Below are 56,448 nucleotides of genomic sequence, written 5' to 3'. Positions count from 1 at the left end.
AGGTAGCACCATCTTTTGGCAAGTAGATCAAAACCTAAGAGTGAGAACAGGTAAGATCATGAAATATGATCAAAAGACGGGTAAAAGGTTACCTAAAATGCAAAATTGGTATCACTCAATTAACAATAAAGATAATTTCAACTTAAAACAAGTCCCCTTTGGACTACATCTATTGAGATATCACAAATCCAAAAAAATTGCAATAGTTGAAAGCGAGAAAACAGCCTGTTTAATGTCTACGTTTATGCCTGATTTCTTATGGCTAGCTATTGGTAGTTGCCAAAATTTGACCTACAAAATGCTTTCTGAGATAAAAAACAGAGACATTATCCTGTTTCCAGATGCGGGAAAATATGAATTATGGAGGTCAAAAATTCACAATCTGCCTACTTCAAATTTTTATGAAATTTCGGATTTGCTTCATTTAAAATCGACAAAAGAAGAAAAAGAAAGGGATTTTGATATTGCTGACTACTGCCTTTCGATGTATTTAAAGGAGGTTTGAAGGAATTTTATTGTCGTTGATTTTATTTGGTTCTAAGAGCAAATATTCAAATCGGGCACGCCTCAAGGCACGCCTCTAAATAAAAAACCCCTGTTTTACAGGGGTTTAAGTAGTAATTCTGTGACCTCGGCAGGATTCAAACCTGCAACCTTCTGAGCCGTAATCAGATGCGCTATTCAGTTGCGCCACGAGGCCTTTTTGGGAGTGCAAATATATTTCTTTTTATACTTTTACCAAACATAAAATCAGTTTTATCATGCAACTTACAGATTATATCAGAACAATCCCCGATTTTCCCAAGCCAGGAATCTCTTACAAGGACATCACTCCCCTACTTATAAACCACAAAGCCTGCGAATTTGCAGTTTCAGAATTAGTCAAGGGACTTAAAGGACAACACATAGACAAAGTAGTGGGCATAGAATCCCGGGGGTTTTTATTTGGAATGCTTTTGGCTCAAACCCTGGGGATTGGATTCGTTCCGATTCGAAAACCCAAAAAACTACCCGCTAAAACCTTGTCTCAGGCTTATGACCTGGAGTATGGCAGCGATACCATCGAAATTCATAAAGATGCTATTCAGAAAGGAGAACGCCTCCTGCTTCATGACGACTTGCTGGCGACAGGAGGCACGGCAGCAGCGGCCTGTCAGCTTCTGGAAAAACTGGGAGGTGAAATCGTTCAGGTTAACTTTATCATCGAACTGGATTTTCTGGAGGGACGAAAGCACTTACCCAAAGCCAAGGTAAACTCGCTTATTCACTATTAAAACGGATTCAAATTCAGAATAAATACAAAAAGCTTAGTTAATTTATTTCTGAAAACCTGATAAAGAACCAACTTGCAGTTACCAAAAGCGCAAAAAAGTTATCTTTGCAGCCACTAATTTTTAAGAAATGTGCGAACAAAAACAAAACAAGCTGATAGATGATATCGGTGATAATCATATTGCTACGTCTTACGAAAACCCCGTAAGAGATGATGCTTTTGATTTGACAGAAGAGGAGAAGATTGAAAAAATAAAAGGGCACGTCCATGAAATCATGCATACACTGGGCATGGATATGACAGACGACAGCTTGATGGGCACCCCAAAACGGGTGGCAAAAATGTACGTGAACGAAATTTTTGGAGGCCTCGATCCCAAGAAAAAACCAAAGGCTTCTACGTTTGAAAACAATTACAAATATGGCGAGATGCTTGTAGAAAAGAATATTACATTATATTCTACCTGCGAACACCACCTGTTGCCCATCGTAGGAAGGGCGCATGTCGCCTATATTTCCAGTGGAAGAGTGGTAGGTCTTTCCAAAATGAATCGGATTGTCAATTACTATGCAAGCCGACCACAAGTCCAGGAAAGATTAACCATGCAGATTGTAAAAGAGCTGCAACTTGCTCTCGATACTCAGGATGTCGCCTGCATCATCGATGCCAAACACCTTTGCGTCAACAGCCGTGGGATCAATGACATCGAAAGCAGCACGGTCACCAGTGAATTTGGAGGTAAATTTAAAGACGAAAATGTGAGAAAAGAACTTCTCAACTATGTCAATATGGACACTAAATTTTAACCAATGCCTTTATACGAGCACCAGAATTTAAAGATTTACAATTCCCTCTCCGGAGAAAAAGAAAGCTTTCAGCCGCTAACCGAAGGTTATGTTGGCATGTACGTGTGCGGACCTACGGTTTACAGCAAGGTGCATTTAGGGAATTGCAGAACTTTTATTTCTTTTGATTTGGTATTTCGTTACTTAAAGCATTTGGGTTACAAAGTCAGGTATGTCAGGAACATTACCGATGCCGGACATCTGGAAAACGACGGTGAAGAAGGCGAAGACAGAATAGCTAAAAAAGCTAAACTGATGGAAATCGAACCGATGGAAGTGGTCCAAAAATACAGCGTGGATTTTCATCAGATTCTGGAAAAATTCAACAACCTCCCTCCTAGTATTGAGCCTACGGCTACAGGCCATATCATTGAACAGATTGAAACCATCAAAACCATTCTGGATAAAGGTCTGGCTTATGAAGTCGATGGAAATGTTTACTTCGATGTGATGAAATACCATGAATCCCAGCATTACGGAAAACTTAGCGGTAGAAAAATAGAAGATCTTATTTCCAATACCAGAGCTCTGACCGGACAGTCTGACAAGAAAAATCCCCAGGATTTTGCCCTTTGGAAAAAGGCTGAACCACAGCACATCATGCGCTGGCCTTCGCCCTGGGGTGTGGGTTTCCCGGGCTGGCACCTGGAATGCACGGTGATGAGTTCCAAATATCTTGGGGATCAGTTCGATATTCACGGGGGTGGAATGGACCTGAAATTTCCACATCACGAATGCGAAATCGCTCAGGGCCATGCTTCGAGCGGCAAAGACCCTGTAAATTACTGGATGCATGCCAATATGCTGACGCTCAACGGCAAAAAAATGGCTAAAAGCACCGGCAATAACATCCTGCCCAATGAATTGTTTACAGGTGAAAATGAAAATTTATCGAAATCCTATACCGCACCTGTGGTCAGATTTTTTATGCTCCAGGCCAACTACAGAAGTATACTTGATTTTTCGGATGAAGCCTTGGCAGCTGCAGAAAAAGGATTTTACAAGCTGATGGAAAGCCTGACTACACTACAGACCCTAAAGGCTTCCAAAACTTCAGATTTTGAGGTTTCTGCCTGGAGAGACAAGTGTTACGAAGCCATGAATGACGATTTCAACAGCCCTGTCCTCATCGCGCATTTGTTTGAAGCGGTAAAGCAAATCAATCTGGCCAAAGCTGGCAAGCTCATTTTGGATCAAAACAGTCTGGATCTGCTGCGTACGACCCTGAAAGACTTTATTTTTGAGGTCCTGGGTCTTGAAGATGCTGAAAAAAATTCAAATGCGAAGGATACCTCTGACGATTTTGAAGAACTGATTCAGTTTTTAATTGACATGAGGAATCATGCCCGCCTTAACAAGGACTTTGACACCAGTGATAAAATAAGAGACAAACTCTTAGAGATGAAGGTAGAGCTTAAGGACACTAAGGAAGGAACCACGTTTCAGATAAACGCGTAAGCCATGTGGCGTCAGGTCTTGATTTTTCCGTTTGTGATGCTCATCAAGATCTATCAATGGATTCTGTCTCCTTTTCTAGGCTCCAACTGCAGGTTTCAGCCCACCTGTTCACACTATGCTTTAGAAGCCTTCAAAACGCACGGCGTCTTTCAGGGCTTTTACTTAAGCGGGATTCGAATTTCAAAATGTCACCCCTGGGGAAAATCCGGATATGATCCAGTTCCCCCGCCTAAAAAACATTCAGAAACGAATTGAAAGTTTCAATAATCTGTATATTAGCAACTAAATAATTTAAGCATGTTGCAAGCCATTCAATGGGACCCCTCACTGGGAATCGATTTAGGTATTTTTACGTTGAGATATTATAGCCTGATGTTTCTCATAGCTTTTGGAGCCGGATTTTACATTACAAAACAAATCTTCGTCTCTGAAGGTGTTTCTTTAGAAAAACTCGACAAACTTCTCATCTATACCATTCTTTCCACCTTAATAGGGGCGAGACTCGGGCATGTGATTTTTTATCAACCCGAATTATTTCTCGAAGATCCGCTGTCTGTTTTTCTGCCTGTCAGTTTTGTACCGGAGATTGAATTTACAGGGTTTCGGGGACTTGCCAGTCACGGTGCCGCTATCGGTATTGCCATTGGTATGTATTTTTACAGCAAAAATGTAACGAAGAAATCTATATTCTGGATTTTGGATCGCATTAGCATTCCCGTTGCACTTGGAGCTGTCTTTGTCCGTATTGGAAATTTTTTGAATTCTGAAATCGTCGGTAAGGCCACCGATTCCGACTTCGGGGTGGTGTTTGTTCAATTGGGAGAAAGCTTCCCAAGACACCCTGCGCAGCTATACGAGTCGGTCTGCTATTTAATCCTCTTCGGAATTTTATCCCTGCTGTTTTGGAAAACCAAGCTGAAAGAGAAAAAAGGGGTGCTTTTCGGGATCTTTTTTACCCTGCTTTGGACCATTCGTTTCTTTGTGGAATATGTTAAGGAACCTCAGGTAGCTGAGCGAGCCGATTGGTTGTTCAACACCGGACAGTTGCTGAGCTTACCTATGATTGTCATTGGACTTGGAATCATTTATTTTTCGAATAAAAAAGCCAGTGAAACAGCTTAAATCCTTTTCAGTCTTAGCCTTTGTGTTTTTGATTTTATCCTGTCAATCCAGGCAGAATCAAAACAAAGACCTTTCCCTGGATTTCGAATTTAAAAAAGATACGCTTTTAAGATTTATTCAGGATAAGGATACTATTGCTCGTATCTTTGAGATTGAGCTGGCTGAAACAGATTACGAAAAAGAAACCGGTTTGATGCACAGAACACAAATGCAAGCAAATCAAGGCATGCTTTTTATATATGATAAGGAAGCTGCAAGACCTTCGTTCTACATGAAGAATACGCACATTCCTTTAGATTTGATTTATTTGAATACAAACATGAGCATTGTGGATTTCAATTTGAACACCACTCCATTTTCTGAAGACTTAATCTCTTCGAATGTTCCCTCGCGTTATGTACTTGAAGTGAATGCAGGTCTTGTGGATGAGCTCAAACTTAAGAAAGGGGATCGGATCATAGTAAACTAAAAAAGGTAATCTGGCTGACTACCTTTTTTCAAAAGCATTTATAAGAGGCTAATCCAAGTAATACTGTTTAGTATATAAACGGTGAAAACAGTTTTTTGTTACGATTATTAACAGAGTTTAACACACGGATTGTCCCGACGGTCCCTTGCAGAAACCTATAAAATTTTAACTATGAAAAACACAACTTTAGTCATAGGCGCTTCAGAAAATCCATCTCGATATGCCCATAAAGCTATCCGGGCTTTACTTCAAAAAGGTCACGAGGTTATTGCTTTGGGAAAACATAAAGGAGAGGTAGAAGGTGTGGAAATTCAAACTGAAGTTTTATCTACCCTAGACGTAGACACCGTGACGCTTTACATCAACCCAGTGCATCAGAAGCATTACACCGCCTTTTTAATGGAATTAAAACCCAGGAGAGTCATTTTCAATCCAGGAACAGAAAATCCAGACCTGCAGCATCGGCTTGAAGACTCCGGAATCGAGACTTTAAACGCCTGCACTCTGGTGCTTTTGGCCACGGATCAATATGAGTCCTAAAAAGGTAAGGAATCCATTCAAAATCAGAATAAAAAAGCCAAATTCAAAGTTCAGATAAGCCAAGCTTAAGCTGCTTATGATATAGGACAGGACCGGTGAAAGTACGGCCACCACTGGTATCCAGTAATCTTTTACTCTACATTTGGTAAACAGGCCAAAGGCATAAAGCCCTAAAAGTGGTCCGTAGGTATACCCTGCAAATTCAAATAATTTGTTGATGACACTCTTGTCTTCAATGACATATTTAAACATCATCATCACACCAATAAGCACCAAAGAAATAAGGATGTGAATGTATTTTCTGACTTTGGTCTGAGAAGCCTCAGAATACCTTTCCTGAATATTTAAAATATCGATGCTTATAGACGTGGTAAGCGAGGTAAGCGCAGAGTCTGCACTGGAATAGGCGGCGGCAATAAGCCCCAGAATAAAGGTTACCGCTACGGCTACTCCCAAAACACCTGAGGCAGCCACTGCAGGAAACAAATCATCTCTGGTTTCTGTAATACCGATCAAGTCTGCATAATCGGTTAATAAAAGACCTAAGAGTAAAAACAAAAAATTGACAACTGTAAGCACCAGAGTAAACCAGAAAATATTCTTTTGGGCATCTTCCAGGTTTCTGCAGGTTAGATTTTTTTGCATCATATCCTGATCGAGACCTGTCATGACGATAGCGATAAACATTCCCGAAATAAACTGCTTAAAGAAGAAGTCTGAACTTTTGTAATCTTCGAAGAAGAAAATTTGAAAATTATCATGGGTTCCAAGATAGCTCCACAGGCTTTCAACCTGAAGCGCGTCTGAAATGAAGTAGATGGATATGCCTAAAGCGATGAGCATAAACAGCGTCTGAAGCGTATCGGTCCAGACAATCGTTTTAATTCCACTTTGGAAGGTGTAGAGCCAAATCAGTAAAATGGTAAGACTTACCGTAACATAATAGGGTATGCCCAGCGCGTCAAAGACGATAAGCTGGAGCACGTTCGCCACGAGGAACAGCCTGAAACTGGCTCCAACAATACGAGAGAGAATAAAATAAGACGCCCCTGTTTTGTAGGCACGGTTTCCAAATCGGGTATCCAAATACGTGTAAATAGAGGTCAGATTCAATCTATAATATAAGGGTAACAGCACCAGGCTGATCACGGCATAACCAATGGTATAGCCAAGAACCACCTGGAAGTAACTAAAACTGCTAAAGGCCACAGTTCCCGGAATGGAAATAAAGGTCACGCCACTCAGCGAGGCACCAATCATCCCAAAGGCTACCAGATACCAGGGAGACTGCTTATTGGCCTGAAAAAACTCGGAATTACTTCCACCCTTACTGGTCAAAAAGGAAATCAGAATCAGAACCGCAAAATAAGCCAGGACCAGGAGTAGAATTTGATAAGCTTGCATAGTCTAAGTTTGGCTGACGAAAATACAAATGTTTCCTTAAGATTTGAATAAAAACAAAACTCAAAATTGTATTTTAGCCCGGTATGGAATTTTCATCAAAGCATCTTGAAAAAGCAATAGAAGAAATTGCTTTATTGCCTGGAATAGGCAAACGCACAGCGCTAAGACTGGCGCTGCATTTATTGAAGCAGCCGCAATCTCAGACCACAGATCTGGCTACTGCCCTGGTAGATCTCAAAACCAAGGTCAAGCAGTGTAAAAGCTGTCATAACATTTCGGATCAAGACCTCTGCGGTATCTGTAAAGATCTGTCCAGAGACCATAGCATCATCTGTGTGGTTGAAGATATCCGGGATGTGATGGCTATTGAAAACACAGAACAGTACAAGGGGATTTACCACGTTTTGGGGGGTAAAATAAGTCCGATGGACGGCGTGGGGCCTCAGCAGCTTAATATAGTAAGCCTGGTCACCAAAATAAAGGCTGGTGATGTGAGTGAGATTATCTTTGCGCTAAGCAGTACCATGGAAGGAGACACGACCAATTTTTATATTTATAAACAAATTCAGGCTTCCGAAAAAAGTTTGAAAACCTCTACCATCGCCAGAGGCATCTCTATAGGTGATGAACTGGAATATGCCGATGAAATTACGTTAGGAAGAAGTATCATTCAGCGCGTGCCTTTTGAAAACTCGTTAAAAAACTAGGTCTCTTGAAACTTTCAGTTGTAATCTTAAACTACAAAGTTCCTTACCATCTGCTGTTATGTCTGGATAGTGTGACTCGGGCTACCGAACACATAGAGGCCGAAATCATCGTAGTTGATAATAACTCTGAAGATGAAAGCTGTGACCTGGTTCAACAGCATTTCCCAAAGGTCATCCTCATTAAGAACACCAAAAACTCAGGATTTTCAAAAGGGAATAACAGCGGAGTTAAAAAAGCCAAAGGAGAATATGTATGCCTTCTCAATCCCGATGTGGTAGTTCCAGAAGATTGTTTTACCAGAGTACTGGCCTATCATCAAGACCTTAAAAATCCAGGAGCTATAGGCGTACAGCTTGTGGATGGAAGTGGCGAGTTTTTGAACGAAAGTAAACGCAATATCCCTACCCCCCGGGTTGCGCTTAAAAAACTACTTGGGAATTCTTCAGCCTATTACAATTTCGATTTAAAAAAAGATGCTAATGGACCGACAGATATTCTGGTGGGAGCCTTTATGTTCATGAAGACTGAGTTATACCGAAGCACAGGAGGTCTGGATGAAGATTATTTCATGTACGGTGAAGATATTGACCTGAGTTACAGGATCAGGAAAGCCGGGTTTCAAAATTATTATTGTGGAGAAACTCAGGTTTTGCACTTTAAGGGAGAAAGCACCACCAAAGATGAGGTATATCTCAAAAACTTTTTTGAAGCGATGTCTATTTTTTACAGGAAACACTTCAGGACTTATAAAACCTCTTTCAAGCTTGTAAAACTTAGTCTTAAACCCATTATGGCTTTTGAAAAACTCAAAATCAATTCAATAAAAATCCAGACGCGACTGGTCGAAAACATCAGTTTAATTTCAGAAAATCAAGACTTGAAACAGGCTTTAAAAACTAAATTTGGCACTGCTGTCAATATAATGACGACAATCCCTTCAGAACAAAAGAATTCGTTAATTGTACTGGATGCCAACTTTATTTCCTACAAGGAATGCATAAAAACGATTATAAATTTAAAATCGAGGAACACTATTTTCAGAATTAAACCGGGAATTTTTAATTTTATGATCGGAAGTGAAAGTAAACATAAGAAAGGAGAGGTTACTGACCTGAGTTAAGAAGATAATAACTTAGGAATATAACTGGCTAAATTTTAGTAAATTTGCAATCTTAAATTGAAAAACACCTTTTAGGTTAAACATATGGCAAAAAAAGAATTAAAATTACCCAAGATGGGAGAGAGTGTTGCGGAAGCAACCATTACCAGTTGGTTAAAAGAAGTTGGAGATACCATAGAAGCAGATGAAGCGGTTCTGGAAATTGCAACAGATAAAGTAGATTCTGAAGTTCCTAGTGAATACGATGGGGTTTTGGTTGAAAAGCTGTTTGAGGTGGACGATGTCGTAAAAGTTGGTGAGGTCGTCGCTATTATTGAAGTAGATGGAGACGGAGAGGATGACGAGGCTTCACACGAAGCAGAAACCGATGTAACAGCTGAGGCTGAAGAAGCTGCTTCGGTGGTGGAAGAAAGCGTGAATCAGGCAAAAACAACAGCCGAAAGCGCTTCCAATTATTCGGATTCTACACGATTTTATTCCCCGCTTGTCAAAAATATTGCCCGTCAGGAAAACGTCTCTTTAGAAGAACTAGAGGCTATCAAAGGCACTGGTCTTGATGAAAGAGTGACCAAAGATGATATCCTGGCTTATGTGCAGGATAAAAAAGAAGGAAAAACCAGTCCGCAGAAAACTACAACGCCAACCGCTTCAGAAGAAAAAAGACCAGCTCCTCAGGCGAAAGCAGCGCCTGCTCCAAAAGTGAGTACCCCGGTAAACATCAATGCCGAAGATGAAGTCATTGAAATGAGCAGAATGGGAAAATTGATTTCCAGCCATATGATTGCCAGTACTCAAACCTCTGCACACGTTCAGTCTTTCATTGAAGTGGATGTGACAGATATCTGGAACTGGAGAAATAAACATAAAAATGAATTTCAGAAACGAGAAGGTGAAAAATTGACCTTCACCCCTATTTTCATGGAGGCGGTTGCTAAAACTATCAAGGATTTTCCAAAAATCAATATTTCTGTGGATGGCGACAGGATTGTGATGAAAAAACACATCAATCTCGGAATGGCCGCGGCCTTACCTGATGGTAATTTGATTGTTCCTGTGATAAAAGACGCAGATCAACTCAATCTGCTGGGTATGGCTAAAAAAGTAAATGACCTGGCCGGAAGAGCCAGAGATGGAAAACTGAAGCCAGATGAAACCCAAGGCGGAACTTACACAGTCACCAATGTTGGTACGTTTGGAAGTGTGATGGGAACCCCAATCATTAACCAGCCTCAGGTTGGAATACTGGCTCTGGGTGCTATCAGAAAAGTTCCTGCGGTTATTGAAACTCCGGCAGGGGATTTCATTGGTATCCGCCACAAAATGTTCCTGTCTCACAGTTATGATCATCGTGTTGTGAACGGTGCGCTTGGCGGACAATTCATTCAAAGAATGAAAGAATATCTGGAAAATTTTGATACGGAAAGAAGTATCTAATCACCAATACATCTAAATCAAAAAGCCCTTAAATTAAATTTAAGGGCTTTTTAATTTTAACTAAAGTATATATATCAGGTTCTATGCCGGAAAGGTCGGATCCAAATAATCCGGAGTGCCATTGCTGTTGGAATCAGGCAGGGGTAAAATGAGATTACCATCTTCGTCTAAATTGACCTCTTCTCGTGTAGGAACACCATCGCCATCATCATCCTGATCTGCAAAATTGGGGATTCTATCTTCATCGGTATCATCATCATTGAGGCGTCTATTGCCGTTCACATCTTCCATCCAGGATGGAACTCCGTCTCTGTCGTGATCGTTTTCTACAGATTTATACAATTGAAAATTAAATACAATAGGCTCGTAAGCGGCTATTCCAGAGCCTGGAGGAGGAACAGAAAAATAAGCAATCCCAGAAGGTATAAATACTGAGCCTGTTCCAAAATTATCATCAAACGAAACCGTACCGTCAGGATCTTCCATAACGCCGGTCGATCCTCTAAACTCATCCATAACTTCGTAAAATCCGACTATATTGTTTCTCAAATCGAACCAAATCGGGTTGGGAGAGTTGTCAAATACTTCCTGTTCGGTAAGTGAGAATCCATTGTAAGTCACTAAAACCGAGTCTGCAAAGGTTGGTTTTCTAACAGATTCTGCTCCTTCTCTTATTTGTAAATAATAAAGCGTGTAATCCACGTCACGCTGTGTAACCGTTTTAGACTTCAAAAACTCAGAGTCCATCACCGGTTGTTTATCTGTATCATCTTCGCCAATTTCCTTATAAACAATACTTTGAAAATTTGGATTTTGTGGATTATCTACCAGTTCGTAGTAATGGGTTTTCAGGAAAGTTTCAATTTGTTCCAGGTTTTCAGCTTTAACTTCCTCAAGGTCTCTTGTAACAACTTGCTCATCACCCCCATCATCATCAGAACTACATGAAACGATAAGTAAAAGAATAAAAATTAAAACTAGATTTTGTATTTTCATTTAACTGTAATTTTTGCCGCAAGATACGATTTTCTTCTATTTTTGTTGAAGAATAAATTCGATTTTGATGAGAGTAGACAAATACTTGTGGGCCGTGAGATACTTTAAAACCAGAAGCATTGCCAGCAATGCCTGCAAGAAAGGTCATGTCAAAATAAAAGGAGAATCGGTAAAGCCTTCGAGGAATGTGTATCCAACCGATAAGATTGAAATTAGAAAAAATCAAATCCATTATCAAATCGAAGTCTTAGATCTGCCAAAATCCAGGGTTGGTGCCAAATTAGCGAACATCTATTGCCTTGACATCACGCCGAAGGAAAACCTAGAAAAACTTGACTTGCTTAAGTATTCTCAGGAGTACTACAGAAAAAAAGGAGCGGGCAGACCTACCAAAAAAGACAGAAGAGAGCTGGACGATCTCAAAGACAATACGAAAGACGACATAGAAGAATAAAATGAAAACAGAACCTACCTTAATTTTATCTGAAGAAGATATCAAAATTAAAACCAAGCGGATTGCTTTGCAAATTCTGGAAACTTGCCTGGACGACGACAACATCGTAATCGCTGGAATTGAAGACAATGGAGCTAAGCTTGCAGAATTGATTTCTGAAGAGATAAAGAAATTGTCTGATACGAGTATAGTTCTGGCCAGGGTTAAACTGGACAAGAAAAACCCATTACAATCGATTGAAGTTTCTGTTGACTCCTCTGCTTATAAAAACAAAAGTTTAATTTTGGTAGACGATGTTTTAAACACGGGATCCACCCTTATGTTTGCCGCAAAGCATTTTCTGGAGGTTCCCTTGAAGCAGTTTAAAACCGCCGTCCTGGTAGACAGGAATCATAAAAATTACCCCATCAAAGCGGACTATAAAGGAATTTCATTATCGACTTCACTCAATGAGAGAGTTGATGTGAATTTTGAAAGTCCTGCTAAAGCAGAGCTGATTTAAGTGTTTTGATTCATGACCTGAATCAATTCGTCTAAACTTTCAGAGGCATCCTTACCGGTAAGGTCCAGAACATGATCGGCCATATAATAAAACTGCTGCCGTTCAAAGAGATGCTTTCTCACAAATTCCTCAAATTCATTTTTATCTTCATAGTGTGAAATAAGTGGTCTAAATTCTCTCTGAAGAAAAAGCCTGTCTACTAAAGTTTGTATATTGAGTTTTAGATAGACCGATACTACTCCCGGGGATTCCATGATGTTATGCATGTTTCGCCCATAAACGGGGGTGCCCCCGCCAAGGGATAGCACAAAGTTGTCTTCTTTTGTAATGATTTCCTGCAAGGCCAGAGATTCTGCTTTTCGAAAGTAGATTTCACCTTTTTTCCGGAACAGCTCTGAAATTGAAAGTTGTTCTTTGCTTTCGATGTAAGTATCGAGATCGATAAATTTCAACTGAAAAGCTTTAGCTAAAAGCCGACCTAAAGTTGACTTTCCTACCCCCATATATCCTAATAAAACAACCTTCATAAATTCCCGCTTTTGAACAAATTAAAAATGTTTCAAATTTAATTTATTTTTACTTGATAAAACGAAGGAAGGTATTATATTTGCACCCGCAAAAAGACGCATTAGATCTGGTAGCTCAGTTGGTAGAGCATCTCCCTTTTAAGGAGAGGGTCCTGGGTTCGAGCCCCAGCCAGATCACACAAATTCCCGTGCTTGTCACGGGAATCTTATTAGATTCAAGTTCTTAAGCATTCAGAGATCTGGTAGCTCAGTTGGTAGAGCATCTCCCTTTTAAGGAGAGGGTCCTGGGTTCGAGCCCCAGCCAGATCACAAATTTAGTTAGTATCCAGTTGGGCGAGAAGTTTATGCTGAGCAAAGTCGAAGCAAGCCCCTCCGAACGGAGTTATCCGGGCGAGCAGGCAGATCTTTTTTTTATTCCTGACTTAACCTCTATAAACTTCGATGTATTGTCTTCAGTAAACTGAATACGTTAATTAAGTTTATATTTGTAATTATAATGCCCAGGTGCTGGAACTGGTAGACAGGCATGGTTGAGGGCCATGTGTCCATTAGGGCGTGCGGGTTCGACTCCCGCTCTGGGCACTTTTTAAATACCCGAATTCCTTCTTAAACCTGCACTTAGAATCTGTGCTCGTCTTGAACCACTTCTTACTCAGTTTTCCTTATCTCTAAAACCTAAAAGCACTTTGAACTTAAGGTTTCCTATCCCCAAATTAACTTAAAATACTTATTTATCAGTTTGACTTATTTGCAAAGGATAGCCTTGTATAAGTTGATAAATAGTCTTAATTTTTAATAAAATCTAAAGTCATGATCGATATAAAAAATAAAAACGCGCTTGTTACAGGATCTTCCCGTGGAATCGGGCAGCAAATAGCCCTTGGACTTGCTGAAAAGGGATGTCATGTGATTGTTCACGGCAGAAAACCTGAGCATTGCGAGGAAACACTTAAACTTCTAAAGTCATATGAGGTTAATACTTATGCTGTCCACGGCGAATTGTCTGAAAAAGAAGGTATAGAACAGGTTATAGAACAGGTAAATAAACTGGAGATCTCCATTGATATCCTATATAATAATGCCGCGATAATGACGAGCTACAAAGAAGACTTCTGGGATCACCAGTGGGAGGATTGGATGGAAAGCATGAAAGTTAATGTTCTGAGCGTTTACAAGCTGTGTAGTGCATTTATACCTCAAATGATCGAAAATGGCTTTGGCAGGGTGATTAATTTGGTTTCCGGAATAAAGGATCAGCCCGAATTATTACCTTATAGTGCCTCAAAATGGGCTGCCTCAAAGATCACTATTGACCTTGCCGTAAAACTGGAAGGAACGGGGGTCAGAGTCAACTCCTTAGATCCGCAATGGATATCCACAGATTTAGGGGGCGAATTTGCGGATCATACGGTAGATGAGGTTTTACCTGGAGCCCTCCAGCCTGCCATGATCGAAAATGACGGTCCAAATGGCGAAACTTTTTCTGCGATTTAGAAAAATAAACTGTAATTTTAATGACAGAGCGATAAATTGGCTTTTACATTAAAATTTATCGGCAGATATGAATAATCGAACACAGTAATAAAATCTAAGAAAATGATAGGAACCTGGCAGGCCATTATAATCATAACATTCATACTTAGTTTAATAATCACTTTGTGGGCTTTGATAGACATCGCAAGAAGTGAGTTTTCCGGAAACAACAAAGTCGTTTGGGTGTTAATCGTTTTATTTACCAACTTCCTGGGTGCGGTTTTATATTTTTTTATCGGAAGAAAACAGAAGATAAATCATTAAAATTGTATACTTTTCCACCTGGAAGGCTGCAGACAATAGGCTAAAATCGGGCAATTTAGAATATAATACAATCATCAAACTTCATATTTAAAGCATTTTGAAATCCCCTTTTCAAGTATTACTCAATGTATTTCCTAGACCTTTTTTAATTAAAGCCAGTTTACTATTAAGACCCATGCTGGTTTTGGCTTACCGGGGAAAAGCCTATAAAGATCCCATCGATGGAAAGACCTTTTCAAAGTTTTTGCCTTATGGCTATGAAAACCAAAGATCCAACGTTTTAAGCCCTTCCACGCTTTCTCTGGAAAGACACCGCCTGCTTTGGCTATACCTTCAACAGACCGATTTTTTTACCCGTCCTCAGAAAGTGCTACATTTTGCACCTGAACAGGCGTTTTATAAACGATTCAAAAACTTAAAAAATCTAGAGTACACCACTACAGACCTCAATTCTCCAATCGCAGATGTTAAAGCGGATATATGTGACTTACCTTTTGATACGGATAGCTTTGACACCATCATTTGCAATCATGTTTTGGAGCATATCAAGGACGATGCGAAAGCCATGAAAGAGCTGTACAGGGTACTCAAACCTAAGGGCATGGCTATTCTTCAGATTCCCCAGGACATCAACAGAGCAACAACATTTGAAGACGACTCCGTGGTTGACCCCAAAGAAAGAGCCAAGATTTTCGGGCAGTATGACCACCTGAGAATTTATGGCCTTGATTTTTTTGATAAGCTGAAATCTATCGGTTTTGAAGTCAAAGCAGTGGATTTGACTGCAGATATGGAAGATTCTGAAATCGAGTATTACCGTTTACAAAAGGGCGAAATCATTCCTGTGTGTTTTAAACCTGCCTAAAATTCTTCGACGGAGTCCTGAAGTTTCTCCGAGATGTAAGTTTTTTGATTTCCGCTCTTATCACTGTAAATAAATATAACATCCAGGTCTTGGTTTGACTTAAGAAATTCCATTGCCTTTTCAAATCCCATCGCCATGAAAGCGGTGGCATAAGCATCGGCATCGGTGCAGGTATCAGCAATAACTGAAGCTGACAGGATATCGGTTTTCTGTGATTTTCCCGTTTTAGGATTAATCGTGTGAACATATTTCTGACCAGTTTCAGCATCTACTCTGAATTTTCTGTAATTTCCAGAAGTAGCCAGAGATTCATCCTTAAGCTTAACCCCATATTTTATTTCTCTGGAACCATCCTCAAGCGGCAATTCTATGCCAATGATCCAGGGACTATTGCTGTCGAGATTGCTCCCTTTTACTTTCACTTCACCTCCGATTTCGACCAGGTAATTTTTTGAACCTTTGGATTCCAGAAAATCTCCGAACACATCTACTGTATACCCTTTAGCGATAGCATTAAAATCCAAGTATAAGGTTGACTTGGTGGATTCAATCCTGTTCATATCAGTCAATTGTAAGTTATCAAAACCCACAAATTGAAACAGGGAATCAATATCCCGGTCCGTCACCTCTTCATAATAACCGCCTGGACCAAAGCCATAGGCATTCACCAGCAAACCGACACTGGGATCGAAATAACCTTCTGTAGCATCAAAAATGCGTTTAGAGGCCCTGAAAACGTTTTGGAAATGATTGTCGACCACTATAGACCTATTGCCAGCATTGATTTTAGAAATGTCTGAATCTGGTATATACGTGCTCATGGAAGCATTAATGATGTCCAAAAGCGAACTGAAATCAGACGGCTGAAATGATGCCTCACTGGAAAAATATTTAATGGTATAGGTGGTACCCAATGCATTACCCTGGAGTGTTTTTACACTAGGGGACTCGCCGCAGGAAATGAGAAAAAAACTGGATAAGAGTACTAATAGATATTTCATGTGCGTGTTTTTATATCGATGGAAAATTACGACTGTCTTAACTGTTCAGCCTGGCAGATCTTAGGTTTGAGAATTTAAATAATCCACACGCTAAGTGTATATAGATTAATTTGATTAGATGCTTTTATTTGATTTCAATTAATTCTGAATAATTTAAAACATAGTCCTCTTCGGAATCTACAGGAAGTTCATAACTCACCGAATTGGCAATTCCAACTCCGGCGTAAAAGGTTTTGGCATGGTGAGTAGCAGCATGCTTTGCGACTTTGTGCATGAGTTCCTCATTGTATAAAACAGGGTTTTTCGGATATTTTACAGCGCGGACCACAACAAAAATGAGCTGTTTATCCTTTGTAGCTACAAACTGTGGATTTTTTGACTTTTTACTGTTAACTGCCAAAAACTCATACCCCATGTCTTCTAAATCTTTTCCAACAACATTCATGGCAAGATTGTGGAGTTGCTGCTCTGTGAGTAATGCCATAAGCTTAGAGATAAAAAAACCCAAACAAGGAGTGTTTGGGTTTGGTTCATTTACTATATCTTATCCTCCAAAGTCATCAAATCTGATGTTTTCATCGGGAATTCCAAAATCTTCGCCCATTTTTTGAACGGCCTGGTTCATCAGTGGAGGGCCACAGAAATACAATTCAATATCTTCAGGCTCTTCATGATGACTTAAATAATTATCGATCACACATTGGTGAATGAATCCTACAAAGCCATCACCTTCTCCGTCAAGTCCATCTTTAACTTTCCAGTTGTCCTCTTCCTGAGGTTCGGATAGCGCAAGATAGAATTTAAAGTTTGGAAAATCTCTTTCTAATGCTCTAAAATGCTCAGTGTAAAACAATTCACGCTTAGAACGACCTCCGTACCAGAAGGTCACTTTTCTGTCGGTTTGAAGGGTTCTGAATAAATGGTATAAGTGAGAACGCATTGGAGCCATACCGGCACCACCACCAACATAAAGCATTTCGGCTTCGCTTTCATTGATGAAAAATTCACCGTAAGGTCCGGAGATAGTAACTTTATCACCTTCTTTACATCCGAAGATATAAGAGGAAGCCACCCCTGGATTAACGTCCATCCAGTCTCCTTTAGCTCTGTCAAAAGGAGGCGTAGCAATACGTACATTCAGCATGACGCGCTTACCTTCTGCAGGATAGGAAGCCATAGAATAGGCTCTTTCCACGGTTTCAGTGTTTTTCATCACAAGCGGCCATAGTTTAAAGTTATCCCACTCGGTTTTGAATTTATCTACTTCATCCGGATGCTCCTCTGGATGTGCACTGATATCCATATCTTCAAATTTCACTTCGCAGGGAGGAACTTCAATCTGAATATAACCTCCAGCCTTGTAATCCATGTCTTCAGGAATTTCAACAATAAATTCCTTGATAAACGAAGCCACGTTATAATTTGAAACAACAGTTGCCTGCCATTTTTTGATTCCGAAAACTTCTTCAGGAATCTCAATTTTCATATCTTGTTTGACTTTAACTTGGCAACCAAGTCTCCAGCCCTCAGCAATTTCCTTTCTTGTAAAATGAGGTTCTTCAGTTGGTAAAATAGCACCACCTCCATCTTTTACAATACACTTGCATTGAACACAGGTACCACCACCTCCACAGGCAGAAGGTAGAAACAATTTATTATCACTCAAAGTGGTTAACAACGTAGAACCTGAATCTACTTCTAAATCTTCTTCACCATTCACATTAATCTTAACCGGACCCGAGGGCGATAATTTTGCTTTAGCTGATAATAATATAATGACCAGCAACAAAATTAAGGTTAAGAATACTGCTACACTCGCTAATATAACTGTCATAATCTTCTTTGTTTATAATTTAATACCCATAAAACTCATAAATCCAATCGCCATCAATCCGGTAATGATAAAGGTGATTCCAAGACCCTTAAGCGGGGCAGGAACATTGGAGTAAGCAATTTTTTCTCTAATCGCTGCAATAGCAAGGATGGCTAAAAACCAGCCGATGCCACTACCAAGACCATATACAGCAGCGCCTTCGATGCCGCTAAAATCTTTTTGCTGCATAAATAAAGAACCTCCCAGAATAGCACAGTTTACAGCAATCAGAGGTAAAAAGATACCCAAAGACCCGTATAAAGCAGGAGCAAATTTTTCGACAATCATCTCCACTAACTGTACCATAGAAGCAATAACTGCTATAAACATGATAAAGCTAAGAAAACTCAAATCTACACTGGCAAATTCTGAGCCTAACCAACTAAGTGCGCCGGGCTGCAGTAAGTAATTATCCAAAAGGTAATTGACAGGCACGGTGATTAACAGTACAAAAATAACTGCAAGACCCAGACCCACAGCGGTTTTCACTGTTTTGGATACAGCCAGGTAAGAACACATGCCTAAAAAATAGGCGAAAATCATATTTTCTATGAAAATACTTTTGACAAATAAGTTTATTAAATCCATCTATGAGGTTTTATTTAATTTTCTTCAATTAATTTTCTGTTTCTTGCTCTCTGAATCCAGATTAAGACACCCACAACAATAAGAGCCATAGGAGATAAGAGGAAAAACCCATTATCTTCATAACCCAGGGCATACAATCCCGTGGATTCTGCTAAAGTAACACCCTTATGGCCTAATATTTCATAGCCAAGCAGCTTACCCGAACCAAATAATTCTCTGAAAAAAGCAACGATGATGAGGATAAGTCCATATCCAGCCGCATTTCCAATACCGTCAAGGAAAGATTTGTAAACCCCATTCCCTAAAGCAAAAGCTTCAAGACGACCCATAATGATACAGTTGGTGATGATCAAACCGATAAAAATGGATAATTGCTTACTTACATCGAAAGCGTAAGCTTTTAAAATTTGATCCACAAGAATTACCATAGAAGCCACTACAACGAGTTGCACAATAATCCTGATTCGACTTGGAATTGAATTTCTTAAAAGCGAAATAATGACGTTACTAAAAGCCATAACGAAAACCACAGCCAGGGACATAACGATCGCAGGTTTTAACTGAACCGTAATGGCCAAAGCGGAACAAATACCTAAAACCTGAACCGTAATAGGATTGTTATCGTCTAAAGGATCTTTTAAAATTTTTCGGTTGGCCTTGGACAGGAAGTGTTCTTTCTCTTCAGAACTCGATAAAAAGAGAAGCATTTCGCTTTTCTTCTTTTCTTCTGCAGTCTGAGGCTTTTGATTTTTTTCTAAGCTCATAATTATCTGGTTACAACTTTAATATCTTGGCGCTTTTTAAAGAAAGGCAAGTAATTTTTCAATCGATTCTCAATCATTTCAGAAACACCATCACTTGTAATTGTGGCGCCTGAAATAGAGTCCACTTTATTATCGTCTTTGTCATTTCCACCGCTATAGCCTTTCACAACATTCACTCCCACTAGTTCGCCCTTATCATTGAAGATTTTTTCGTCTACAAAACGCTGCTGAAACCAGTCGGTGGTAATTTCAGCACCAAGGCCAGCAGTTTCACCTTTGTGGTCATACACAACCCCCTTAACGGTATTTGCATCATCTTTCAATGCGATATAACCCCAGATGGCATCCCAAAGTCCACTACCTCTCAAAGGAGCAATATAGTATTCTGAGCCTTCGTAATTTGCGATATACAAGGGGAAAGTCTGCTCCTCTTCTGGTTTTGAGAGTTCCTTAGCTAAATCTACCTCAAAAGCATTGACTTCAGTTTTTTCTTCACCTTTATGGTCTAAGGACAACTGTTGAGTAATATGTTTATTAAATAACTCCTCAGCATTTTCTCTATCGGTCTGAATTCCAATAGTTGCTAGAATATTTTGCATTTTTTCTTTACGAACATTTTCTTTTTGCAATGGGCTTAAGGTAGTCGCAGTAAAAGAAAGTGTTACTGCAACGACAATGACCATGACTATCGCAAAAATAAATGTATATGCATTACTGTTTTTATTCATCGCTAGGCTGTTTTTACACTTTTCGTTTCTAATCGTTTTTTTCTCTTCTTGATGTTACCCTCAATCACATAATGATCAATGGTTGGAGCAAACACATTAAGCAGTAATATGGACAGCATAATGCCTTCTGGATATGCTGGATTCAGTGTACGGATTAAGATAGCTGTTAAGCCGATCAAGGCTCCGTAAATCCATTTTCCTTTCATCGTTTGGGCAGCACTAACCGGATCTGTTGCCATAAACACAATACCAAAAGCAAAGCCACCAACGACCAGGTGGTTATACCATGGAAAGTTTGTCAGTCCATTCCCTTCTACTCCCATAGATGGCAGTGCATTCAATAGTAAACCCATCGCTGCTGCACCAAGAATACCGCTTAATATAATTCTCCAGCTACCAACTTTGGTAAGGACTAATAACAGGGCACCAACGGCGATACATAAAGTTGAAGTTTCGGCGATAGACCCCGGAATGACGCCGGTAAACATTTCTGCAGTATTATAACCCACTTCTTTGTTAGCGGCAAGAGAACCTAAAATTGTTTCTCCTGAAATTGTATCTACTGTTGAAGCTTCACTCACCCAAATTTTGTTACCAGACATATAGGTCGGGTAGGCAAAGAAGGCAAATGCTCTTGCGGTAAGTGCCGGGTTAAGAATATTCATGCCTGTACCTCCAAAAGCTTCCTTCCCTATTAAAACTGCAAATATCACTGACAAAGCTACCATCCATAATGGAATATCGATAGGCATAATCATAGGAATAAGCAAGCCTGTTACGAGATAACCTTCATTGACTTCGTGTCCTCTCATGATGGCAAAAGCAAACTCAAGCCCAAGACCAACGGCATAAGACACCACAATCATTGGCACTATCTTATACGCGCCGTGTAGAAAAGCTTCAAGAAATGTTGGTTCTACACCAAGCTGAACGTAATGCTGGTATCCGCCATTCCACATTCCAAAAATCAAAGCAGGAATCAAGGCTAACACAACGGTTATCATCGTCCTCTTCAAATCTACTGCATCTCTAATGTGCGCGCCTTTCTTGGTAGTATGATCCGGCACAAACAGGAACGTATCTAGCGCATTTATCGCTGGACGATACTTCTCAAGCTTGTTACCCGGCTCAAAAGGCTCCTTAATTTGATCAATTTTCTGTCTAATCCAATTCATGTTTATATATAAATTTATCCTACTTCTGTTATCATAATATCCAAACCGTTGCGAATAATTGCTTGAGCTTCAATTTTGGATGTATTTGTGTATTCTACTAAGGCAAAATCTTCAGGAACAACCTCGTAAATTCCAAGGTTTTCCATTTTCTCTATATCACCGGCCATACAGGCTTTTATAAGTTGCATTGGTAAAATATCCAGAGGCATAACCTCCTCCATTTCTCCAGTAACAACCAATGCTCTTTCCTCTCCGTTTAGGTTGGTATTCACTTCATATTTCTTATTTGGAAACAACCAGGACAAGGAGGTTTTTGAAGCAGAGTGAATATCGTTATCCTTAAAAGGAAGCCAGCCAAACATTCTGTATTCATTTCCTTCCGGAATCACCGTTAAGGTGTTGGAGAAGAAATTGATGTAACCATCTTCTTCTATTTTTTCGCCCGTCAGTACATTTCCACTTATGATTCTGGAATTGTCTTCCTGATCTTTCAAAATTGAAGAGACTTCAGCCCCGATTATAGTTTTGAAATATTTTCTATGTTTTGCTGCTGTACCGGTAACCACTACGGTTCTTTCAGCATTATACTTGCCCGTTTTGAACTGCTCCCCGATGATGGCGACGTCTTCAGGATTTATAGTCCAGACGCGTTCCCCTCTGTTCATGGGTTCTGTTTCATGAATCAAAGTTCCTACGTTACCAGCAGGATGAGGACCAGAAACAGTAATCAATTCGACATTTTCAATATCTTTAAGAAAACTTGCAGACTGCTTATCTACGCCAAGATAAACCTTACCTCCTGTTAGCTTAGTCAAAGCATTGATTCCATTTTGAAAAAACTCTGCTTTATCTTTTAAGATAAATTCATAGTCAGCCGATAATGGAGCTGTATCATAAGCAGAGATGTAAATCGCCTTTGGTGTATCCTCAGCATCAGCTGGAATGTTGTAAGGTCTTTGATTTAAAAAAACACCTAATCCAGAAGAAAATATTCTGTCTTTAACTTCAGAAGAATTTGACTTTAAAGGATCCATGACGCCAAAATCCTTGTAAGACAGTTCATCATCAGCCTCTATAATAACACTTAAAATTTTTCGTTTAGCACCACGCTTGATTTCCTTTAAAGTTCCGCTAACCGGAGATACAACTCTGGTTTTATCGGAATATTTAGAGAAAAAAACTTCATCACCAGCTTTTAATTTAGCTCCTTCTTTGAGAACCATTTTAGGCACCAGAGAATGAAAATTTGAAGGCCTTAAAGCAACTGTTTTCGATTTTTGAGCTTGCTCAATAGAATTTTCTGCTTCACCTTTTAGCTTTAGCGTTAAACCCTTTTTAATCTTTATGTCTATGGGCATCTGTAAATAAAATTTTATTTGGTTTGCAAATTTAATAATTTAACTTACATTCTTAAAGCAAACAAATCTTATAGTTCTATTATTTATATTCAATCTAAACAACTTATGATTCCCACAAATTTCAGGCTTTACTCGCGTTTTTCAAAGCCAATCTTCATAATTTTAATAAGTTTTACGAATTATTTGTCTTTTGGCCAGGAGGTTTACGAGACTTTGCCTCCAGATTTTATTAAAACCATCGAGTTTTTTGGATCAAACAGTGAATTTAGCGGTACGCCAGTCATCCCTCTGCAGGGTTCAATTTTACTTAAGTTTGACGATTTAACAGCAGCTGAAAATGATTACTACTACGAAATTGAACATTATAATTTTGACTGGACGCCTTCTAAACTTTCCAAAAATGAATTTTTAGAGGGATTTGACGACATACGGTTATTTGATTACAAAAACTCCTTTACCACCTTACAGGCCTACACCCATTACGAGTTGAAATTACCCAATCAAAACACCCGCCGTCTTAAAGTAAGCGGCAATTATATGCTCAAGATTTTTAATGCGGATAAACAGATTCTTTTTTCAAGAAAATTTATCGTGTATGAAAATCTGGTCGATGTGGAGGTACAGATAAGACGATCCAGGACTCTGGAATTTATTGCTGAAAAACAAGTGGTCAATTTCGAAATAGGACGGAAAGACTTCTTTTTCCGCAATCCAGATCAGACCGTAAAAACGGCAGTGGTTCAAAACAACGATTTCACGACAGCCATCTTCAATCTTAAACCCCAGTTTACGCTTGGCAATACCTTGGTTTATAAATACGATAAAGAATCCTCCTTTTGGGGAGGAAATGAATATTTGAACTTCGACAATAGCGATATCAGACAGGGGAGTATGAGAATAAAACGCGTAGAATTGTTGGATTTGTATAACACCTATCTATACCCGAATTTTGATAGAGAAGGAAGGGAATACACTTACAATCCGGACATAAACGGCGCCTTTAAGATCAACTCCTTACAGGGAGAAAATATTGATATTGAATCTGAATACGCTAAAGTTCATTTTTCATTGCTTAGTTCTAAGGATCTGGATGGCGGTGAAATTCACCTCTACGGAAGGTTTAATAACTACGTACTGGATGACAGCACCTTAATGGTAGCCGATGAAATGAAAAGAAATACGTTCAGCAATGTTTTACTATTGAAGCAGGGTTTCTACAATTTTAAATATGTTTATTTAGACAAAACCGGAAACTTTATAGAAGGTTTTATTAGTGATAATCACGAAATCACTGAAAACGATTATCAGGTAATTGTCTACTACAGAGATATTGGAGCCAGGTTCGACAGAGTTATAGGAACAGGTTCTGGAAATAGCTTGAATATTACTAATTAAGTTATATTAACAAGTATTAATAAAAGCTTACCATCATTATTTTTCTTAGTATAACATAAAATCTATATTTGTAAAGATGAACTATTAAAAAAAGAAAAATTATGGGAAAAGGATATTTTCAAGTGCCTAGCGCTATAAACGAAACGATAAAAACATATGCCCCTGGTTCTCCAGAACGGGATTCTATAGAAAAGATGTATAAGAAACTATACAATCAAAAAGCTGAAATTCCATTATATATTGGTGATAAAGAAATCAAAACAGGAAATACCAAAAGCATAAGACCTCCGCATGATCATCAGCATGAAGTAGGTATTTATCATACGGCTGATGAACAGCACGTTGAACAAGCTATAGATACTGCCCTGGAAGCCAGAAAAGAATGGGCTAAATTACCTTGGGAACAAAGAGCAGCTGTATTTCTAAAAGCAGCAGATTTGATTTCCGGACCCTACAGAGATAAGATGAATGCAACGACCATGATCGGTCAGTCAAAAACGGTTTTTCAGGCTGAAATTGATTCTGCCTGTGAAATTTGTGACTTCTTGAGATTTAATGTGGAGTACATGACTGAAATCTACAGGGAACAACCAGAATCTGCAGATAATGAATGGAACAGACTTGAACACAGACCTCTTGAAGGTTTTGTCTATGCTATTACTCCTTTCAACTTCACCGCTATTGCCGGTAACCTGCCATCAAGTGCAGCTCTTATGGGTAATGTTGCCGTTTGGAAACCGAGTGACAGCCAAATGCTCTCTGCACAGGTAATCATGGAAGTGTTCAAAGAAGCTGGTTTACCCGATGGTGTTATCAATATGATTATTGGTGACCCCGTTATGATAACTGATAAAATATTAGCCCGAAAAGAATTTGCAGGTATTCACTTTACAGGAAGTACCAATGTGTTTAAAGACATTTGGTCTAAAATCGGTCAAAACATTCACAACTACAACACCTACCCTAGAATAGTAGGTGAGACCGGTGGTAAAGATTTCATAGTAGCTCACAAGTCTGCAGATGCGCAGGTCGTTGCTACTGCATTATTAAGAGGTGCTTTCGAATTTCAGGGTCAGAAATGTAGTGCTGCATCGAGATCATACATCTCAAACAGCCTCTGGCCAAGTGTCAAAGAAAAGCTTGTCAAAGATGTGAAGTCTATCAAAATGGGACCTACAGGAGATTTAAGCAATTTCATGGGCGCCGTGATTCACGAGCAGTCTTTCGATAAATTATCAAGTTATATTGAAAGAGCCAAGAAAAGCGATGAAGCAGAAATTATAGTAGGCGGTAATTGCGATAAATCTAAAGGTTATTTTGTAGAACCTACGGTGATTGTAACTACCAATCCTAACTATGAAACCATGGTCGAAGAATTATTTGGACCCGTATTGACGCTTTATGTGTATGATGATGAAAAATATGAAGAAACTCTGCACTTAGTGGATAATACAAGTCAATATGGATTGACAGGTTCTATCATTTCTACAGATCGCTATGCAGCATCGGTAGCAACGGATATCCTTCAGAATTCTGCCGGTAATTTCTACATCAATGACAAATGTACTGGTGCCGTTGTAGGTCGTCAGCCTTTTGGTGGTGCAAGAAATAGTGGTACTAACGATAAAGCGGGATCCAAGTTTAACCTGTTGAGATGGTCTTCACCAAGATTGATCAAAGAAACTTTTGTTCCGGCAACAGATTATACCTATCCTCATATGGGATAATAAAGCCTATATTTTAAAACAAAAATCCCTCAATAGTCACTATTGAGGGATTTTTTTATCCTGATTGTTGTTTTTTAAAGAGGCTCTGTTAGCCGCGGTATTTCATTGGCAGATAAACCACTTTTTTGGTGTCAAAAAAATCTTCTTCAAAGAGTTCTGAAAGTTCAAAAATCTCAACCGTCCGATAAGGTTTCAATTCTTCAGATAAATCTCCTCCTTTCAGGTATAGAATTCCATTTTTTCTGCCGTGTTTAGATTCTTTGGCAATTTTTCCTTTTACCCAATGCACAAAACTAGGCATCACAGCAACGGCCCGACTCACAATAAAATCGTATTCCCCAGAGATGTTCTCCACTCTATCATTTACAGCCGTTACATTTTTAAGCTCCAGGGCATCCACTACTTCTTCCACTACTTTAATTTTTTTACCGATGCTATCTACAAGGGTAAACTGAGTTTCGGGAAATAAAATAGCCAGGGGAATTCCTGGAAAACCACCGCCAGTACCCACATCTAAAATTTTGGAACCCGGTAAAAAAGTCTGAACTTTAGCTATTCCCAAACTGTGCAGAACGTGACGAATGTATATTTCGTCAATATCTTTTCTGGAAACCACATTTATCTTTTGATTCCAGTCTTTATATACTTCTGCAATGGCTTCGAATTGCTGGAGCTGAACTTCGCTTAACTCGGGAAAATACTGTTTTATTAATTTCAAATGATTTGTTTTTTTTGCAAAAATAAGAGTTCTGAACATCATACTGCTAAAATTCCTTCCAATTATGTAAGTCTGTACCTTTTGAAAAAAATCCAATCCCTTACTTAAACACTTATAAATCGAACACAATTGGCATTTGTATAAAGGCTTGGTATAGATAAATTTTTATATTTGTTTTCATAAATTTTTTCAATGACGAATCCAACGATTAAATTCTCCCGAAGAGACCCACAGAAGTTCTTTAGAACACTGAATAAAAGGGTTAACGAATACTTCAACGAAAATAACATCAAAAAAACCGGTAACTGGAAATTGCACCTTAAGACAATTTTCATGTTCAGTTTGTTTTTAAGTCCTTACTTCCTCATCTTATTTTTAGACATTTCAGATTGGTGGAAATTGTTATTCACCGTTCTGATGGGCGCTGGTATGGCTGGCGTCGGAATGAATGTGATGCATGATGGCAATCACGGTACCTATTCAAGAAAAAAATGGGTAAACAAATTCATGGGAAGTTCCATATATATTTTAGCCGGGAATGTCTACAACTGGCAGGTACAGCACAATGTGCTTCACCACACCTATACCAACATCCATGGACATGATGAAGATATAGACGCTGGAGGAATAATCAGATTTTCTAAACATGCGAAGTGGAAACGCTTTCATAAATTTCAACACATCTACTCTGTTTTCCTATATGGACTCTTAACCTTCAACTGGGCAATAACATCAGATTTTAAGCAAACCCGACGTTATTTAAAGCGTAGGTTGTCTTATGGAAAAATGCCAAGTCAATGGAAACAGTGGAGCATGCTTGCCGTTACCAAAGCCTTATACCTTTCCATTTGGATCGTCATCCCTATTTTGATAGGAATTGTATGGTGGAAAGTACTGTTAGGCTTTTTCGTTATGCATTACACAGCAGGATTGATATTGAGCGTCATTTTTCAACTGGCACATATGGTAGAAAACAATGATATGCCAATGCCGAATGAAGTTGGTGAAATGAAAAACACCTGGGCGATACACCAACTATTTACTACAACAAATTTCGCGACCAACAGCAAACTGATGAATTGGTTTAGTGGAGGGCTTAACCATCAGGTAGAGCACCATATATTTCCAAATATCAGTCATATCCATTATGATAAAATAAGTAAGATTGTAAAAGAAACCGCTTTAGAATTTAACCTTCCTTATAATGAGTACCATTCCACTTTAGAAGCAGTCAGATCTCATTTTAGACATTTAAGAACACTGGGAAGTGAACCTCAATTATCCTAAACCAATCCGTATGATTCAACTCTCTGATAAAATTCAAAAACTGGAAACCTCAGCTACCTTAGCTATGGCCGCTAAGGCTAGAGAACTAAAAGCGGAAGGAAAAGATATTATAGGTCTTAGTTTGGGTGAACCGGATTTTAACACACCCGATTTTATTAAAGAAGCCGCTATACAGGCAATAAACGATAACTATAACTCCTACTCCCCGGTAGACGGTTATGAAGATCTTAAAAAAGCGGTTCAGAAGAAATTCAAAAGAGACAATAACTTAGAGTACAACCTGAATCAGATAGTCGTTTCTACAGGTGCCAAGCAGTCGCTTTACAACGTAGCTTCTGTTCTTTTGAATCCAGGTGATGAAGTGATTCTTCCCTGTCCATATTGGGTGAGCTATAGTGACATCATCAAATTGAGTGGTGGAGTCCCAGTAGAAGTTCAAACGGACATTGATCAGGATTTTAAAATGACTCCAGAGCAATTGAAATCGGCCATCACGCCAAAAACTAAAATGCTTTGGTACAGCTCCCCTTGCAATCCAAGTGGGTCCGTTTATACCAAAGAAGAATTAACAGCACTGGCAGAGGTTCTTAAAGATTATCCCGATGTTGTTGTCGTAAGTGATGAAATTTACGAACACATCAACTTTGGCGAAGAGCGCTTCTCTATGGCCGAATTACCACACATGTATGACAGAACGGTTACTGTCAACGGCGTATCCAAAGCTTTTGCCATGACCGGCTGGAGAATTGGTTATATAGGTGCACCAGAAAAAATAGCCAATGCCTGTAAAAAATTACAGGGCCAGGTGACTAGTGGTGCAAATTGTATTGCACAAAGAGCAGTCATCACTGCCCTGGAAGCCCCTGTAGACAAAATCCAGTTCATGGTCGATAAATTCAAGTCGAGAAGAAAACTGATTTTAGATTTAATTGAAAGCATTCCCGGATTTGAATGCAATGAGCCCAAAGGAGCCTTTTATGTTTTTCCAAACGTCTCGTCTTTCTTCGGAAGTAATTACGGCGGCAAGAAAATTGAAAACGCTACCGATTTCTCCATGTTCCTATTGGAAGTGGCAAATGTAGCCACAGTGACAGGTGAAGCTTTCGGAAACCCGAATTGCATTAGAATTTCATACGCTGCCAGCGAAGCCAACATTGAAGAGGCTATGAAAAGAATTAAAAAATCATTAAGCTAGTCTAATCTTTTCGTTCAGGCAAAGCCTCAGAAGGTTTATACTCTCCCCCCTGATAAACAATTCTTCTTGGAATAGGGGTTTCAATGCCATGGGCATCTAAAGCTTTTTTAACAGCTTCCAGTTGTTCCCAAAACGTTGGCCAGTAGTGTATAGATTCTACCCAGCTTCTTGCTGTCACACGAATTTCTGATTCACCAATTTCTTCCAGCCAGACATCGGGTTCAGGCTCTTTTTCTACAATGGGATGTGCTTTCATGGCCTCCAGAATAATGGGGCGAATCGTTTCCATTTTGATATCAAACGCAAATTTGAGACTCAAATCTACTCTTCGCAAGGGATTCATGGTCCTGTTATCCACATCACTATTGGCAACATTACCATTGGGCATGGTAATAATTCTGCCGTCGAAGGTTTCAATTCTTGTATACAGAATATCAATATTGATAACATAACCCGTACTGGAATTCACGCTGATTAAATCTCCTACTTTAAAGGGTTTAAAAACCAAAATCAAAACTCCCCCGGCGAAGTTTGCCAGACTTCCTTGTAAAGCCAGACCTATGGCAATACCGGCAGCCCCGAAAATAGCCAGGAAAGAGGTAGCTTTTATCCCTAAAATAGATCCGATAAGGGTAAACAGCAAACCGTATAAAACAAAAATCGCAAGGCTTTCTACAAATGTTTTTAAGGATAATTCGACATTGGATTTTCTCATTGCAGCTTTTAAGATCTTCATAATCATCTTGATGATGATAATCCCAAATACAAGTGCTACTGTTGAATAAATTAATTCGGGCCCGATTGAGACAAGGATTTCTTTTAAATAGGTTTTTACTGTCTCAATAAATGAATTATCCATAGTCAAAATTAATTTTGGAATAAGGTAATTATTATAACTCACATTCTGAAGATTTTACCAAACAGATTCATTGTGTTAAAATAAACGGTCTTATTTCTTAATACTCATAGATAAAGCCTATACCTTTTTTAATTTCAAAAGAAAAAATGAACACGCTAAAGATTAAGTCCATTAAAAAAGTAACTCATGATGTTTTGCAAATCAGAACCAATAAGCCCTCAGGCTTAGAATTTAAACCCGGGCAGGCCACTGAACTTTTCCTTAATAAAGAAGGCTGGAAAGAAGAGGGAAGGCCCTTTACCTTCACCAGTCTTCCTGAAGATAAGGATCTTGAATTTGTCATCAAAACCTACCCCGATCACGATGGCGTTACTGAACAGTTACTGGACCTTGAAGAAGGAGATGAACTGCTTCAGAATGAAGTTTTCGGTAACATTTACTTTAGAGGGGAAGGAACCTTCATCGCCGGAGGTGCGGGATTAACACCTATGCTTTCCATCATCAGGGACCGGTATAAGCATGGAAAAAATGAAAACAACAAACTCATCTTTTCCAATAAAACCAAAAAAGATATCATTTTAAAAGAAGAACTCGAAAACATGTTGGGCGATCAGTTTATAAATATTCTTTCTCAGGAAGATACAGATGAATATCCACATGGTCATATCGATAAAGACTTCTTGAAAGACCATGTCCTCAAGCTGGATCAGAAGTTTTACGTTTGCGGTCCACCACCCATGATAGAAAGCGTTGTCGAAGATCTTAAAGGTATAGGTATCGATGGTGACAATATTGTTCTTGAAGATTAATAAAGTGAATTCGTTGAAAAAACAAATCTGAATTATATAAAGATTTCATTATTTTTGGAATCAAAATATATCATGTATGGTTGATTTCCTTTCTTTTTTTGAAGAAATGCCAATCTGGATGAAGCTGGCCTGGGTTGTTGGTGTCCTGGCTTTTTTCTGGATACTGGAAGGCTATTACAGGCTGACGGTGATGACGTATAAAAAAATACGGCATGCCGGGGTCAACTTCATTTTTTTACTTTTTACCATGCTTATCAACGTTGGGTTTGGAGTGCTTACCTTAGGTGTGTTTTTTTGGATCGAAACCAATCAGTTTGGCCTTTTGCACCTCATCGACTTACCTCCTGTTGCAGAACTGCTCTTAGCGATTTTGGCGTTAGACCTTATCGCTCAATATGGGGTTCACTATTTTTTACATAAAGTCAAGTGGATGTGGCGCCTGCATATCGTTCACCACAGTGATTCCAAAGTAGATGTTACCACAGGAACAAGACATCATCCCCTGGATTTTACCATCAGAGAAACCGTTGCTCTGCTGACTGTATTGATTATGGGAATGCCGATTGCTTATTATTTATTCTATAGAATATTGAGTGTGTTCTTTACCTATTTTACACATGCCAATATTAATTTAGGAGCCTTAGACAAAGTCCTAAGTTATGCAGTTGTAACTCCTAAAATGCATAAATTTCATCACCACCACGAAATGCCATGGACAGATACCAACTTTGGAAACATGCTTTCTATCTGGGACAGACTCTTTGGTACCTTCGTATATACCGATCACACCAAAATCAAATATGGCTTAGATATCGCAGATGAGGTTAGGGATGAAGATATTTTCTACCAGCTAAAGATTCCTTTTGACAGGAGTGTCAAACAAAATCCTGAAACAGAATTATATTCAAACCCGGAATGATTCTTCGCCACCTCGCGTGAGGTATGCGAGTGGAAATCCCGCAGCCCCCAAAGCTTTGGGGGGGGGGGGAGGAATTGAAACGGGCAGACCGACGCTCCCCAAAGCCATCGGAATTGGGGAGGGGCACGCCCCAATTATTAATAATTCAGTAAGGATTGAATTTTCACTTTTACTTTTTCGGTATTTGGAATCATGGTTTCTTCCAAAATGGAATTCAGCGGAATAGCGGGCATATTTTCGGATCCGATGGTCATTACAGGAGCATCGAGGTACTGGAAACACTCCTCTTGAATTTTGCCGCTCAGCGCCCTGGCAAAGGTATTGTCTGAAGGTTCCTCGGTGACCACTAAACATTTTTTACACTTTTTAACCGATTTCATAATGGTTTCCTCGTCCAGAGGATGAAGCGTTCTCAGGTCTACGATTTCAATTCGATCCTGCAGACCAAGTTCCTGCGAGGCATTCATCGCCCAGTGCACACCCATGCCGTAAGTGATGATACTGAGGGTTTCCTCGTCATCCTGCGGCCATATTTCCTGTAAAACCCAGGCTTTGCCCAGGGGAAGCATGTAATTCTCTGCCGGCTCGACGCTGGTTGCGCCTTTGGTTCCAGGCACCTTACTCCAGTACAGTCCCTTGTGCTCAAAGATCACCACCGGATTGGGATCATAATAGGCTGCTTTCATCAGTCCTTTAAGGTCTGCCCCATTACTCGGGTATACGATCTTGAGTCCGCGAATGTTAGTGACCACACTTTCAACAGAAGACGAATGGTATGGGCCGCCGCTTCCATAGGCCCCAATCGGCACGCGTAAAACCATGGAGACCGGCCATTTTCCATTAGATAAATAGCAGCTTCGGCTCACTTCGGTAAACAGTTGATTCAATCCCGGCCAGATGTAATCTGCAAACTGAACCTCCACAATAGGCCTGAGACCCACTGCAGACATGCCCACCGTTGACCCTACGATAAAGGCTTCCTGTATAGGTGTATTGAACACCCGATGGTCACCAAATTTCTGAGCCAGGGTGGCGGCTTCTCTAAACACACCTCCCAGCCTGCCCCCCACATCCTGTCCATAAAGCAGACATTCCTTGTGTTTCGCCATCAACTCTTCGATGGCAAATAGAGCACAATCCACCATCACCACTTTTTCAGCTCCTTCCGGAGAGCGTTCGCCCTGCTCCTCCGTAATGGGCGTGGGAGCAAAATCATGGGTGAATAAATCCTCTGGCCCGGGGTCTTCAGCCTGCAAAGCTTCCTGGTATTCTTTTTCCACCACTGCCTGAGCAGCTTTTTCGATAGCCTGAAGCTCGTCTGCAGTGAATTCGTTATCCAGAAGCTGCTGTTTTAATTTGGGATACGGGTCTCTGGTTCTGGATTCTTCAAGATCGTCTCTGTAAAACTCCATTCGAACGCCGGAGGTATGGTGATTGAGTAATGGACACCGGGCATGCACCAAAAAAGGTCGTCTTTCTTTCCTTACTGTATCCAAAACCTTTTCAAATGCTGTATACGATTCTTCAAAATCTGTCCCGTCAATGCTTATTGCTTCCAGACCGTGAAACCCTTTGGCATAGTCGAAGGCATTCTGCGCCCGGGTTTCTTCTGCATTGGCAGAAATGTCCCAGCCATTGTCCTGTACCACATAAATAATGGGAAGCTGTTTAAGCGCTGCCATCTGAAAGGCTTCTGCAATCTCACCTTCGGTAACGGAAGCGTCGCCAAGGGAGCATACAACAACCGGATTCTCGCGGAGGCGGTAATCTTTCTCTTTTGCATCTGGGTTTAAAAACCTGTAGCGTTCATTTTCGTCGAACAGATTATCGCTTTCGCGGTAATTCATCCCTAATGCCGCCCCCGTGGCAGGAATGGCCTGCATCCCTGTGGCAGAACTTTGGTGCGGAATTTTGGGTTTGTCGTCATCCCTAAGACTGGGATGAGAATAATAGGTTCGCCCTGCAGAAAAGGGATCGTCCTTTTTAGCCAAAAGCTGAAGCATCAAATCTTTGGGCTGCATACCAATGGCCAGTAAAATCGAATCATCTCTATAATAGGGATACACATAATCCTGAGGCAGAAGCTGCATGCCTACAGCGGTTTGAATGACTTCATGCCCGCGAGAGGTAGCGTGTACATATTTGGAAACCACCTTAAAATTTTCTTCGTAGAGTTCTGTCATTGCTTTGGCAGTGACTAAATTTTGAAAGGCTTTTTTGAATATGTTTTTGTTCATTGCTCTTTTTTTTAGAATCAGGAATCACGACGTTTTGAATCAAGACTTAGCGATTTTTGCTTCAAAATTTTAAATTTCTGATTCCAGCTCGTCATTAAAGTTTGAAATTTTACTCTGTAATGCTTGTATTTTTCTTCAAGTACTAAAAAATTCTTTTCAGAAATAAATTTTTGAGGGTAACATACCATCAGTTGAGTCACCCATTCATAAGCAGAACCTAAACTGTCTCCTAAAACCTTAGTGAAATGTTTATTGGTCCGCTTACTAGGTCCTTCTGAAATATTTGATGCTATTGAAACAGAGCAACGGTTCATTTGGATGCGTAATCCAAATTTTTCGTAATCTGGAAGTGTTGCAGTTAATAGATAGTTTTGGTCAACTAGCTTCATAGCTTCCTGCCAGATTATTAGTTTTTTAAAATTATGCCGCCTCATCTAGGTTTGTTTAATCGTGTTTCAAAAGGTCCTGTTTCAAAATGTCTTTCCAATTAAAAATTAATCCTCCAAATAATCCGCAATTCTTCTTAAAAAACTTCCCGCCAAATAGCCATCGACAATCCGGTGATCAAAGGAAAGTGACAAATACATCATCTGCCTGATTTCTATTTGATCCCCGTCATCATATTCGATAACCTCAGCTCTTTTCTTTATGATCCCCGTAGCTAATATGGCTGCCTCCGGCTGGTTGATAATGGGTGTTCCCATCAAACTCCCGAAAGTTCCCACATTGGAGATGGTAAACGTACTTCCCCGCGTATCATCACTGGTCAGTTTGTTATCCCTTGCTTTTACCACCAAGGCATTGACTTCTTTGGCTAAGGTTTTCAGATCTTTTTGATCGGAATTCTTAACCACAGGGACAATCAGGTTACCACTTGGCAAGGCAGTTGCCATTCCAATATTAATATCCTCCTTTACAATGATGTTATTCCCATCCAGTGAGGAATTAATCATCGGAAAATCCTGAATGGCCTTTGTGACTGCTTGAATAAAAAGCGGGGTAAAGGTGAGTTTCTCACCGGTTTCTTCCTGGAATTTAGCCTTGTTTTTATTTCTCCAGTTGACCAGTTTAGTCATATCTGCTTCTACATAAGCCGTGACATGTGGCGAAGTGTGTTTGGAAAACACCATATGATCGGCAATCATCTGTCGCATCCTGTCCATCTCCACAAGCTTGCCTTTTCCTTTGTCAAATTTCAAATCAGGTACCTGAAAACCTGAGGATGGCTCGGATACGGGCTGCGCAAACTGAGCCGGCCTTCCGTCTTCCAAGTATTTATAGATGTCAGACTTTTTTAATCGGTCATCGGCTCCGGAAGCCGGAACCCTGGCCAGTTCTTCATAGCTGATGTGGTAATCTCTGGCGATTTTTTCAACCAAAGGGGAATAAAACTGATTCCCTCTTGTCCCTGGTTTCCACTCCGCATTGGTGGTCTGAGCCTGAGCTTTTGTTTTTTGCTTCCGTGGCGCTTTGGGTGCCTGGCGCTCAGTCTGTTTCTCTGATGTATTTGCTTTGCTTTCTTTCTCTACTGAAGGTGATTCTGCTTGACCTGAGGATTCCAGAATCGCAATAACTTCACCTATTTTGACCACTTCCTTGGCTTCAAACCTGATTTCAACAAGCCGACCCGAACATGGTGCAGGTACTTCGTTATCGACCTTATCCGTTCCCACCTCCACGAGGATATCACCTTCCTGAAAACTACCCCCTTCATTAATCATCCAGTTCAAAATGGTGCCTTCTGTAATGCTTTCTCCCATTTTGGGAAGCTTGAATTCTAGTGTTTCTGAGGTCTTATTATTGTTATTCATATTTTATATTTTCTCGCTACCTATCCCAAAATCGTAAATAATACTGAGGTTTTAGGTTCTTCTCTTTTCTAATTTCACGCCAATTCGCTAAGTTTTTCTGTATTCTAACGACTCACATCTCAGCTCATCTAAATATTATTGATCTGACACAAAGTTAGCACAGTACATTCTATTGTCTTTTCTCTATTTTCTAACTTCTCATCACTTCACACTAACCTCTCCTCACTACATTCTATTCATTACCATGCTTAAACTCATTCAATGTCTTGTAAAAATCTTCCTGTTCTGGTCTATGTTCAGGACGTTCCCGAAGCGGCTCTACGGCTTCCAAACTGTCATGACAATCGGCAGGCAATTGCTGATATAATCGAGTTCCAGCTGTTTTCCAGGCGATCATCTCATCGGACACCTCTTTTATAATTTTAGCGGGGTTTCCTATCACCAAACTTCGTCTGGGGATTTTGGTTTCCGCTTTGACGAAAGTCATCGCCCCAACAATACATTCATCACCAATTTCAGCATCATCCATGATTACGGAATTCATTCCGATCAGGCAATTTTCACCTAAGTTGGCTCCATGAATGATAGCGCCGTGCCCCACATGAGCTCCTGTTTTTAAAACAATCGACTTCCCGGGGAACATATGAACAGTACAGTTCTCCTGAACATTCACACCGTCCTCCAGTATAATCTCACCCCAGTCTCCCCGAATGGCTGCCCCCGGTCCTATATAACAGTCTTTACCGATAATCACATTTCCGGTGACCGCTGCCTGCGGATGCACAAAACTGGATTCGTGAATGACGGGGATGTGGTTTTTGAATTTGTAGATCATATTGAGGAAAATTAATAAGTAAAAATGGTATCAGACGAAAAGACATATTGGTTTGATAGACCATAAATTTCAGTTTTAGAGAATTTCTCTGTAATACTATATGTTTCACTTACTAAACTTCTAGCCTCTTGCCAAATCGTCAATTTCCTAAAATTATGCTTTAATGCCATCAGTTATCTTTTTGTCCTTTCTTCAATTAGTCATATCTACTTCATCTTTGTATTAATCCTTAAACCTCTTCAGCTTCTCTTTCGTAAACGAACTCAACACCAGCTTGCCGCTTATTTTAGCACGTTCTATCAACAGCTCATCCCAGTCTTCGGTTCCTCTCCAAAACATCTGTTTCATATGCTTTACCGCTTCAGGGTTATATTCACATAGATTTTTAGCGAATTCTGAAACAGCTATATCCAGGGCTTCAGTGGTCTCATAAACGTTTGCAAACAAACCTTTATCCCTGGCCCATTCAGCCGAATAAAAGGTGTTGGCATCTATCGCGATCTGTGACATACCGCTCACACCCAGTTTTCGCTCCACAGCCGGGCCCACTACAAACGGGCCTATGCCTAAATTGAGTTCACTCAGCTTGATGGAAGCGAATTTGGTGGCCATGCAATAATCCATTGAAGACGCGAGGCCTACACCGCCGCCAACGGTTTTTCCTTGCACACGACCAATAATGAATTTTGGGCATTTACGCATGGCGTTAATGACATTGGCAAACCCACTGAAGAATTGCTCTCCGGTTTTTTCGTCTTCAATAGAAATCAATTCTTTAAAGCTGGCACCGGCACAGAAGGTACGGTCTCCTCCTGACTTCACTATAATCACAAGGACATCATCGTCTTGTCCGACTTCAGTTATCGTTTCTGCCAACTCGGCCAGAATATCACTGGGCAATGAATTGTGCGCTGGATGAAAGAATTCTACCGTTGCTATCCTGTCCTGAATATCTTTTTTAACGTAAGGTTTTGTCATAATTTAGTGTATTTCTCAATCGATTTCGAATGTTCTTCAAAACTAATGATTGTTAGTATGATAAGCAATTACAATAGTTTAAATTTAGTAGTTTTGGAATAAATAACTAATCAGCTTAATTTTTTAAAATGAAAATCATCCCTGTCCTATGTGCCTTATTTTTTCTTTTAACGGCTTCCCTTTACTCCCAAGAATATGACGAAACTTATATAATTGCTAGAGGATGCAGAAATGTTGAGGGAAACATGGAATTAATGAATTGTTTTTCAAAACAAGTATCCAATTTATTTAATCGCAGTAAAAATAAAAGATTAATCAGTGAACTAAATCCAGGAATAAACAAATTCAATCTGACTTTTGAAGTTCAGTATGATAAAACTATCGAATTAACTCACTTGAACTCCCTCAATCCTTCACTAAAAAAAGAATTTGAGAGAACACTTAATAAAATGAAAATTTTGGAGCCTGCGATGCAGAAAGGTGAGGCCATTACAGTGGCACTCCATGTACCAATTACCATTGGCACAAAAGCAACTGGAGTTTATGGTTACCATAAGATGAGTCAGATAACCGATAAAAATGATTATCCAGGCGACGAAAAAATCTTTCCCAGAATTGACATAAGCTGTATAAATGAAGAGGGTAAAAAAGATTTTAAACGTTCCAGCGACTATTTACTGAACTTCCTTTTCAATACTATAAATCCTGACCAGATTGATTCACTTTTGAAACCAGGAATGAACTTATTTGAAATTAAAATCAATTATAATCAAAACGATGAGTTGACTAAAATTACATCTCTTTCCAGTAATGAAAAATTAAATACCATTTTTGAAGAAAATATCGCTAAAGTTTTTCAAGAATCCGAATTTTTAAGCCCTAGAAAAGACGATATAGCCTATGCAGGTGAACTAATGTTTTATGTGTTCTACATGAAAAATTAGTCAGTTTTCTTTTCTAAATCAATCCAAACTGTTCAAAATGATGATTGAAATGTTTTCGATTTAATAGTTTCCATTCAAAAGCGGTCAGCTTTCCAAAGACAGCATTTTTAGTAATGGCGTCTGGATGCTCTCTGAAGAACACTACAAACGCATCATAGGCTTCCAGTAGGGCTTTTTTAGCCTCATCGAGATTGTCATGCTTCAAATCCTCTAGCCCTTCTTTTTTCATCAAAGGCATTTTATAACCTCGAGGCATCTTTTCGTAATTGTACAAAGTTTCCTGTACCTTTTCGATATACTCTTCTGGTGTCGCAACTTCAAAATCTGAAATTTCACCAGTAGCTATTTTTAAAGTCATTTCCAAATGCTCCAGCATATGCTGTGGAGTCATTAGCCCCCATTGAGGCTGATATTCTTCTGAAAGTGCTTTTAGCTTGCTTTCAACAAAATCTCTATCTATGTCATGAAAGGTAGTCTGCTTCTTCTGGACCATTGTGAGAATGGTAGCGATGGCGACCAGTTTATCGTCTTCTTCGACGGCTTCCGTATCGAAGACCTCCACATACCATTTCACAATCCCGCTCGGGAGTTCTTTTCCTTTTTGATCTCTGTCCACCTTTTCTTTACAAGTCAGTCGCACATGAATCGTATCGTTATGATACAGCGGTCTCAAAAACCGAATCTCTTCCAGGCCATAATTGGCTGCAACGGGACCTTTATTAGGGTACACAAATAATCCAGCTGCTGCCGAAATAATAAAATAACCGTGAGCGGTTCGCTGCTCAAAAATGCTGCCTTCTAAGGACGTAATATCAGTGTGTGCATAAAAATGATCCCAGGTGAGGTTTCCAAAATTGATGATATCGGTATCGGTCAAGGTTCGGTTATGGGTTTTTAAGGACATCCCTGGCTGAATATCTTCCCAGTGATAAGCAAACGGATGCTTTTCAGTTTCTTTATAATCGGCTTTGGGCTGATAAATCCCTGTGATTTCGGTTAAGGTCGTCGGACTTCCCTGGATGGCACATCGCTGCATAAAGTGTTTGATACCGCGTTTTCCTCCCATTTCTTCTCCACCACCAGCCCGTCCTGGCCCCCCATGGACCAGATTTGGTAATGGCGAACCGTGTCCAGTACTTTGTTTAGCAGACTCCCGGTTAATCGACATGATCCTTCCATGGTGAGACGCTGCTTTAATGGTATAATCACGCGCTGTAGCATCATCATTGGTAAAAATGGAACTTACCAGAGACCCCTTTCCTTTTTTGGAAAGCTGAATCGCTTCCTCTAAGGTTGTATATGGCATTAATGTACTTACAGGGCCAAAGGCTTCAGTCACATGAGCCGCTTCATTTTTGAACGGGTAGTCTTCACGCATCAAAATCGGTTTGATAAATGCGCCTTTTTCGAAGTCAGCATTGAGGGTTTCTGCAGCATTAAAGTCGCCATAGACTATTTCTGCTGTTTTTGAAATTTCACCAATTGCTTTTTTAACAGCTTCCACCTGTTTTCTATCGATTAGACTTCCCATGCGTACCTCCTTAAGTCTAGGATCGCCGAGTGTGACTTTATCCAAAGCTTTACCCAGTGCAATCTGAACATCTTCAATTAAAGACTCAGGAACAATTGCACGACGAATAGCCGTACATTTCTGACCGCACTTTACCGTCATTTCATTTCGCACCTCACGAATGAACAAATCAAATTCTGGTGTTCCAGGAACGGCGTCCTCTCCCAGAATTGAAGCATTCAACGAGTCGGCTTCCATCGTAAAAGGAACGGATTCCTCAAGCAGTCTCGGGTGACTTTTCAATAGTCGCCCTGTGGTTGCTGAACCCGTAAAAGTCACTATGTCCTGAGATTCAACATGGTTTAGAATAGTTTTCTCGGTTCCTGAAATCAGCTGCAGAGCGCCTTCCGGCAAAATTCCGGAAGCGATGATTTCTCTCACCACTGCCTCGGTTAAATAAGCAGATTGTGGTGCTGGCAAAACTAAAGCAGGAACTCCCGCCATCCAGTTGACCGCACATTTCTCCAGCATTCCCCACACTGGAAAATTAAAAGCATTGATATGCACGGCCACTCCTTCTTTTGGCACCAGAATATGATGAGCCATAAAGCGTCCGCCATGCGACAAATCGATAGGATCTCCTTCCACATCAAAAGGCTGATTGGGAAACAATTTTCTCAACGAAGCATTGGCAAACAAATTTCCGAAACCCCCATCGATATCAAACCAGGAATCCCGCTTGGTAGCTCCCGTGCGGTAACTCAGTTCATAGAAGGCTCTTTTTTTCTTTTGAAGGTAAAAGGCTAAGGATTTAAGCATATTTCCGCGTTCCTGGAAAGTCATTTTCCGCAGAGTATCTCCCTTTTCACGACCATAGGCAAGAACTTCAGGAATATTGAACCCGTCTACATTTATAGAAGTGAAATGTTCTCCGGTAATGGAATCGTAAATCGGCTGATCTTCACCTTTTCCCTGAGTCCATTGGCCTTGAATATAACTTTGTGTGGTTTGCATATTTAGTATTTTATAATCAATATTTAATGATTTTTTCAAGATTTTCGATTACCACGCCCATTTCAGAAACATTAAAATGACCTAGCTTTTTCTTGAACCTTTCTTTAGAAATAGATCTTACATGTACGGACATTACCTCAGATTTTCTTTTCAATCCGTTACGCCCGTTTGGATCTACAATAAGATTGCCATGATAATTCTTAAGTTTGGAGGTTAAAGGACAAACTATCACGGTATTCAAATGTTTATTAGCCAAATTTCCAGAAATAACTACCGCAGGGCGCCGTCCACTTTGTTCACTCTCGAGAGTAGGATCAATAAAAACCTCCCAAATTTCTCCTTTTTTCATTCTTTATCAAATTCCTTTAATAGCTCTAAATATTCAGCCATGCCTTCTTCAGCCATCGCAATCATATCTGGATCATTAGCCATCCTTTTGTAGGATTTTTCATAAGCTGCCCTATCGAGTTGCTCCAAATAAACATTCAATGCTCTTTCTATAATTTTATTTTTAGGCATTTTCAAATTAGAAGAAGCTTTAGCTAGCTTATCTAACAAATCATCTGGTAGTGAAGATGTAAATGTCGTCATGATTATAGTTTTATCGAATATAATTATTATTTATATATCATATTTATAAAACATAAATACAAAAAACTAATTTAACTCACATTCTCAATCACAGTCCGCATCCCGAATCGCAAATGCTCTCGGGACTTCGATTACTCCTCATACTTAGACGCTTTCAATCACAGCAGCGTAACCCTGTCCAACACCAACACACATGGTAATTAAAGCATATTTTTTATTGGTTAGCTGAAGCTGAAGTGCTGCCGTATGTGCTAGCCGGGTTCCGGTTACACCCAGCGGGTGACCAATCGCAATCGCACCGCCATTCGGATTTATTCGCGGGTCATCATCTTTCAATCCCCAGGCCCTGATACAGGCTAAAGATTGAGCTGCAAAAGCTTCATTCAGCTCGATGATATCCATATCTTCCATTTTTAGACCTGCTTTTGCCAAAGCTTTATTGGAAGCTTCCACTGGTCCGATACCCATAATTCTTGGTTCTACACCCACAACAGCAGAACTTAAAATCCTCGCCATGGGCTTCAACTTATACGCATCAATGGACTTTTGTGAGGCTACAATGGTAGCTGCTGCGCCATCGTTTAGTCCTGAGGAATTCCCGGCAGTTACGCTTCCCTCCTTCCTAAAGGCTGGTCTCAGTTTACCTAAGACATCCAGTTTGGTTTGAGGTTTTACAAACTCATCCTGGGCAAAAACCAGATCCTCCTGCTTGCGTCTTGGAATATGTACAGCGATAATTTCTTTAGACAGGCGTCCATTTTCCTGAGCCTTACTGGCTTTCATTTGCGAGTGATAGGCGAATGCATCCTGATCTTCACGCGAAATTTTATGAATGTCGACCAGGTTTTCTGCCGTCACCCCCATGCCGTCGGTGCCGTACATCTCATCCATTTTGGGGTTTATAAATCGCCATCCGAAACTCGTATCGTACATTTTGGCATCATTCCCGTAAGCCGAAGAGGGTTTCGCAATCGCATAAGGTCCACGTGTCATGTGCTCAACTCCACCAGCGATGAACAAATCGCCGTCCACTGCCTTTATCGCTCGGTTGGCGTGAATGATTGCAGAAAGTCCGCTGCTGCATAATCGATTCACGGTTTCGCCAGGTACCGAATGGGGCATTCCTGCCAAAAGCGAGCACATTCTGGCTACGTTTCGGTTGTCTTCCCCGGCCTGATTGGCGCAGCCCAGGATCACATCGTCAAAGGCTTCTTTGGGTATGGAAGGATTTCTGTTCAGTAGTTCTTTGATAACCAGAGCTCCCAAATCATCTGCTCTCACAGGCGAAAGCGTACCTTTGTAGTTACCAATCGGTGTTCGTATCCCGTCAATTATATAGGCGTCCATATGTCGTTTTTTGTTATTTATCTTGGGCGTTTACAGGCTTTTTGTTTCAAGTCCTCCTCCCCAAAGTATTGGGGACTGCGGGCTTTCCACTACAATCCTTAACGCAAATTCGTTTTCAATTTATAAAATTTAATTATCATTTAGTTCCCATGCTTTAGAAGTCCTAAACACTACACCCTTAAAAAGGGCAACAATTTCTTCTTCATTTTTTACTTCTACATAATGGAAACCCAGTCTGTTTTTGGTGACCTCAACCTTGGATTCTGCGGTTATGTAATCATCAACATGTAAGGCTTCGATATGATTGATGGAGGTTTCTATCGAAACCGCATATTTACCAAAGGTATTAGCCGCAAAGCCAAAAGCGGTGTCTGCCAAAGCATAGGTGATGCCGCCATGCGCCTTTTGCATGGAATTGAGCATCTCCGGGCGTATCTTCAAGCCCACTTTGCATCTCCCTAAACTCACCTCCAGGATTTCAATTCCCAGCCAGGTACTGAAGGGGTCTTGGGAGAGCATCTTTTTAGGTATTAGGTTGTAGCACATAGAGTGTAAGTTTTAGGTCATTTATTTGTTTCTTATTCTTTTAGAAATTGAAGCACCTAAGCTGCTAATCATTTTAGCCAACTCAACTAAGTATTCTCGATTTGCTTCATTAATCTCTTGACTAATGTAGTTTCTTTGAAAAGCTTTTGTACTGCAAGACACATATTCTTGTAAGCTATGATAAGCATTTCAAGATAATTATTAAACGGTTTATCTGTTCCAGCTGAACCTTCCGTGATATTTAAAGCTATCGAATCACTGGCTCTTCTAAATTGGGAAGTCAATCCAAATTGTTTTTCTTTTGGGAAACATTTTGTTTGTTGATGTACAGCTTCACCAAATTCCATCGCTTTTTGATAGACTTTTAAATCCTCAAATTTAAAATGATACTTAGACTTCATGTTTATATTACTATTTCCTAGAACCTAATTCCTACCACCTAAAACCTATCCCCTTTTTCTTTCATCTTCCTCAACAAAGGACTACATCGGTACCTGTCTTCTCTATAGATATCATAAAGATGATCAAGTCGTTCAACGCACCAAGTTATTCCCTTTTCATTGGCCCAAGTCAAAAGCCCTTTGGGATAATTCACCCCTTTGGTCATCGCCAGATCAATGTCTTTGGCTGTGGCAATGTTTAAGAATAAAGCATCTGCTGCCTCATTGATAAGCATAACCAATACACGATCAAAAATCTTCTGCCCCATTTCCCGGTCTTTTACAGGAGCTGCTTTTTGAGCATCTTCGCTATAATTGTAAAATCCCCTTCCGGACTTTCGTCCCAGGTAACCTGCTTCCGCAAAGCGTTTCTGAGTGAAAGAAGGTTTGTATCGCGGATCGAAGTAAAAGGCTTTAAAAACGGTTTCGGTCACGGTATAATTGACATCGTTTCCAATGAAATCCATCAACTGAAAAGGTCCCATTTTAAAACCTCCAAATGCTTTCATAGCCCAGTCAATCGTTGCAAAACCTGCTTCACCTTCGGGCACCCCGGCATAGCGTTCTTCGTAAATCCTAAGCGCTTCTCCATAAAACGGTCGGGCAACGCGATTCACGATAAACCCTGGTGTATCTTGAGCTTTTACGGGGACTTTTTTCCAGTCCTGAATCGTTGAAAATACTTTATCAAAAACCTCCTGAGACGTTTGTACTGCAGGTACAATTTCTACCAAGGGCATCAGTGGAGCCGGATTAAAAAAATGAACTCCAATACAGCGCTCTGGATGTGCCAGAACCGAAGCGATAGAAGCAATAGATAAGGACGACGTATTAGTGGCGATGATAGCCTCTTTGCTCTGGTAACTTTCCAACTCCTTAAACACCTTCTGCTTGATCTCCAGATGTTCAATAATCGCTTCGATGGTCAAGTCAGCTTTAGCAAGGGATTTTAAAGTATCCTCATATGAAATATTGGACTGAATCCTGGTTTTTTCAGCTTCATCCATACGGCCTTTTTCAATCAACCGGTTGAGAATTTTTTCCAGAGCCTGTTTAGCCTGCTCCAAAACTTCTCGTTTGGTATCGTAAAGCTGGACCTGGCAACCCGCCGTCGCTGCTACCTGTGCAATGCCGCTCCCCATGGTTCCGCTTCCTATAATTGCTACTTTCATATTGTGATTTACGATTTATTAGATTAAGGATTGTTGATTTATTTTAATTTGATATTGAGTTTTGCAGTAGAAGTTTTTATATTAATCATACTTTCTCGTAATTCCTTTAAATAAATTTTCATTTTGTGCAAAAAATATCGTGTTGACTCAGCGCTTCTTGCTTCACCATAATTCAAGGTAGAAGAACTAGCTGACCTTATTAACTGTTTGGTCAGATAATCTCCTTCAAAATTATTCTCGACGGTTTTACAAAATAAAATAGCATGGATTGAAGATTGGATCAGTCTATCTTCTAATTCAACTGGTTTCATATTTCAAAGATTTATATTTAACTTGATTACGGAGTGTTAAAAACTCAGCAATTTTCAATCTTGATTCTCAAATCGTTACTCTATTTTCCTTTAAACTTCGCCTCTCTCTTCTCCATAAACGCAGCAACACCTTCTTCGTAATCCTCGGTAGAGGCGGCGGCGATTTGGTATTCAGATTCAAGAGTGAGTTGATCTTCAAGTGAATTATTGAAAGACTTGTTCAGTGCTTTTTTAGTATAGGCCAAAGCTTTGGTTGGCATTTTGGCGAGTCTTTCAGCCAGCTGCTCTACTTCTTCCTGAAACGATTCCGGAGAGTAATATTTGTAAATCATCCCCATGCGTTCTGCTTCCACCGCATCCACTTTATCCCCAAGCATAGCTAAAGCAGAGGCTCTTTGAAAACCGATAAGTCTGGGCAGGAAGAAAGTTCCAGCCGAATCGGGTATGAGTCCGATTTTGGAAAAAGCCTGAATAAAACTGGCCTGTTCGCTGGCAACAACGATATCGCAAGCCAGAGCGATGTTGGCTCCTGCACCTGCGGCAACACCATTGACAGCGGCGATGACCGGTTTTTCAATATTTCGAATTCTAGTAATGATGGGATTGTAATGATCCTCTAAGATTTGCTTAAAGCCCGGATGTTGCTCCGGATCTGTAATTTCCTGAATATCCTGACCCGCACAAAAAGCTTTTCCTTCACCAGTTAAAACGATGGCTCTTACCTCTTCATTTCGGATGCAATCATCGATGTTCTTTTGCAAAGCAAATGCCATTTCCCGGTTAAAACTGTTGAATTTATTGGGTCTATTAAACCTGATGTAAGCAACTTGATTTTGAACTGTGAGTAATATACTGGAATCCATAGATTTATATTATTAGTGATTTTTAAGCTGAAAAGTTACGAAATTAGGTTGTAAAACCTGTTTGAAATGAGGTTGACTCAGCTTTGATTCACTGAAGTCAGCTTTATCGAAACTTCTGAAAAGCGAAAACCTGGAGTAAGCCTCGGTTAGGGATTGAGGCATGAGTAGGGGCTTTTTTTCCGCTGCCATAGCATGCGAAAGAAAGCGACTGCCGAAAGCCTGCCTGCGTTCCTTGGAAAGGCAGGCCTGACACCCCAAGGCTTTGGGGAGTAACCGCCAAAGCAAACTTAGATAAGACATTTAAAATAATCGAAGGTTTCTTCGCAGTCCTCGCATTTGAACATCGCCTTGCAGGCCGTGGAAGCAAACTGACTTACGAGTCTTGTATTTTTGGATTCACATTGCGGACAAGGAATGACCCGCTTGTTACCGAGCAGGGCGTCTTTGTCTGACGTCGCATCCATGGGTGGAGCAATGCCGTAGTCTTTGAGGGCTTTTTTGCCTTCATCGGTCATCCAGTCTGTCGTCCATGCAGGAGATAAAATGAGTTTTACCTCTGGGATATAGCCGTGTTTTGAGAGCTCGGTTTTGATATCGTCGCCGATGACATCCATAGCCGGACAGCCGCTGTAAGTAGGGGTAATTTCAACTTTAACCTCTTTATTGGGCAGTACTTTTGCAGAACGGACAACGCCTAAATCGATAATAGACAACACAGGAATCTCAGGATCGGGAACCGACTTCAGAATCTCATGTAACTCAGTATCTATGTCTACGTCCTGCGTCATAAGTTAGGTATTGGTTGTTGGTTTTTTTTTGTTGATAGTTATTGGTAATCCAATTATTCCAGGGCTCTTTCTTTGGTATCAAATATTGAACTTCTGATATCTGCTATCTAATTTCTCATCTCTACGCTACCACTTCATATCCGGGTAAGTCCGTTGCATATACTGCATGTCTGATAAAATATAGCCCATGTATTCTGTATGAATTCCATGCTTACCACCCTTTTGGAAATACTTTGTCTCAGGAACATCAAGCGTCGCTTCCTGGAGCAGAGCGGTGATGACCGCGTAATACTCGTCTTTGAAACTTGTAGTGTCCACACCGTATCCGGCTTCGGCGACGACTTTGTCATTTTCGGTCATATGAAATAGCTCGTCGGTATATGCCCATAAATCATTAACCGCTTTCTGAGCTTTTTGCTTGCTTTCTTCCGTTCCATCGCCCAGCCTTTTTAGCCAGTCTCCCGAAAAACGTTTGTGATAAGAAACTTCCTTCAAGCTCTTTTTAGCAATCGCCTGAAAATTTATGTTTTTGGAGTTTTCCAGGGCTTTCAAAAACATGAAATGGAAAACATCAAAGAAATATTGTCTCACAATGATATACGCAAAGTCTGTGTTGGGCTGTTCTACCAAAAGTACATTTTTGTATTCACGCTCTGTTCTTAAAAAAGCAACGTCATCTTCGGTGATAGCTTTGGGGGAAAGTTCGGCTACGTACTGGAAGTAACTTCGGGTCTGACCAAGTAAATCCAGGGCCATATTAGTCATGGCAATATCGGTCTCCAGGGTGGGTCCGTGTCCACAGAGTTCTGAAATTCGCTGACCTAAAATCAGGGAATTATCGGCTATGCCGTAGATATACTGAATTAAATTTTCGTTTGTCATGTACTTAAATCTTTAAATTAGAGCAGCCTGTCCAGTTACTACATATGTTCGATATCATCCGGTAACTCGTAGAATGTGGGATGGCGATAAGCTTTGTCGGCTGCAGGCTCAAACATTTCTCCATTATCATCCGGATTGGATGCTTTTATATTTTTGGATTCCACCACCCAGATGCTCACACCTTCACTGCGTCTGGTGTAAACATCCCGTGCATTTTTAAGAGCCATATCGGCATCTGGAGCGTGTAAACTCCCAAAATGGCGGTGCTCTAATCCATTTTTACTTCTTACGAAAACTTCCCAAAGTGGCCAGTTTTTTTTCATTGTGTTTGTTTTAATAGTCGTGAGTCGTGAGTCAAAATTATTATCTTTTCTCTTTTATCCCTTCTCTTGTGATCTCAATACACCCTACTCTTTGCTTTGTACTTAAACTGCTTCCTTAACTTCTTTATCCGCTTGCTTATCGGCATAAGCAAGGGCTGCATCTCTCACCCATTCTCCTTCGTCCCAGGCATTTTTTCTGGCTGAAATACGTTCTTTATTACACATCCCGTGTCCTTTGACAACCTGCCAGAACTCTTCCCAGTCGATTTCTCCAAAGTCATAATGACCGGTTTCAGTATTGTATTGCAAATCTTCGTCTGGCACCTTAAGTCCTAGAATATCGGCCTGAGGGACAGTCTGATCTATAAACTGCTGACGCAATTCATCGTTGGTTTTTCGTTTTAATTTCCATTTCATGGACTGTTCTGTATGCGTAGATTCATCATCGGTAGGACCAAGCATCATCAAAGCGGGCCACCACCAACGGTCCAGTGCATCCTGAGCCATATCTTTTTGCTCCTGAGTGCCGTTGCAAAGCGTCATCATGATTTCATAACCCTGTCTTTGGTGGAAACTTTCTTCCTTACACACCCTTACCATGGCTCTGGCATAGGGTCCAAAAGAAGTACTGCACAGCGGCACCTGATTTATAATTGCTGCCCCGTCCACTAACCAGCCAATGGCTCCAATATCTGCCCAGGTTAAGGTTGGATAATTGAAAATACTTGAATATTTAGCTTTCCCAGAATGCAGCTGGTCGTAAAGCTCCTCTCTGGAAATCCCCAAAGTTTCACAGGCAGAGTAAAGATATAAGCCATGTCCGGCCTCGTCCTGAACTTTCGCCAGAAGCGCTACCTTTCTTCTTAAGGAAGGCGCTCTGCTAATCCAGTTTCCTTCCGGCAGCATACCTACAATTTCGGAATGCGCGTGCTGAGAAATTTGTCGAATATGTGTCTTCCTGTATTTTTCAGGCATCCAGTCTTTAGGCTCGATTTTCTCATCACGAGCGATTTTAGCTTCAAAAATGTCCTCTAAGCTTTTCATCTGTTCTTTATCCTGCATAGTGTCTTGATTCTTCATAGCTTTTGTTATTTCAAATTATCTTTACTCCTTTCTCTTTTTCCTATATGCTTTTTACTTAGTACTCACTACTAGGCACTCCTTTAAACGTCAAAATCTACGGTCACCTTATCTGTAGTAGGTACAGCCTGACAACTCAGAACCAGATTTTTAGCAACTTCGTGTTTTTCCAAAGCGTAATTCACTTTCATTTCTACATGTCCTTCCATGACTCGGCATTTACAGGTACTGCAAACTCCTCCTTTACAGGCGAAAGGCAAATCTGCTCCGGCAGCTAAGGCTGCATCCAGTATATTATCATAGGCTTTGGTCATCGCAAAGTGAAACTCCTTCCCTCCATCCAAAATAGTGATTTGAGTCCCGTCTTTTCGTTTGGCCAGAGCTGCATCAGTTCGTTGTTTGTCCGCTTCTGAAAGTCCGGAAACAAACAGCTCAAAATGAATTCTATCCGCTTCAAGTCCAAGGCGCGTCAGCTCGTCACGAATCATAAAAATCATCTGCTCGGGTCCGCAAACAAAAACATCGCTGACTTCATCAATATCAAAAACAGAGTTGGACAGAGCCTGAATTTTTTCAGGAGTAAATCTTCCGTTCAACAATTCAATATCACGTTGCTCCCGGGTTAAAAAATAGAAAATTTCGAATCTTCCAAAGTAGCGATTTCTAATCTGCTCTATTTCCTCCTTGAAGATAATGGATTTAGCGTTCTTATTCAAGTAAAAGAGCTTACAATTTGAATTGGGCTCCTTGGCCAGATGGGTTTTTATCATGGATAAGATAGGCGTGATTCCGCTTCCTGCAGCAAAAAACAGGTAGGTTTGATCTGTATCCTGCTGTACATCTACTCCAAAATCACCGCTTGGCGGCATCACTTCCAGAATGTCATTGGCTTTCAATTCCTGATTCACATAGGTTGAAAATTTCCCCTCATATATTTGCTTGACTGCCACTTTCCATTCATCATCAACCGGGCTGGAACACAGCGAATACGACCTTCTCACGTCTTCACCGTTGATATCTTTTTTTAAAGTCAAATGCTGACCCTGATGATACTGAAAATCAGATTTTAAATCTTCGGGGATATGTAAATTAATGACAGAGCAATCCTCTGTTTCTTTATAAACATCCTTGACCTTAATCGGAAAAAAACTCGGCATGAATTATCGGTTTAACAACAAAACTAACGATTGTTAGTTTTAGTTTAAAAAAATTGATGTTAAATTTAATATTATTTAAGGGAATATAAGCAACATATCTCCCTATGCATTTCAAGTCCGCCCCCAAAGCTTTGGGGGTAACGGGCTTTCCATTTCTATCGGGCCTAGTTTTAGCTCATGCGATGTGAGTCAGTAAGCTCAAAAATTAAGACTACAACTCAAGAGAAAACTAAATACTCTACAATACCCGTTTTCGCTCACGATTCTTGATATACTCAAAAACAGCTGCTTTGGTGGTGAGCCAGTTTCTACCTTCTTTGTATGCATCTATTTTTCCTTGCCTTGCCAACAAACTAATGTATTCCTGACCATAGGGTAATTTTTCTTCTTCCACCAAACTTGAAATTTCCATAAAGCCCATACCATTGTCTGGAAGAGAACCAGTATAAATGTTCATGGTGCGCTCTAAGGCCTGGGCCATCAACAAACTAAGTTTAAAATAGTTTCCTTTGTTGGCTGCATTTAAGGCGGTATAATATTTTTGGCGATCTGTGCTTAAAACAATAGCAGGCGTAAACCCCACTTTAAGCAAGAGCAAATTCATGACTAACCTGACTGTACGGCCGTTCCCCTCAAAAAAAGGGTGTATCCAAACAAACTTATGATGGAAAACTGTTGCCAGCTCAATAGCGTTGAGCTGTAAAGGATTTTCTACAACAAACTCAATAAGCTCGTCCAGCAAATCTGGGACTTTACGCGCATTGGGAGGAATAAAATTTGCACCGGAAATGCGAACACCCCCTGTACGTAATCTTCCTGCATAATCTTCTTCAATACTCCTGAGCACATACCTATGCAAGTCTAAAATATCACTGGCGTTAGGCTGGTAATTCTGATTGCTTAAAGTATACAAATGGTTTAAAGCCAATTCGTGATTCTTGACTTCAAAATGCTCACGAAGTGACTTGCCCTTAATGGTAATCCCTTCATGTAAAACCAATTGAGTCTCTTGCAAAGTAAGTGTATTGCCTTCTATGCTATTAGAATTATAAGTCCATTCTACAGATAATGCGTCCTGAATTTTTTGCAAAGCGATTTGTGGAAGCGGTCTGGCTTCATGCAACAATGCCTTTTTTTCGTAGAGCCGATCAAAGGTTGGTTGTAATTTTTCTCGATATGTTAAATCTATATTCCACACACCCTAATATATTCCTTATCATCGGGTATATCAAATTTTTAACACATCCGATATTTAAATATAAGGCATTAAAATCGACTTCACATCTGATTTAATATCATTTTACTGAGTTAGTGAAGTTTTTTTATCTTAAGTCAGTCTAAAAAGTAGTCGATCTTTGTATCGACAGATGACTTACGCTTGCCTTCTTGCAGTTCCCCATCATATTTACCCATATAGAAAAAACCGAGACAGGATTCTCCTTCTTTAAGATTAAAGAAGTCATCAACAAGATTTATGAGGGATGGTGAACTCCAGTAGGAGCCAATATTCAACGCAGTACAGGCTAGCCACATATTCTGAACTGCCATCGCCACTGCAGAAATCTCTTCCCACTCCGGGGGTTTGCCTTTTGGACTTTTCTGTATGCAAATAGCAATAACCGTATGGGATTGCTCGAACTTGGACATAATCTTTTTTCTTTTGAAAGACGAAGGCTTTCCTTCCCATTCCGCATTTTTTTCAACCAGGAATTCAGCTAATTTCAATTTACTCTCCCCCTGCATTACTTTGAAACGCCAGGGTTCTGTATGCTTATGATTTGGAGCCCAGTTGGCTGTCGCCAGAATTTTATCCAGCTCTTCCTTAAGAATAGGCTCTTCATTGTATTGTTTAGGAAAAACCGAACGCCTTTTTTCAATGAGTTCAAATATATCCATGATTTAGTTTTTGAAAAGTTCTAATATAGCTGCTTTAATTCTCTCTCTGTCTTCATCGCTCAGATTGGAACCTGAAGGTAAACAAAGACCATTTTCAAACAAATGTTCTGCAACTTTTCCACCGTAATATGGCATATTAGCAAAGACCGGCTGCATATGCATAGGTTTCCAGAGTGGCCTGCTTTCAATATTAAAGGTTTCCAGATGAAGGCGCATCTGTTCCCTGTCAATACCCCTGGTTTTCTTGGGGTCTACAAGAATTGCAGATAACCAGTGATTACTGAAGTAATCTTCAGAAGGTTCTGTAAACACTTCAATTCCTTCAATATCCTTGAAAATTTCTTGATAAAACTTATGCATTTCTCTCCGTAAAGCCACATGCTCATCCAGAACCAGCATTTGCCCGCGACCTATTCCTGCGGAAATATTACTCATTCTATAATTAAATCCAACTTCTGAGTGCTGGTAATGTGGCGCATTATCCCTGGCCTGGGTGGAATAAAACACTATTTTATCTTTAGCCTGCGTTGAGGGACATACCAAAGCTCCTCCACCCGAAGTGGTTATAATCTTGTTCCCGTTAAAAGACAAGGCTGCAAACTCACCAAAAGTTCCGCAGTTCTGAGATTTAAAGGTCGATCCGAGAGATTCAGCGGCATCTTCAATGACTGGAATGTTATACTTTTTGGCTACAGCTGCAACTTCTTCAACTAAATAAGGCATGCCGTACAAATGCACGGGAATGATAGCTTTAGGGGTCTTGCCTTTTGAAATTCTGTCTAAAATCGCTGTTTCAAGGGCCTTAGGACACAAGTTCCATGTTGAAGGTTCACTATCCACAAAAACAGGGGTTGCTCCCTGATACATAATCGGATTGGCAGAACCACAAAACGTAAAGCTTTGGCAGATCACCTCATCCCCTTCTCTGACCCCCAGTTGCACTAATGCCAGATGAATAGCTGCCGTTCCGGTGCTTAAGACAGCTATGTTTTTGGTACCACCCAAATAATCTTCAAGATCAGCTTCAAAACCATTTACATTCGGACCTAAGGGTGCAATCCAGTTTTCCTGAAAAGCTTTGGCAACAAACTCTTCTTCTTGACCACCCATATGTGGAGAGGATAACCAGATTTTTGATAATTCTGAAGGCATTGACATAGATTATAGATTGAACGGTAAAAGTATCGTTTTAAAAAGAATTTTTAAATCTAACCCCAAAGAAACATGACAATAATAGTCTAAATTTAATTTCACCTTTTCCGGAAAAATCATCTCATCGTTATAATGTAGTGGATTTTGCTGCTCACTCAGGATCTGCTCCTCGTTAGCAAATGCTATAGAAGCATATCCAGTAATGCCAGGTCTGAGTTTTAAAATCAAACGGTGTTCGCCTTTGAGCCGATCGTAATATCCGGGGATATCCGGTCGCGGGCCTACCAGACTCATTTCCCCCTTCAGGACATTGATGAGCTGAGGCAGCTCATCCATCTTAGTTTTACGCAGGAATTTAAGAAACCAGTGAGACTGACCCGTCTTCAGAAGCGTCTTGAATTTATAAATTTTAAAACGTCTGGCATGCTGCCCGACTCTTGTCTGAAGAAAAAAAGGACTGGACTTATGAATAAAAAAGAGGGAAATCGATAGAAGTATCAAAAACGGACTCAAAAGCAGTATCCCCAAAAAACTGATGATCCAATCAAACAAAGGCTTGCCAAACTTCAAATACATTCTTCTAAAATAAGCAAAGGTTTAACTAATTACATAATTTTTAAGGCTGGTAAATTTTTTTTAAAGGTTTGGCCACGATTCCGTTAAGCAGAATTTCGGTAATATCGTTTTTAAGGGCTTCACCATCAATTCCACTCCGTCTTCTGTACCAGGAATGCAAGGTCCTCAGCGTAGACAGCATTGAAAAAAGCATGACCTCAGTATTATTCGGCATAATTTCCCCTGCTTCAATTCCCCGGCTAATCATGTCCCTCAAATCCTGTTCGTAGGCATTCCTGAGTTCCAGGAATTCTTCAAAATGAGAGCTTTCCAAATGTATCCAGTCGTTATTTACAATAGCGATGGCTTCAGGATTATTCAAAGTAAGTTCAATATGATGATTGATTACAGCTTCTAAAAGCGTTTTGGAATCGGCTTTTAAGCTTTTAACCAGCTCCATTTCTTTGGTAAAAAAATAAGCAACACCCAAAACAATTTCAGCCAGGATCTCTTCCTTGGAGCTGATGTGATTGTACAAACTCGCAGCCTTCAAATCCATAGCTTTAGCGAGATCCCGCATACTCACAGACTTATAGCCTTGTTCTCTGAACAAAGTTTTAGCAACCTTTATAATTTCTTCTCGTCTCGTCATCAGTCTTAAAACCTCATGAAAGGATATTTTTTAACCAGTTCCTCTTTAAATTTATACTGGTAGGCTTTCAGTTTGTCATAAGCCTCGCCTTTGGTTTCCGTTGAACGGTGGGCCAGAGATTTCTGAAGTTTTTCGACCTTGACCATATCCTCAAACACAGCTTCAGAAATAAAATTCAATTTGAATTTTTCCCAAATCACATCCACAGCCAAGGCACTGGGATGAATCAAGTCCCGATCGTAATACCGGTAGTCACGCAACTCATCCATCATCAGTTCATAGGAAGGAAAGTAGGTATGCATCCCAGATTTTTCGTTCAAAACACTGTGCAAAGCCGCTATCAAGTGCGCTTTACTGCGTTGATTTTCCACAATTCCATCTTTGATATGCCTGACCGGAGAGATCGTGAAAATCAGTTTCACCCCGGGTTGCAATTTTTCAAAACTGGAGATTAACTCCCTTAAAAGTTCCTGTAATTCAACTAGTGGCGTGAGTTGCTTTTCAAACTGCTCCTGTGGACGTCTATGACAGTTCGCAACACCTTGTCCAGTCGCTATATGCCTGTAGATAAAAGAAGTGCCGAATGTAATTATAACATGACTGGTATTTTCAACCGATTCTGTAAGCTCTTTTTTTGCTGAATGTAATGCTGCTATAATTTCTGCAGACGAATTCCGACTCAGTCTTGAATGAGAGAAAAAGGAATGCCATTTTTCATTAAAATGAAACACATCATCGGCAGTAAAGTCTTCGCCATTCACTGCTTTTTTAACCACATTCAAAATAGCCTCAGGATGAAATAAAATTCCGAAAGGATTACAGCTAACTCTGAATTTAAAGTCCTCTAATTTCCCGCTGATGTGCTCTGCAAAACAGGACCCCAAACACACTACCTTAGAATCATAGTCTATGGGATAAGATGTTTTTTTCAGTGCTACTTCAGTGGTGAGTTTCATGCTAGCTTTAAGTTGATTTTTGCTCTACGAGGGACTTTGCTTCTTCCAAAGCTTTAGGTATTCCGCCAGGATTCTTACCGCCGGCCGTGGCGAAAAAAGCCTGACCACCACCACCCCCCTGAATGTGTTTACCCAGAGATTTAATGATTTTTCCTGCATTCCAGCCTTCAGAATCCACTAAGGATTTTGAAATATAACAGGCTAATAAAGCTTTTCCCTGAGCTTGAGAACCTAAGACAATAAAGACATTTTCCTGTTCTCCTCCTATTTGAAATGCCAGATCTTTCATGGCCCCGGCATCGAGATCCACCTGCTGTGAAACGAAATTCACACCTCCCATGTCCTGTAATTCAGATTGCAATTCGGTTTTAATTTGCTTCAGTTTCAGTTGATTCAGCTGTTCAACTTCTTTCTTCAAATTCAAATTCTCTTCCTGAAGGGATTCCACAGACTTCAAAATATCCTGTGGCTGATTCAGAATGGATTTAACCGAATCCA

Annotated in this window: 64 protein-coding genes and 4 tRNA genes (2 of these 68 running past the window's edge); 26 read left to right on the top strand and 42 right to left on the bottom strand. The window is 40.1% G+C overall.

The features are described 5' to 3' along the window. Positions 1–505, top strand: partial view of a DUF6371 domain-containing protein gene (locus G3567_RS12445; protein WP_164005642.1) — the 3' portion only. Its footprint begins 440 nt before the window's first position; 505 of the gene's 945 nt are visible here — the last part of the coding sequence; its start codon lies beyond the left edge, outside the window; the stop codon is at positions 503–505. Between the two features lie 121 nt (positions 506–626). On the opposite strand, the gene G3567_RS12440 is transcribed toward G3567_RS12445, so the two are convergent. Next, positions 627–700 (bottom strand) — tRNA-Arg (locus tag G3567_RS12440). A gap of 61 nt (positions 701–761) precedes the next feature. On the opposite strand from G3567_RS12440, the gene G3567_RS12435 reads away from it, so the two are divergent. From G3567_RS12435 to G3567_RS12405, 7 genes are all read left to right on the top strand, one after another. Further along, positions 762–1,274 (top strand): adenine phosphoribosyltransferase, encoded by a 513-nt coding sequence (locus G3567_RS12435; protein WP_164005641.1) that lies wholly within the window; start codon positions 762–764, stop codon positions 1,272–1,274. A gap of 127 nt (positions 1,275–1,401) precedes the next feature. Then, positions 1,402–2,079, top strand: a complete 678-nt coding sequence (gene folE / locus G3567_RS12430; protein ID WP_164005640.1) for a GTP cyclohydrolase I FolE — start codon at positions 1,402–1,404, stop codon at positions 2,077–2,079. A gap of 3 nt (positions 2,080–2,082) precedes the next feature. Further along, complete coding sequence (cysS, locus tag G3567_RS12425; protein WP_164005639.1) at positions 2,083–3,576, top strand: cysteine--tRNA ligase; 1,494 nt, start codon at positions 2,083–2,085, stop codon at positions 3,574–3,576. 3 nt (positions 3,577–3,579) lie between these two features. After that, entirely contained in the window at positions 3,580–3,831 is a 252-nt protein-coding gene (yidD, locus tag G3567_RS12420) for a membrane protein insertion efficiency factor YidD (protein WP_164005638.1), read from the top strand. Between the two features lie 42 nt (positions 3,832–3,873). Beyond that, complete coding sequence (lgt, locus tag G3567_RS12415) at positions 3,874–4,698, top strand: prolipoprotein diacylglyceryl transferase (protein ID WP_164005637.1); 825 nt, start codon at positions 3,874–3,876, stop codon at positions 4,696–4,698. Further along, on the top strand, positions 4,685–5,167 hold the full coding sequence (locus tag G3567_RS12410) for a DUF192 domain-containing protein (RefSeq protein WP_164005636.1): 483 nt from the start codon (positions 4,685–4,687) through the stop codon (positions 5,165–5,167). The genes lgt and G3567_RS12410 overlap by 14 nt, the downstream gene beginning before the upstream one ends. A 171-nt stretch (positions 5,168–5,338) precedes the next feature. Next, on the top strand, positions 5,339–5,707 hold the full coding sequence (locus G3567_RS12405) for a CoA-binding protein (RefSeq protein WP_164005635.1): 369 nt from the start codon (positions 5,339–5,341) through the stop codon (positions 5,705–5,707). Here the strand turns inward: G3567_RS12405 and G3567_RS12400 are convergent. Beyond that, a complete protein-coding gene (locus G3567_RS12400; protein WP_164005634.1) occupies positions 5,657–7,111 on the bottom strand; it encodes a sodium:solute symporter in 1,455 nt (484 codons plus the stop codon). The genes G3567_RS12405 and G3567_RS12400 overlap by 51 nt on opposite strands. Before the next feature lie 83 nt (positions 7,112–7,194). On the opposite strand from G3567_RS12400, the gene recR reads away from it, so the two are divergent. The 3 genes from recR (at position 7,195) to G3567_RS12385 (ending at position 10,373) form a co-directional block, all read left to right on the top strand. Further along, positions 7,195–7,818: a recombination mediator RecR gene (gene recR, locus G3567_RS12395; protein WP_164005633.1), complete on the top strand. Its 624-nt coding sequence runs from the start codon at positions 7,195–7,197 to the stop codon at positions 7,816–7,818. Between the two features lie 5 nt (positions 7,819–7,823). Beyond that, positions 7,824–8,939, top strand: coding sequence for a glycosyltransferase family 2 protein (locus tag G3567_RS12390; RefSeq protein WP_164005632.1), 1,116 nt, complete (start codon positions 7,824–7,826; stop codon positions 8,937–8,939). An 84-nt stretch (positions 8,940–9,023) separates the two neighbouring features. Next, entirely contained in the window at positions 9,024–10,373 is a 1,350-nt protein-coding gene (locus G3567_RS12385) for a dihydrolipoamide acetyltransferase family protein (protein ID WP_164005631.1), read from the top strand. Positions 10,374–10,454: 81 nt separating this feature from the next. Here the strand turns inward: G3567_RS12385 and G3567_RS12380 are convergent, their stop codons facing one another. Further along, complete coding sequence (locus G3567_RS12380) at positions 10,455–11,369, bottom strand: FKBP-type peptidyl-prolyl cis-trans isomerase (RefSeq protein ID WP_164005630.1); 915 nt, start codon at positions 11,367–11,369, stop codon at positions 10,455–10,457. A gap of 67 nt (positions 11,370–11,436) precedes the next feature. On the opposite strand from G3567_RS12380, the gene G3567_RS12375 reads away from it, so the two are divergent. Both G3567_RS12375 and G3567_RS12370 read left to right on the top strand, forming a co-directional pair. Beyond that, positions 11,437–11,823: an RNA-binding S4 domain-containing protein gene (locus G3567_RS12375; protein ID WP_164005629.1), complete on the top strand. Its 387-nt coding sequence runs from the start codon at positions 11,437–11,439 to the stop codon at positions 11,821–11,823. 1 nt (position 11,824) lies between these two features. Beyond that, positions 11,825–12,325: a phosphoribosyltransferase family protein gene (locus tag G3567_RS12370; RefSeq protein WP_164005628.1), complete on the top strand. Its 501-nt coding sequence runs from the start codon at positions 11,825–11,827 to the stop codon at positions 12,323–12,325. On the opposite strand, the gene G3567_RS12365 is transcribed toward G3567_RS12370, so the two are convergent. Continuing rightward, complete coding sequence (locus G3567_RS12365) at positions 12,322–12,852, bottom strand: shikimate kinase (RefSeq protein ID WP_164005627.1); 531 nt, start codon at positions 12,850–12,852, stop codon at positions 12,322–12,324. The genes G3567_RS12370 and G3567_RS12365 overlap by 4 nt on opposite strands. 104 nt (positions 12,853–12,956) lie before the next feature. On the opposite strand from G3567_RS12365, the gene G3567_RS12360 reads away from it, so the two are divergent. From G3567_RS12360 to G3567_RS12335, 6 genes are all read left to right on the top strand, one after another. Next, a tRNA-Lys gene (locus G3567_RS12360) sits at positions 12,957–13,029 on the top strand. Between the two features lie 59 nt (positions 13,030–13,088). Next, a tRNA-Lys gene (locus G3567_RS12355) sits at positions 13,089–13,161 on the top strand. 189 nt (positions 13,162–13,350) lie between these two features. Further along, positions 13,351–13,434: transfer RNA gene (locus tag G3567_RS12350), tRNA-Leu, on the top strand. A gap of 228 nt (positions 13,435–13,662) precedes the next feature. Then, complete coding sequence (locus tag G3567_RS12345) at positions 13,663–14,346, top strand: SDR family NAD(P)-dependent oxidoreductase (RefSeq protein WP_164005626.1); 684 nt, start codon at positions 13,663–13,665, stop codon at positions 14,344–14,346. A 102-nt stretch (positions 14,347–14,448) separates the two neighbouring features. Beyond that, positions 14,449–14,649 carry a PLDc N-terminal domain-containing protein gene (locus G3567_RS12340; RefSeq protein WP_164005625.1) on the top strand — a complete coding sequence of 67 codons (201 nt, stop codon included), beginning with the start codon at positions 14,449–14,451 and terminating at the stop codon, positions 14,647–14,649. Positions 14,650–14,746: 97 nt separating this feature from the next. After that, on the top strand, positions 14,747–15,514 hold the full coding sequence (locus G3567_RS12335) for a class I SAM-dependent methyltransferase (protein ID WP_164005624.1): 768 nt from the start codon (positions 14,747–14,749) through the stop codon (positions 15,512–15,514). Here the strand turns inward: G3567_RS12335 and G3567_RS12330 are convergent. The 8 genes from G3567_RS12330 to G3567_RS12295 form a co-directional block, all read right to left on the bottom strand. After that, a complete protein-coding gene (locus tag G3567_RS12330; protein WP_164005623.1) occupies positions 15,511–16,515 on the bottom strand; it encodes an FAD:protein FMN transferase in 1,005 nt (334 codons plus the stop codon). The two genes, G3567_RS12335 and G3567_RS12330, sit on opposite strands and share 4 nt — an antisense overlap. A 124-nt stretch (positions 16,516–16,639) precedes the next feature. Then, positions 16,640–16,999: a Na(+)-translocating NADH-quinone reductase subunit F gene (locus G3567_RS12325; RefSeq protein ID WP_164005622.1), complete on the bottom strand. Its 360-nt coding sequence runs from the start codon at positions 16,997–16,999 to the stop codon at positions 16,640–16,642. A 60-nt stretch (positions 17,000–17,059) separates the two neighbouring features. Further along, on the bottom strand, positions 17,060–18,349 hold the full coding sequence (gene nqrF / locus G3567_RS12320) for an NADH:ubiquinone reductase (Na(+)-transporting) subunit F (protein WP_164005621.1): 1,290 nt from the start codon (positions 18,347–18,349) through the stop codon (positions 17,060–17,062). A 12-nt stretch (positions 18,350–18,361) separates the two neighbouring features. Beyond that, positions 18,362–18,976: an NADH:ubiquinone reductase (Na(+)-transporting) subunit E gene (gene nqrE / locus G3567_RS12315; protein ID WP_093366515.1), complete on the bottom strand. Its 615-nt coding sequence runs from the start codon at positions 18,974–18,976 to the stop codon at positions 18,362–18,364. A gap of 14 nt (positions 18,977–18,990) precedes the next feature. Further along, on the bottom strand, positions 18,991–19,740 hold the full coding sequence (locus G3567_RS12310; RefSeq protein WP_164005620.1) for an NADH:ubiquinone reductase (Na(+)-transporting) subunit D: 750 nt from the start codon (positions 19,738–19,740) through the stop codon (positions 18,991–18,993). A 2-nt stretch (positions 19,741–19,742) separates the two neighbouring features. Continuing rightward, positions 19,743–20,468, bottom strand: coding sequence for an NADH:ubiquinone reductase (Na(+)-transporting) subunit C (gene nqrC, locus G3567_RS12305; RefSeq protein WP_164005619.1), 726 nt, complete (start codon positions 20,466–20,468; stop codon positions 19,743–19,745). Between the two features lie 2 nt (positions 20,469–20,470). Continuing rightward, entirely contained in the window at positions 20,471–21,643 is a 1,173-nt protein-coding gene (locus G3567_RS12300) for an NADH:ubiquinone reductase (Na(+)-transporting) subunit B (RefSeq protein WP_164005618.1), read from the bottom strand. Positions 21,644–21,657: 14 nt separating this feature from the next. Then, positions 21,658–23,001 carry a Na(+)-translocating NADH-quinone reductase subunit A gene (locus G3567_RS12295; protein WP_164005617.1) on the bottom strand — a complete coding sequence of 448 codons (1,344 nt, stop codon included), beginning with the start codon at positions 22,999–23,001 and terminating at the stop codon, positions 21,658–21,660. Positions 23,002–23,106: 105 nt separating this feature from the next. On the opposite strand from G3567_RS12295, the gene G3567_RS12290 reads away from it, so the two are divergent. Together G3567_RS12290 and pruA are read left to right on the top strand one after the other, a co-directional pair. Then, a complete protein-coding gene (locus tag G3567_RS12290) occupies positions 23,107–24,396 on the top strand; it encodes a type IX secretion system plug protein (protein WP_164005616.1) in 1,290 nt (429 codons plus the stop codon). A 101-nt stretch (positions 24,397–24,497) separates the two neighbouring features. After that, complete coding sequence (pruA, locus tag G3567_RS12285; RefSeq protein ID WP_164005615.1) at positions 24,498–26,123, top strand: L-glutamate gamma-semialdehyde dehydrogenase; 1,626 nt, start codon at positions 24,498–24,500, stop codon at positions 26,121–26,123. A gap of 88 nt (positions 26,124–26,211) precedes the next feature. On the opposite strand, the gene rsmG is transcribed toward pruA, so the two are convergent. Continuing rightward, positions 26,212–26,841 carry a 16S rRNA (guanine(527)-N(7))-methyltransferase RsmG gene (gene rsmG, locus G3567_RS12280; RefSeq protein WP_164005614.1) on the bottom strand — a complete coding sequence of 210 codons (630 nt, stop codon included), beginning with the start codon at positions 26,839–26,841 and terminating at the stop codon, positions 26,212–26,214. 192 nt (positions 26,842–27,033) lie between these two features. On the opposite strand from rsmG, the gene G3567_RS12275 reads away from it, so the two are divergent. Together G3567_RS12275 and G3567_RS12270 are read left to right on the top strand one after the other, a co-directional pair. After that, a complete protein-coding gene (locus tag G3567_RS12275) occupies positions 27,034–28,128 on the top strand; it encodes a fatty acid desaturase family protein (RefSeq protein WP_164005613.1) in 1,095 nt (364 codons plus the stop codon). Between the two features lie 10 nt (positions 28,129–28,138). Continuing rightward, positions 28,139–29,323 carry a pyridoxal phosphate-dependent aminotransferase gene (locus G3567_RS12270; RefSeq protein ID WP_164005612.1) on the top strand — a complete coding sequence of 395 codons (1,185 nt, stop codon included), beginning with the start codon at positions 28,139–28,141 and terminating at the stop codon, positions 29,321–29,323. Position 29,324: 1 nt separating this feature from the next. Here G3567_RS12270 and G3567_RS12265 read toward each other — a convergent pair whose 3' ends face one another. Then, complete coding sequence (locus G3567_RS12265) at positions 29,325–30,182, bottom strand: mechanosensitive ion channel family protein (RefSeq protein WP_164005611.1); 858 nt, start codon at positions 30,180–30,182, stop codon at positions 29,325–29,327. Positions 30,183–30,328: 146 nt separating this feature from the next. On the opposite strand from G3567_RS12265, the gene G3567_RS12260 reads away from it, so the two are divergent. Next, a complete protein-coding gene (locus tag G3567_RS12260) occupies positions 30,329–30,991 on the top strand; it encodes a ferredoxin reductase domain-containing protein (protein WP_164005610.1) in 663 nt (220 codons plus the stop codon). A 76-nt stretch (positions 30,992–31,067) separates the two neighbouring features. Continuing rightward, entirely contained in the window at positions 31,068–31,910 is an 843-nt protein-coding gene (locus G3567_RS12255) for a sterol desaturase family protein (protein WP_164005609.1), read from the top strand. 137 nt (positions 31,911–32,047) lie between these two features. Here the strand turns inward: G3567_RS12255 and G3567_RS12250 are convergent, their stop codons facing one another. From G3567_RS12250 to G3567_RS12225, 6 genes are all read right to left on the bottom strand, one after another. Next, on the bottom strand, positions 32,048–34,147 hold the full coding sequence (locus G3567_RS12250) for an alpha-ketoacid dehydrogenase subunit alpha/beta (protein ID WP_164005608.1): 2,100 nt from the start codon (positions 34,145–34,147) through the stop codon (positions 32,048–32,050). A 17-nt stretch (positions 34,148–34,164) separates the two neighbouring features. After that, positions 34,165–34,536, bottom strand: coding sequence for a four helix bundle protein (locus tag G3567_RS12245; protein WP_235923591.1), 372 nt, complete (start codon positions 34,534–34,536; stop codon positions 34,165–34,167). A gap of 105 nt (positions 34,537–34,641) precedes the next feature. Then, positions 34,642–35,958, bottom strand: a complete 1,317-nt coding sequence (locus tag G3567_RS12240; protein ID WP_164005606.1) for a dihydrolipoamide acetyltransferase family protein — start codon at positions 35,956–35,958, stop codon at positions 34,642–34,644. A gap of 232 nt (positions 35,959–36,190) precedes the next feature. Next, positions 36,191–36,793 (bottom strand): acyltransferase, encoded by a 603-nt coding sequence (locus G3567_RS12235; RefSeq protein ID WP_164005605.1) that lies wholly within the window; start codon positions 36,791–36,793, stop codon positions 36,191–36,193. Positions 36,794–36,804: 11 nt separating this feature from the next. After that, entirely contained in the window at positions 36,805–36,963 is a 159-nt protein-coding gene (locus G3567_RS13595) for a four helix bundle protein (protein ID WP_164005604.1), read from the bottom strand. A 52-nt stretch (positions 36,964–37,015) separates the two neighbouring features. Continuing rightward, the gene (locus tag G3567_RS12225; protein ID WP_164005603.1) at positions 37,016–37,771 is read right to left on the bottom strand and encodes an enoyl-CoA hydratase/isomerase family protein; all 756 of its coding nucleotides are present in this window, start codon (positions 37,769–37,771) and stop codon (positions 37,016–37,018) included. A 128-nt stretch (positions 37,772–37,899) separates the two neighbouring features. On the opposite strand from G3567_RS12225, the gene G3567_RS12220 reads away from it, so the two are divergent. Further along, a complete protein-coding gene (locus tag G3567_RS12220) occupies positions 37,900–38,715 on the top strand; it encodes a hypothetical protein (protein WP_164005602.1) in 816 nt (271 codons plus the stop codon). A gap of 13 nt (positions 38,716–38,728) precedes the next feature. On the opposite strand, the gene paaZ is transcribed toward G3567_RS12220, so the two are convergent. From paaZ to alaS, 22 genes are all read right to left on the bottom strand, one after another. Then, complete coding sequence (paaZ, locus tag G3567_RS12215) at positions 38,729–41,239, bottom strand: phenylacetic acid degradation bifunctional protein PaaZ (RefSeq protein ID WP_164005601.1); 2,511 nt, start codon at positions 41,237–41,239, stop codon at positions 38,729–38,731. A 16-nt stretch (positions 41,240–41,255) separates the two neighbouring features. After that, the gene (locus tag G3567_RS12210) at positions 41,256–41,588 is read right to left on the bottom strand and encodes a type II toxin-antitoxin system PemK/MazF family toxin (protein WP_164005600.1); all 333 of its coding nucleotides are present in this window, start codon (positions 41,586–41,588) and stop codon (positions 41,256–41,258) included. Continuing rightward, a complete protein-coding gene (locus tag G3567_RS12205) occupies positions 41,585–41,830 on the bottom strand; it encodes a CopG family transcriptional regulator (protein WP_164005599.1) in 246 nt (81 codons plus the stop codon). The genes G3567_RS12210 and G3567_RS12205 overlap by 4 nt, the downstream gene beginning before the upstream one ends. Positions 41,831–41,974: 144 nt before the next feature. Continuing rightward, positions 41,975–43,177: an acetyl-CoA C-acyltransferase gene (locus G3567_RS12200; protein WP_164005598.1), complete on the bottom strand. Its 1,203-nt coding sequence runs from the start codon at positions 43,175–43,177 to the stop codon at positions 41,975–41,977. Positions 43,178–43,306: 129 nt separating this feature from the next. Next, positions 43,307–43,723 carry a PaaI family thioesterase gene (locus tag G3567_RS12195; RefSeq protein WP_164005597.1) on the bottom strand — a complete coding sequence of 139 codons (417 nt, stop codon included), beginning with the start codon at positions 43,721–43,723 and terminating at the stop codon, positions 43,307–43,309. 86 nt (positions 43,724–43,809) lie between these two features. Beyond that, positions 43,810–44,124, bottom strand: coding sequence for a four helix bundle protein (locus tag G3567_RS12190; RefSeq protein WP_317164181.1), 315 nt, complete (start codon positions 44,122–44,124; stop codon positions 43,810–43,812). A gap of 38 nt (positions 44,125–44,162) precedes the next feature. Further along, positions 44,163–45,335, bottom strand: a complete 1,173-nt coding sequence (locus G3567_RS12185; RefSeq protein WP_164005596.1) for a 3-hydroxyacyl-CoA dehydrogenase NAD-binding domain-containing protein — start codon at positions 45,333–45,335, stop codon at positions 44,163–44,165. 38 nt (positions 45,336–45,373) lie between these two features. Continuing rightward, positions 45,374–45,646, bottom strand: a complete 273-nt coding sequence (locus tag G3567_RS12180; RefSeq protein WP_164005595.1) for a four helix bundle protein — start codon at positions 45,644–45,646, stop codon at positions 45,374–45,376. A gap of 80 nt (positions 45,647–45,726) precedes the next feature. Then, a complete protein-coding gene (locus G3567_RS12175) occupies positions 45,727–46,509 on the bottom strand; it encodes an enoyl-CoA hydratase-related protein (protein ID WP_164005594.1) in 783 nt (260 codons plus the stop codon). A gap of 12 nt (positions 46,510–46,521) precedes the next feature. Then, positions 46,522–46,809, bottom strand: coding sequence for a hypothetical protein (locus G3567_RS12170; protein WP_164005593.1), 288 nt, complete (start codon positions 46,807–46,809; stop codon positions 46,522–46,524). Then, entirely contained in the window at positions 46,797–47,297 is a 501-nt protein-coding gene (paaD, locus tag G3567_RS12165; RefSeq protein WP_164005592.1) for a 1,2-phenylacetyl-CoA epoxidase subunit PaaD, read from the bottom strand. Before paaD ends, G3567_RS12170 begins: the two co-directional genes overlap by 13 nt. A 126-nt stretch (positions 47,298–47,423) precedes the next feature. Further along, positions 47,424–48,179: a 1,2-phenylacetyl-CoA epoxidase subunit PaaC gene (gene paaC / locus G3567_RS12160; protein WP_164005591.1), complete on the bottom strand. Its 756-nt coding sequence runs from the start codon at positions 48,177–48,179 to the stop codon at positions 47,424–47,426. Positions 48,180–48,217: 38 nt separating this feature from the next. Further along, positions 48,218–48,502: a 1,2-phenylacetyl-CoA epoxidase subunit PaaB gene (gene paaB / locus G3567_RS12155; RefSeq protein WP_164005590.1), complete on the bottom strand. Its 285-nt coding sequence runs from the start codon at positions 48,500–48,502 to the stop codon at positions 48,218–48,220. 102 nt (positions 48,503–48,604) lie between these two features. Continuing rightward, positions 48,605–49,582: a 1,2-phenylacetyl-CoA epoxidase subunit PaaA gene (gene paaA / locus G3567_RS12150; protein WP_164005589.1), complete on the bottom strand. Its 978-nt coding sequence runs from the start codon at positions 49,580–49,582 to the stop codon at positions 48,605–48,607. A gap of 83 nt (positions 49,583–49,665) precedes the next feature. Then, on the bottom strand, positions 49,666–50,739 hold the full coding sequence (locus tag G3567_RS12145; protein WP_164005588.1) for a 2Fe-2S iron-sulfur cluster-binding protein: 1,074 nt from the start codon (positions 50,737–50,739) through the stop codon (positions 49,666–49,668). 238 nt (positions 50,740–50,977) lie between these two features. Continuing rightward, positions 50,978–51,937: a Fic family protein gene (locus tag G3567_RS12140; RefSeq protein ID WP_164005587.1), complete on the bottom strand. Its 960-nt coding sequence runs from the start codon at positions 51,935–51,937 to the stop codon at positions 50,978–50,980. Positions 51,938–52,071: 134 nt separating this feature from the next. After that, complete coding sequence (locus tag G3567_RS12135) at positions 52,072–52,635, bottom strand: nitroreductase family protein (RefSeq protein WP_164005586.1); 564 nt, start codon at positions 52,633–52,635, stop codon at positions 52,072–52,074. A 3-nt stretch (positions 52,636–52,638) separates the two neighbouring features. Continuing rightward, positions 52,639–53,787, bottom strand: coding sequence for a DegT/DnrJ/EryC1/StrS family aminotransferase (locus tag G3567_RS12130; protein ID WP_164005585.1), 1,149 nt, complete (start codon positions 53,785–53,787; stop codon positions 52,639–52,641). Positions 53,788–53,796: 9 nt separating this feature from the next. Continuing rightward, positions 53,797–54,363 (bottom strand): sugar transferase, encoded by a 567-nt coding sequence (locus G3567_RS12125; protein WP_164005584.1) that lies wholly within the window; start codon positions 54,361–54,363, stop codon positions 53,797–53,799. Between the two features lie 40 nt (positions 54,364–54,403). Continuing rightward, positions 54,404–54,994: a TetR/AcrR family transcriptional regulator gene (locus G3567_RS12120; protein WP_164005583.1), complete on the bottom strand. Its 591-nt coding sequence runs from the start codon at positions 54,992–54,994 to the stop codon at positions 54,404–54,406. Between the two features lie 5 nt (positions 54,995–54,999). Further along, the gene (locus G3567_RS12115; RefSeq protein WP_164005582.1) at positions 55,000–55,950 is read right to left on the bottom strand and encodes a GSCFA domain-containing protein; all 951 of its coding nucleotides are present in this window, start codon (positions 55,948–55,950) and stop codon (positions 55,000–55,002) included. Between the two features lie 7 nt (positions 55,951–55,957). Continuing rightward, positions 55,958–56,448 carry the 3' end of an alanine--tRNA ligase gene (alaS, locus tag G3567_RS12110; protein WP_164005581.1) on the bottom strand. The gene runs 2,134 nt beyond the window's last position, so only the last 491 of its 2,625 coding nucleotides appear in the window; the start codon falls outside the window, past its right edge — the gene reads right to left on this strand; its stop codon occupies positions 55,958–55,960.

Origin of the sequence: Psychroflexus aurantiacus (assembly GCF_010820555.1) — a bacterium.
In the GTDB taxonomy this organism is placed as follows: domain Bacteria; phylum Bacteroidota; class Bacteroidia; order Flavobacteriales; family Flavobacteriaceae; genus Psychroflexus; species Psychroflexus aurantiacus.
Note: the sequence above shows the minus strand (reverse complement) of the source record. Positions and strands in the feature narration are given on the sequence as shown.

Bases quoted from the DNA above. Each gene is read 5' to 3' on its own strand.
- G3567_RS12435 (WP_164005641.1), top strand. From the start codon at position 762: ATGCAACTTACAGATTATATCAGAACAATCCCCGATTTTCCCAAGCCA.
- folE (WP_164005640.1), top strand. From the start codon at position 1,402: ATGTGCGAACAAAAACAAAACAAGCTGATAGATGATATCGGTGATAAT.
- cysS (WP_164005639.1), top strand. From the start codon at position 2,083: ATGCCTTTATACGAGCACCAGAATTTAAAGATTTACAATTCCCTCTCC.
- yidD (WP_164005638.1), top strand. From the start codon at position 3,580: ATGTGGCGTCAGGTCTTGATTTTTCCGTTTGTGATGCTCATCAAGATC.
- lgt (WP_164005637.1), top strand. From the start codon at position 3,874: ATGTTGCAAGCCATTCAATGGGACCCCTCACTGGGAATCGATTTAGGT.
- G3567_RS12405 (WP_164005635.1), top strand. From the start codon at position 5,339: ATGAAAAACACAACTTTAGTCATAGGCGCTTCAGAAAATCCATCTCGA.
- G3567_RS12400 (WP_164005634.1), bottom strand. From the start codon at position 7,111: ATGCAAGCTTATCAAATTCTACTCCTGGTCCTGGCTTATTTTGCGGTT.
- recR (WP_164005633.1), top strand. From the start codon at position 7,195: ATGGAATTTTCATCAAAGCATCTTGAAAAAGCAATAGAAGAAATTGCT.
- G3567_RS12385 (WP_164005631.1), top strand. From the start codon at position 9,024: ATGGCAAAAAAAGAATTAAAATTACCCAAGATGGGAGAGAGTGTTGCG.
- G3567_RS12380 (WP_164005630.1), bottom strand. From the start codon at position 11,369: ATGAAAATACAAAATCTAGTTTTAATTTTTATTCTTTTACTTATCGTT.
- G3567_RS12375 (WP_164005629.1), top strand. From the start codon at position 11,437: ATGAGAGTAGACAAATACTTGTGGGCCGTGAGATACTTTAAAACCAGA.
- G3567_RS12370 (WP_164005628.1), top strand. From the start codon at position 11,825: ATGAAAACAGAACCTACCTTAATTTTATCTGAAGAAGATATCAAAATT.
- G3567_RS12365 (WP_164005627.1), bottom strand. From the start codon at position 12,852: ATGAAGGTTGTTTTATTAGGATATATGGGGGTAGGAAAGTCAACTTTA.
- G3567_RS12345 (WP_164005626.1), top strand. From the start codon at position 13,663: ATGATCGATATAAAAAATAAAAACGCGCTTGTTACAGGATCTTCCCGT.
- G3567_RS12340 (WP_164005625.1), top strand. From the start codon at position 14,449: ATGATAGGAACCTGGCAGGCCATTATAATCATAACATTCATACTTAGT.
- G3567_RS12330 (WP_164005623.1), bottom strand. From the start codon at position 16,515: ATGAAATATCTATTAGTACTCTTATCCAGTTTTTTTCTCATTTCCTGC.
- G3567_RS12325 (WP_164005622.1), bottom strand. From the start codon at position 16,999: ATGGCATTACTCACAGAGCAGCAACTCCACAATCTTGCCATGAATGTT.
- nqrF (WP_164005621.1), bottom strand. From the start codon at position 18,349: ATGACAGTTATATTAGCGAGTGTAGCAGTATTCTTAACCTTAATTTTG.
- nqrE (WP_093366515.1), bottom strand. From the start codon at position 18,976: ATGGATTTAATAAACTTATTTGTCAAAAGTATTTTCATAGAAAATATG.
- G3567_RS12310 (WP_164005620.1), bottom strand. From the start codon at position 19,740: ATGAGCTTAGAAAAAAATCAAAAGCCTCAGACTGCAGAAGAAAAGAAG.
- nqrC (WP_164005619.1), bottom strand. From the start codon at position 20,468: ATGAATAAAAACAGTAATGCATATACATTTATTTTTGCGATAGTCATG.
- G3567_RS12300 (WP_164005618.1), bottom strand. From the start codon at position 21,643: ATGAATTGGATTAGACAGAAAATTGATCAAATTAAGGAGCCTTTTGAG.
- G3567_RS12295 (WP_164005617.1), bottom strand. From the start codon at position 23,001: ATGCCCATAGACATAAAGATTAAAAAGGGTTTAACGCTAAAGCTAAAA.
- G3567_RS12290 (WP_164005616.1), top strand. From the start codon at position 23,107: ATGATTCCCACAAATTTCAGGCTTTACTCGCGTTTTTCAAAGCCAATC.
- pruA (WP_164005615.1), top strand. From the start codon at position 24,498: ATGGGAAAAGGATATTTTCAAGTGCCTAGCGCTATAAACGAAACGATA.
- G3567_RS12275 (WP_164005613.1), top strand. From the start codon at position 27,034: ATGACGAATCCAACGATTAAATTCTCCCGAAGAGACCCACAGAAGTTC.
- G3567_RS12270 (WP_164005612.1), top strand. From the start codon at position 28,139: ATGATTCAACTCTCTGATAAAATTCAAAAACTGGAAACCTCAGCTACC.
- G3567_RS12265 (WP_164005611.1), bottom strand. From the start codon at position 30,182: ATGGATAATTCATTTATTGAGACAGTAAAAACCTATTTAAAAGAAATC.
- G3567_RS12260 (WP_164005610.1), top strand. From the start codon at position 30,329: ATGAACACGCTAAAGATTAAGTCCATTAAAAAAGTAACTCATGATGTT.
- G3567_RS12255 (WP_164005609.1), top strand. From the start codon at position 31,068: ATGGTTGATTTCCTTTCTTTTTTTGAAGAAATGCCAATCTGGATGAAG.
- G3567_RS12250 (WP_164005608.1), bottom strand. From the start codon at position 34,147: ATGAACAAAAACATATTCAAAAAAGCCTTTCAAAATTTAGTCACTGCC.
- G3567_RS12245 (WP_235923591.1), bottom strand. From the start codon at position 34,536: ATGAAGCTAGTTGACCAAAACTATCTATTAACTGCAACACTTCCAGAT.
- G3567_RS12240 (WP_164005606.1), bottom strand. From the start codon at position 35,958: ATGAATAACAATAATAAGACCTCAGAAACACTAGAATTCAAGCTTCCC.
- G3567_RS12235 (WP_164005605.1), bottom strand. From the start codon at position 36,793: ATGATCTACAAATTCAAAAACCACATCCCCGTCATTCACGAATCCAGT.
- G3567_RS13595 (WP_164005604.1), bottom strand. From the start codon at position 36,963: ATGGCATTAAAGCATAATTTTAGGAAATTGACGATTTGGCAAGAGGCT.
- G3567_RS12225 (WP_164005603.1), bottom strand. From the start codon at position 37,771: ATGACAAAACCTTACGTTAAAAAAGATATTCAGGACAGGATAGCAACG.
- G3567_RS12220 (WP_164005602.1), top strand. From the start codon at position 37,900: ATGAAAATCATCCCTGTCCTATGTGCCTTATTTTTTCTTTTAACGGCT.
- paaZ (WP_164005601.1), bottom strand. From the start codon at position 41,239: ATGCAAACCACACAAAGTTATATTCAAGGCCAATGGACTCAGGGAAAA.
- G3567_RS12210 (WP_164005600.1), bottom strand. From the start codon at position 41,588: ATGAAAAAAGGAGAAATTTGGGAGGTTTTTATTGATCCTACTCTCGAG.
- G3567_RS12205 (WP_164005599.1), bottom strand. From the start codon at position 41,830: ATGACGACATTTACATCTTCACTACCAGATGATTTGTTAGATAAGCTA.
- G3567_RS12200 (WP_164005598.1), bottom strand. From the start codon at position 43,177: ATGGACGCCTATATAATTGACGGGATACGAACACCGATTGGTAACTAC.
- G3567_RS12195 (WP_164005597.1), bottom strand. From the start codon at position 43,723: ATGTGCTACAACCTAATACCTAAAAAGATGCTCTCCCAAGACCCCTTC.
- G3567_RS12190 (WP_317164181.1), bottom strand. From the start codon at position 44,124: ATGAAGTCTAAGTATCATTTTAAATTTGAGGATTTAAAAGTCTATCAA.
- G3567_RS12185 (WP_164005596.1), bottom strand. From the start codon at position 45,335: ATGAAAGTAGCAATTATAGGAAGCGGAACCATGGGGAGCGGCATTGCA.
- G3567_RS12180 (WP_164005595.1), bottom strand. From the start codon at position 45,646: ATGAAACCAGTTGAATTAGAAGATAGACTGATCCAATCTTCAATCCAT.
- G3567_RS12175 (WP_164005594.1), bottom strand. From the start codon at position 46,509: ATGGATTCCAGTATATTACTCACAGTTCAAAATCAAGTTGCTTACATC.
- G3567_RS12170 (WP_164005593.1), bottom strand. From the start codon at position 46,809: ATGTCTTATCTAAGTTTGCTTTGGCGGTTACTCCCCAAAGCCTTGGGG.
- paaD (WP_164005592.1), bottom strand. From the start codon at position 47,297: ATGACGCAGGACGTAGACATAGATACTGAGTTACATGAGATTCTGAAG.
- paaC (WP_164005591.1), bottom strand. From the start codon at position 48,179: ATGACAAACGAAAATTTAATTCAGTATATCTACGGCATAGCCGATAAT.
- paaB (WP_164005590.1), bottom strand. From the start codon at position 48,502: ATGAAAAAAAACTGGCCACTTTGGGAAGTTTTCGTAAGAAGTAAAAAT.
- paaA (WP_164005589.1), bottom strand. From the start codon at position 49,582: ATGAAGAATCAAGACACTATGCAGGATAAAGAACAGATGAAAAGCTTA.
- G3567_RS12145 (WP_164005588.1), bottom strand. From the start codon at position 50,739: ATGCCGAGTTTTTTTCCGATTAAGGTCAAGGATGTTTATAAAGAAACA.
- G3567_RS12135 (WP_164005586.1), bottom strand. From the start codon at position 52,635: ATGGATATATTTGAACTCATTGAAAAAAGGCGTTCGGTTTTTCCTAAA.
- G3567_RS12130 (WP_164005585.1), bottom strand. From the start codon at position 53,787: ATGCCTTCAGAATTATCAAAAATCTGGTTATCCTCTCCACATATGGGT.
- G3567_RS12125 (WP_164005584.1), bottom strand. From the start codon at position 54,363: ATGTATTTGAAGTTTGGCAAGCCTTTGTTTGATTGGATCATCAGTTTT.
- G3567_RS12120 (WP_164005583.1), bottom strand. From the start codon at position 54,994: ATGACGAGACGAGAAGAAATTATAAAGGTTGCTAAAACTTTGTTCAGA.
- G3567_RS12115 (WP_164005582.1), bottom strand. From the start codon at position 55,950: ATGAAACTCACCACTGAAGTAGCACTGAAAAAAACATCTTATCCCATA.